The following is a 57671-nucleotide window of genomic DNA, read 5'->3' on the forward strand; positions in this document are numbered from 1 at the left end:
CCTCGATGACCAAGATGCTGGACATGTGTACTCCTGCCTCTACATTTCACTAAACAGACATCGTATACAGAATAAACAATGGATTTGTCGTGTACAACAAATGTCAGTTTATTCGTATACAGCCGGTTCCCCTATCCGTATACATATCCTCTTTTCGGAAGGCAAACGCGAAATGTCGTACAGTCGACCTACTAAAATAAACAGGGCGATCCCATTCTTTTCACTGCACGAGTCTGCAAACAGACCGAAAAAAAAAATAAAACAAGGTACAACCATGCGATCCCGAAAAGCCGCAAGCGCTACCTGGAAGCAAGCCTATCGGACATTCCCTCCCCCCGAAAGGAAGCCGGATAGTACGTGGATCACAGGCCAAAGAGGTTATTTGGTGTGTTAAATAAAAAGAATATAAACACCCGCGTTCACCCCTTAAAATAGATGTGTGATCGTTTTCCAGTAAGCGTACAAGGATATAGCACACGAAAACAGGAACAAGCTTCCTCAATTGACATATGCCAACAACATAAGCAAAAATATGTACACATACGTCATATTCAGTATAACATCCTTCGTAGTCTCTGCAAAGTATTTGAAGCCCTGATTTATGTTCTTCATCTCGATTTTTCAGGCTTTCACAGGGTAGTTCCTTTTACCTGACGATGTATCCGGAGGCTGGACTCAGCAGAAAAGTTGACGCCTGCCCCCGACTGCGATAAGATAGATGTCAAAGAGATAGATTATACGGTAGATAAAAGGGCACAATATGACCTTAGCAGCACAAGCAGAGAGAGCTATCTCATTCTACAGCAAGGGACAACCTGCCTGTCTCCTTGAAGGGGTTCTCCATGAACCCGCCAACATCAAGGCTGCTCCGGTGGCGATCCTCTGTCACCCTCAGCCCGCCAGCAGCAATATGAACGATCCACTTATCGTCGCTCTGGCCCGGCATCTGGCGGCAGCCGGTATCCTTGCCATCCGGTTTAACTTTCGGGGCGTCGGCAAAAGCCAGGGGCAACAGACAGATGGACGTCTGGAACCGCTGGATCTGGCAGGAGCAATTGATCTGGCGCTTGCCCAGAGAAATATCAACCCCTCCAAGCTATGCGTGATCGGACATGGTTTCGGAGCCTATATTTCCCTTCTCTACGGCCCTTTTGATCCACGCATTCGCACTATTGTTGCAATCAGCTTACCTTTATTTCGCGCTATGGCAGGTTTCCCACGCCCATTTGAACGCCCAAAATTATTTGTCACCGGCGAATTTGACGAGATCTGCCCGCTTCACAAGCTCGAACCCTTCGTCGAACAGATGACCGGACCAAAAGGAATCAAAGTGGTTACTGGCGCCCGCCATTTAATGCGTGGCTATGAGGAGCCAGCCGTCACCGCCGTAATCAACTATATCAAGAAATGGGCTGCAATGCCCGGAGTGTGATAGAAGGTGATACAACCGCAGAACCCGCTCATTGTGCAAAGCGATCGCTCCATTCTCCTGGAAGTCGACCATCCACAGCATGCCGCGGCACGGGATGCCCTGGTTCAGTTTGCCGAACTGGAAAAATCGCCAGAGCATATTCACACCTATCGCTTATCTCCGCTCTCGCTCTGGAATGCCGCCGCAGGTGGAATGGATGCCGATCGGGTGCTTGAGCAACTTCAGCACTATAGCAAATATCCGCTACCAGCCAACATCATCAGCGAGATCCGCGAATATATGGCGCGCTACGGTCGGCTGAAATTGATCCGCGATGAGCAGGGCCTGCTCCTCACCTCCGAAGATGCCTATCTGCTGCTTGAAATCCAGCGCCAGCAGCGCCTGCAACCCTATATTCTTGGAGCGATTGACCGTCACACCCTGCGTGTCGATGCCTCGCGCCGGGGTCATATCAAACAGGCGCTTATTCAGATCGGGTTCCCGGCAGAAGATCTCGCAGGCTACACTGATGGCTCACCGCTGCCCTTCGCGCTCCGCAGCACCACCATGCAGGACAAACCTTTCGCCCCACGCGCTTATCAACAGGCAGCCGCCGATGCCTTCTACGCTGGAGGCGCTCCCGGTGGTGGCAGCGGCGTTGTTGTGCTACCTTGTGGTGCGGGCAAGACAATTGTTGGCCTGACGGCGATGGCCCTGTTACAACGTGCCACCCTGATCCTGACTCCCAACACCGTCGCCGTACGACAATGGATACAGGAAATCCTGGATAAAACCGATATCCCTCCGGAAATGATCGGCGAATATACAGGCGAGGTCAAGGAGATCGCGCCAATCACCGTCACCACCTATCAGATGCTCACCTATCGTCGCAGCACCGAAGAGGACAGCTACCCTCACTTCGCGCTGCTAACAAACTACAACTGGGGCCTGATTATCTATGATGAGGTGCATCTGCTTCCGGCTCCCGTCTTTCGTGTCACCGCCGAGCTACAGGCCCGTCGGCGTCTCGGCCTGACCGCGACCCTGGTGCGCGAAGATGGGCGTGAGGCCGATGTCTTCAGCCTGATTGGCCCGAAAAAATATGATGTCCCCTGGCGTGAGCTGGAACGTCAGGGCTGGATCGCAACGGCAGAATGCCATGAAATTCGCGTTAATCTGGCGGAGGAGTTGCAGTTACCCTACGCTATGGCCGAAACCCGCGAGAAATATCGCCTTGCCGCTGAGAACCCCGCCAAACATGCTCTTGTCCATCATCTTGTGGAGCAACATCAACAGGATCAGATTCTGATAATCGGGCAGTATCTTGAGCAGCTCAAGGCACTGGCACAGGAACTTCAAGCCCCACTTTTGACCGGACGCACCTCGAACGCACAGCGCGAGAAGCTCTACGAGCAGTTTCGTCAGGGCACAATCAAGCGACTGGTGGTCAGCAAGGTCGCGAACTTCGCGATTGACCTTCCCGATGCCAACGTCGCAATTCAGGTTTCCGGTACCTTCGGCTCACGGCAGGAAGAGGCACAGCGCCTCGGTCGCATCCTTCGTCCAAAGGGAGATGGCGGCCCCGCCTACTTTTACACGATCGTCACCCGCGATACCCGCGATCAAGACTTTTCCGCGAATCGTCAACTTTTCCTGACTGAGCAGGGCTATCGCTATCTGATCGAAGATGCCGAAAGCATTATCGCTCCTCCCGCACGCTCATAGCTCATGAGATATGGGTAAAATAGAACAAAGGAGCGCGTTTCCTTTCACGCCGGTCACGTTCTCAAAACCATCCTTGTGCCCCCTTCTTGCTTGACAGGAGCCCCTCGGGGTGATAATTTGGGGGTCAAAGGGCTTTATTCTTTATTCCTATAAGAGGATAGTATGACAGATACATGCTTTACCGTTACAAACGAAGATTTTGCTGAGAAGGTTCTTCAGGCTTCACAGCTTGTCATAGTCTACTTCTATGCCGAAAACAGTAACTCCTGTCAGATTCAGGAGCCAGAGCTTGAGGCCGCCAGTAAAGACTTTCAAGAGCGTATCGCCGTTGCGAAAGTCAACGTAGAAAGCGAACCCACACTCACGCAGCAGTGGGAAGTCGATGGCATCCCGACGCTTGTCTTCTTTAAAGCAGGAAAAGAAGTACACCGCATTAAAGGGATTATGATGCGCGACAAACTGCGTCGCCAGATTGAGGGCGTCTTACTGCTCACACAATAGACACAACGCCCCACTCGCTTGAGACAGCATTGACGTGAGAGACATTGCCGCTTGCCAATGAAAACGTGCGCATGTTTGAAAACTGCGACGCTGGACAACAGGCAGGCGTTTTGTCTTGTAAGAAATCCATCGGCAGCGTAAAGAGGAGATATCAGTTGCGCTATTTCTATCCAATTCGTCTGGAATCGTCACTACATGAAACGCTCTGGGGGGGGCGCCGCCTCGGAGATGAGAACTGGAAACAGCTCCCCCCCGGCGATGTCGCAATCGGTGAATCCTGGGAGACAGAGGTCAGCACCGTGGTTCAGAACGGCCCCTATGCAGGCAAAACGCTAGGTGAGGTCGTCGAGCTGCTCGGAACCGATTTTCTTGGAGAACAGGCAACCGCGATCTTTGGTCAACGCTTCCCGCTCCTTGCCAAGTTTATCGACGCGAATGCACAGCTTTCGGTCCAGGTTCACCCGAAGGATGACTACGCCGCGCAGTACGAGGGCGGAAAGCTTGGCAAAACCGAGTACTGGTATATTCTGGCCGCTGAGCCCGGCGCGAGCATCGTGCACGGTTTTAAGGGGAAAACCACCCGCGCAGAGGTCCGTCAGGCCATTGAGAACGTCACGCTTGATACTCTGACGCATGAGGAGCCGGTTTACCCCGGAGACGTGGTCTTTGTGCCAGCAGGAACCGTGCATGCCATTGGAAAGGGCATCCTGCTCTATGAACTCCAGGAATACTCCGACGTGACCTACCGCATGTACGATTATGGTCGCCTCGACGCATCCGGCAAGCCGCGCGAGCTGCATATTGAGAAATCGCTGGATGTCTCACACTACACGGCCTCACCTCAGATCAAGATGCGCCCGGTCGCGCTTCCCGGCACCGTTGGCTATGAAGAGCGGTGTCTGGTTGCCTGCAAGTATTTTGTCTCTCGTGCCGTCACCCTCACCTCACACGGTACGCTTGAGGACAAGACCTCGGGAAGTTGTGTGATTGTCACCTCACTTGGCGCATCGCTTCAGATCTCCTATGGAGAGGGCTTCAACCAGAACGAGACTCTGACTCGTGGTCAGACGCTTGTGCTTCCCGCCACACTTGGAGCTTATCGCATCAGCGGGCAGGGCGAGTTTCTGCGTTCTTATGTCCCGGCAGCAGATGATAGCGCCTGGAAGCTCTGGAAGCAACAAAATAGAGAGAGCACCCTTTAACGGTGCTCTCCCCATTTCCCTGCTTGTTTACTTGTTGTGTGACTGCTTCGGATCTTCCTCAACCACCCGAATAATCATGCCATTCGCGGGCGGTCGTCTGTTGTTCGTATACTCATCTTCAACGACCTCACCTTCAACCACGCGGCCCATATCGGCGGGGTTGCGCATATTCCCGAAAAGCGAGTTAAACGGAGTTTGTTGTGAGTACAATTGCTCCTGCATCCGGTTGACATCGGAGATCACCCGCGAGATACCTGTCACCATATTCAGCACCAGCAACAGGCCGTAGAGTAACGCCCAGAACACCAGGCCCCCGAAGATCGCTATAATGCCGCTCAGAATGCCGAGGAACGGATTCTGTGTAATCCAGACGCTATATGTCTGATAGACCACGTAGACGGCCAGCGGAATCCAGAAAAAGTGCACAATCAGCGTAAAGAGCCATTGCAAGAACCAGCCTATCGCCTTCCTGGGCTCCGACGGCATCTGCCAGGGGGGTATCAGATCTTTCAATCGTTTCAAAAACTTCATCAGCACATCACCAGTTCAGCGTGTAAGGGTACATATGTCGTTATCTATCTATACGTATCTTTGTGTCTTCAGTTGGAAGCCTTTGCTGCTCGCTCACATGCACTAACTATAGCATATTCGGCACACAAAGGGGTACATATATTGAAACAAAGGAAGACGCGGAATCCTTCCCTGCCGCTTCTACCTGTACAGAAAAAGTCCATGCGTCCTGAATCTCTTATCGGCAAGCATCGCATAAAACAGAAGCTGAGAAGGGGAAACGAGTAAGAGGAAAAGGATAGACAGAGCATTCCTGCCTATCCTTTGAAGTCAAACACATTGTGCGCTTAAGCTAGAAGTCGAGTACTTTCCTGACAGCGTCAAATGTGGGCTCAATCACCATGCTCTCCGGCTCCGGCAAACCCGTCACCGTATCCTTGAGCAAGTTGCCTGTCAGGATACCAACAACTCGTTCATCATGCTTGATAATCCCCCGATCCACCAGTTTGCGTACCCCTGCGAGTGTGGCAGCGGAGGCAGGCTCACAGCCGATTCCGGCCCGATCAATCACCGCCTTTGCAGCCAGAATCTCCATATCGCTCACCATTTCAACCACGCCCTCAGTCTCTTCGATCACCTGGCGCGCACGGCTATAGCTGACCGGATCACCGATCTTGATCGCGGTCGCGACCGTCTGTGCCTGAACGGACTCTTTGCGAGCGAAGTTCTGCATAAAGCTGCGATAGAATGGATTCGCCCCCTCAGCCTGAATGCAGGCAATTCGTGGAATTTGATTGATCAGTGATAGTTGATACGCCTGCCGGAATGCCTTGCCGATAGCGGATGTATTGCCCAGATTGCCCGCAGGCAGCACCAACCAATCAGGAGCCTGCCAATCAAGCTGTTGCAGGATCTCAAAACCGATCGCCTTCTGACCCTCCACCCGGAACGGGTTCAGCGAGTTCAGAAGATAGATTCCAAGCTCATTACAGACCTGCTCAACCAGACGCATTGCATCATCGAAATCACCAGAAATTTGAATCGTCTGCGCTCCATACGCCAGCGACTGTGCTAGCTTTCCTTTTGCGACATTGCCACCGGGCAGGAAAACAATTCCGCGCATTCCTGCCTGGGCCGCATATGAGGCCAGCGAGGCGGAGGTGTTTCCCGTCGAGGCACAGGCAACCGCTTTCGCGCCAAGCATATGCGCCATAGTGACGCCAACCGTCATACCGCGATCTTTAAAGCTACCACTGGGATTTTCACCCTCGTGTTTAAGGAAAAAGGTTTCCAGACCCGCATAGGCTCCAATATGCCGATGTCCGGCCCGGCCAACAGGGCAATTTTCCATACCAACAGGATAGAGATTGGTGTTTCCTTCTGGACGACTGATGACGTATTGTTCGGGAGCCGGAAGAATGAGTTCGCGATAACGCCAGACACCGCTGCAATCCAGCAACACCTTATCGGTGCTGATTGACCAGATAGGGGGCGACGAAAAGCGCTCATCAAAAATCTGCCGCCAGTCGGCTCCAGCAGTTGGTGCATCACATCCCTGACTCTCAAAATCGAACAACGCCTGCCCATCCCCATAGGTGGGTCTGGATGGTAAAAAATCCATTTCTACGTCAAGCACCCCCCCACACTCACACCGATAGCGCGGAATCGCCGCCCCGCTCTCGGACTGTCCGGCCTCGACAGCGGGGTACAGGGCCAGACACTCAACGCAACGGAGCGAGATTCTGGATAGAACTTCAGCTACATCTGGAGACAAAGCCATTTTTGTGCGATTACTCCTCTCACCTGCTTCCTGGCCTGGCTGGTGACCAGCAGAATTGATTACCATAACGTGCTCTGACATCCTTTCGTGAACGAGCCCGCGTTCCTTGCAGCACGCGTGCCCCGGTCTGATCGGCACGTAGAATAAGGCCAGTTCCTTCGATGCCAGCCGCGCGCGCAGTCTCTTCCATTGCGCGCAAAATGGCCTGAAAACGAGAACTCGCCAGTGCAATCAGAGATGACCCCCCACCAGAAAGACAGGCTCCATAGGCTCCGGCCTCGACAGCAGCCTGAATGATATTATTCATTGCAGGGAAAAGCGCCTGACGATAGGGCTGATGCAAACGATCCTGCATCGCCTCCCCGATCAAATCATACTGTCCTGTTTGGAGTGCTGTCAGCAACAACGCCACGCGACCCGTATTAAACGTCACATCTGCTTTTGGATAACTGGACGGGAGCAGCTTGCGCCCCGCGACCGTATCCATTGAAAACGAAGGAGTAAAGATGACCGCCTTGAGATCACCAGGGAATGGCGTTTTAATGGCCCTGATGTTTCCGCCGACGCTGGTTGTTGCGACCAAGCCCCCGAGTAGCGCCGGGGCCACATTATCTGGATGATTCCCGGCCTCCACGGCAACGGCCAGTTCCAGCAACTCTTCTTGAGGTAACGCCCTGTTCTGGCGGCGCAACCATTCATTCGCAGCGACCAGACCCCCAACAGCCGCAGTCGCGCTACTTCCCAGACCGCAGCCAGGTGGGATCCGAATCTCCATGCGAATCTTGATCGCTGGTAAGGGAACTCCCTGACGCTCAAAGAGCAGTGCAAAGGCTTTGAAAAAGAGGTTATCCGGCTCCGTCGATAACTGTGCTCCTAATGAGCCCTGTATCTCTATCTGTGGTCGGAGAGGATCGCCGTCCACTTCTTCCACGGTAAAACGGTTATAAAGCTGCAAAGCAAGTCCCAGACTATCAAAGCCAGGACCCAGATTAGCCGACGTTGCGGGCGTTAAGACTGTGATTGAAGCAGGTAATACCAGTGCCATCGGCGGCTACCTGCCTTTCTGATGTACGATGCATACTCCATCCTTTCTCTGGTTTGGCATCATTCTATCATGTTTTTCAAGAATAGCATTCAAGCAAGTACAAAGGTAACAGAAACAGTCTATCCTCCGAAAATGAGTCTTTTCTTCCCTGGACACACGCTATACAGGTGTCACCCAGTGGATATAGCGCTCATTCTCGCCACGGCAAGCCGCAAGATAGGCCTGTTGCAGTTCCATTGTAAACGTCCCAGGGCGTCCAGTGCCAATCGGGCGGTGATCCACATGCGTCACCGGAGAAACCTGAACGCCGGTCCCACAGGTGAAGATCTCGTCCGCCGCATAAAGCTCGGTACGATCGATCCGCCGCTGTTCAATGGGTATCTGAAACTCGTTCTGAATCAGCTCAATCAAGGCGTTTCGCGTGATCCCCTCAAGGATATCTTCTGAAACGGCGGGCGTTGCAAGCTTGCCTCCACGCAGCACAAAGATGTTGCAGGAACTGGCCTCCGAGATATAGCCATCATGCGTCAGCATAATAGCCTCGTCAAAACCCGCCTCTTTGGCGTCGCTAACCGCGAGAGCGCTGTTTACATACACGCCGGTGACTTTGGCACGCACCGGCATAGCGTTACTGTTCGCACGGCGCCAGGAGGAGGTACAGACGCTCAGGCCATCGCTGATATCAACATAGTTCCCCATAGGGAAGGCATAAATAGCCAGACCATCCTTGATCCCGCTCAAACCCACCCTGATCGTACATTCCGACTTATAGGCGAACGGTCGAATATAGACATCCTGATGGTAGCCATGACGTCGCACCAGATCAACAGTGATACGGCACAAATCGTCAACGGTTTCCTTGATATCCATGCGAAGCAGGCGCATTGAATCGGCCATTCGCTCATAGTGCTCGCGCATGAGCAGGATATAGAGCCGTCCATGCTTCTCATTATAATAGCCCCGAATGCCCTCAAAGCAGCCGGTCCCATATTGGAGCGCATGGGTCGCAATGCTGACCTTTGCCTCACTCATCGGAACAATCTTTCCCTCGAAATAAGCAAAACCCTCGTCCTGAAGTGTCGGGACCCCTCGCTCTTTCTGCTCTTCAGGTGAGACATCTGCAAACGACATAGAACCTCCCTTCTCTGTTATATCATAAAAGCTGACGGGCGCGACATTGCGCCGCGCCAGCATCCCTACACTACTAGAAAACCATCCTGGACTGTCATCTTCCGAAATGATAGGAAGCGCTCAGATCGCCACAGGCGTTTCACGGCTACATTCAACCATGTAAATCAAATCGTCGTCCGTCACAATCTTCTTTTCGTCGGCCAGCGTCACAAAGCGCCGATAGACCCGCTTCAACTGTTCCGCTGAGAGTCTGTAGCCAAGCTGGCGCAGATGTGCATCCAGCCCATAGCGTCCCGCCTGCTTGCAGAGCACGCCATTGACCTCTGCGCGGCCCACAGATTGCGGTGTCATAAACGTCACATCGGGAGCAAACGCGTTTGCACCAACAATCGCCTTGTTTGGCTGGACAGGCAAGCCCGTCAGCCGACTTACAAGCTGACTCGCCGAGACCAGATGCTCGGTCCGAATCCGCGTATCAACGCCGAAGGCATCAGCGCGCGTGCGCAACGCCATCACCACTTCTTCTAGCGCTGTATTACCGGCTCGTTCACCAATGCCGTTGATTGTCACCTCAACCTGTCGCGCCCCGGCACGAATCGCGGCCAGCGCATTTGCTGTCGCCAGCCCCAGATCATCGTGACAGTGCGCGCTCAGCGTCACCGCCTCAATGCCCGGCACGTGCTTGCACACCTGACGGAAAAGCGCCCCATATTCTTCAGGAGAGGAATAGCCGACCGTATCAGGAAGGTTTATCGTGGTTGCACCCTGTCTGATGGCGGTTTCGAGCACGCGATACAGATACTCACGCTCGGTACGCGTCGCATCTTCAGCCGAGAACTCGACCGTTGGACAGAGCCGCCGTGCATAAGAGATCATCGCCCGGACACGCTGTAGCGCCTCCTCGCGGCAAAGCGACAGATGGCGCTGCTGAAACTGATCAGACGTTGCCATGAAAATATGAATCACTGGCTGCTCAGCATCACGCAACGCCTCCCAGGCCAGTTCAATATCATTGGCATTGGCACGCGCCAGAGCCGCAACCGCAACACCCTTTCCCTGCATCCTCCTGGCGATCTCTTTGACCGCAGCGAAATCAGCAAGGGACGCAGCAGGGAAACCAGCTTCAAGAATATCAACACGAAGGTCTGCCAGGCGCTCAGCAACCAGCAGCTTTTCAGCCAGGGTCATCGTCGCCCCGGGCGATTGTTCACCATCGCGCAACGTCGTATCGAAGATCTTCACCATAGCAGGGTTTCCCATGATCGTTTCTCTCCTTTTGGTGCCAGATGGTGAGGGGGAAGTTCCCCCTCAAACCGTGTATTATTGCTCGCCGATAGACTCTACTTTTGTACCCTCGACTTTGACCGGGTTCAGCCAGCCCATCATAGCACGCAGCTCAGTGCCAACCTGCTCGATCTGATGACTCTGCTCGCGACGGCGGCGAGCCATGAAGGCAGGGCGACCGGCCTGATTTTCCAGAATCCACTGTTTCGCAAAGGTGCCATCCTGAATGTCACGCAGGATAGCGCGCATAGACTCGCGAACTTCCGGCGTGATGACGCGGCGACCGGAAACATAGTCACCATACTCGGCGGTATCGCTGATGGAGTAGCGCATGTAGTTCAGGCCGCCCTGATAGATGAGGTCAACAATCAGCTTGAGCTCATGCATGCACTCGAAGAATGCGGCTTCTGGCTGATAGCCTGCCTCAACCAGCGTCTCAAAACCAGCTTTGACCAGCTCGGAGACACCGCCACAGAGCACCGCCTGCTCACCGAACAGATCAGTCTCGGTCTCCTCCTCAAAGGTAGTGCGCAGGACACCGGCACGGGTACAGCCGATAGCGCGTGCATAGGCCAGCGCGACCGCTTCTGCCTGCCCGGTTGCATCCTGATGAATAGCGATCAGACCAGGGATGCCGCCACCCTCGGTATAGACGCGGCGCAAAATATGACCAGGGCCCTTCGGAGCAACCATCGCTACGTCAACATCTTCTGGCGGTGTAATCTGGCCGAAGTGAATGCTGAAGCCGTGCGCGGTCAGCAGCAGCTTGCCGGGCTTCAACGCGGGGCGAATGTCATGCTCAAATACGTCCTTGTGATGCTGATCGGGGATCAGGAGCATGATCACGTCGGCCTCCTGCGCTGCCTCAGCCGGAGTTTTTACAGTCAGGCCATCAGCCTCAGCCTTCTGGCGGCTCTTGCTTGAGGCAGGCAGGCCAATGATGACCTTGCAGCCGCTATCGCGCATGTTCAGTGCATGAGCATGTCCCTGACTGCCATAACCAATCACTGCCACCGTCTTTTCAGCGAGAAAATCCAGGTTCGCATCTGAGTCATAATAGAATGTAGGCATTCTGTTTCTCTATCTCCTTTTTCACGATATTGATGCTAGTTTTGTTATGTCTCGAATTGTGCTTATTCGGCCCCGCTCTCCCGAGCCAGTGTCACCTGACCCGAGCGCGCGATCTCACGAATACCAAAGGGCTGGAGTTGCTCAATACAGGCAGACACCTTATCGCTGCTACCCGTGATTTCCAGTACAATCGAGTCGGGTGTGATATCAACCGTGTGAGCCCCGAAGAGATTGCCCACCTCAAGGATATCGCGAGTTGTTTCCGCCGTAGAGGCGACGTTTACCAGTGCAAGTTCACGACTTACCACCTGCGTGGCGCTGATCTCTTCGACGCTCTGCACATCGACAATCTTGCGCAATTGCTCGATCAAATAGGCTTTGCCTACCTCGGTATCGTTCACCGTTATCGTCACCCGAATCTGATCTGCCTGAGCGTCGCGAGCAATGGTCATAGTCTGCATATTGGCACGGCGACGACGCAGAATGTTGATGATGCGGTCCACCGTGCCGGGACGATCCCCGGCAACGGTCATCAGGGTATAGGTTTGCGCGGCATCCGGGTTAATCACGGAATGCCCGGCACGTTCCATCACAGATGTGTCCTTCATTACTCGTTCTCCTCCGCCTGCTCTTCGATCATGGTCGTAATGGGTGAACCGGGTGCAACCATCGGGTACACACACGCTTCCGCCTCAATCACAAAATCGACTATCACGGGTCCCGGGGTCTCCATCGCCCGTTTGATCGCGCTGGTCACATCCTCACCCCGTGTGACACGCATGCCGGTTGCGCCATAGGCTTCGGCCAGCTTAACATAGTCTGGTCCAGTGATCGGCGTTTCAGAGTAGTTGCGCGAATGGAAGAACTGCTGCCACTGGCGCACCATGCCGAGATAACCGTTATTCATGATCGCAATCTTAATCTCGACGCCCTCCTGCATCAGCGTCGCCATTTCCTGAATATTCATCTGAATGCCACCATCACCAGCGACAACCCAGACTGGAGCCTCAGGAGCGCCCATCTTCACTCCCATTGCAGCCGGAAGTGCAAAGCCCATTGTCCCCAGACCACCCGAGGTAATCTGGCTGTTGGCGCGCGACCAGGGATAGAAACGAGCCGTCCACATCTGGTGCTGACCGACGTCCGAAACAACAATCGCCTTCCCCTCGGTCACTTCGTTGATCGCGTGTAGAATACCCATCGGACTGGGAAGTGTCTCATCACGCTTGAGGGCAGCGGCCCGCCCCTCATCCTGCGCCTGCCAGTCGCGGATCTCCTGGAGCCAGGAAGCGTGATCGCCGGGCTTCACGGCCTCATTTAGGGCCGCCAGAGCAACCTTTGCATCAGCCACCAGCGGAACGTTTGCCACTTTGACCTTGCTGACCTCAGACGGGTCAATATCAATATGGATCAGTGCGGCTTTCGGTGCGAACTCATCTACCTTGCCGGTCACACGATCGTCGAAGCGCAGACCCACGCCGACAATCAGATCAGCCTCACCAATTGCACGGTTCACATGAGCAGGGCCATGCATGCCGGGCATGCCCAGGAAGAGCGGGTGCGAGTCAGGGAACGCGCTCAGACCGAGCAGTGTTGCGATAACCGGGATACCCGTCTTTTCTGCAAAAGCTTTGAGCTCGGCATAGGCGTTTGATAGGATGATGCCATGACCAGCCATTATCAGCGGCTTCCGCGCCTGGCTGATTAATTTCGCGGCCTGCTCGATCAGTGTGGCCTCAGGCTTTTCGTGGCGGCTCTCCTCCTTGCGGAAGTAATCATATGCGGACTCGTGCCGGGAGGGATCATACCAGCCCTTTTGCTGTTGCACATCCTTCGGGATGTCGACCACAACCGGGCCAGGGCGCCCACTCTGCGCGATCCTGAAAGCCTCATGGATGGCCGGAGCAATCTCTTCAATGCTCCGCACCAGAATCGAGTGCTTGGTAACGGGCAGTGTAATTCCGAGAATATCGGTCTCCTGGAAGGCATCGCGTCCGAGCAGGGGACGACCAACCTGACCGGTGATAGCCACAACCGGAACCGAGTCCATATAGGCAGTTGCCAGACCTGTCACCAGATTGGTGGCACCGGGACCACTGGTAGCGGTACACACACCAACCTTGCCAGTGATGCGAGCATAGCCATCAGCGGCATGCGAGGCAGCTTGCTCATGGCGCACCAGCACGTGGTGAATAGAGGGATACGAGGTTATAGAGTCGTAAAACGGCATGATCGCTCCGCCGGGATATCCCCAGACAAACTCTACGCCTTCACGGAGCAGGGCTTCGCAGATGATATGACTGCCGGGTAATTCTCGCGCCTCGTTGTACAGGTCTGGACGTTCCGTCTGCCTGATGATATTAGTAGCGATTGCCATAATTCCTCCAAAGACTCTTCAGACTCTACTCAAACGACATAATAAAAGGGCCTCCCTAGCCAGGGAGGCCCTCGTCAGGTTACCTTCTTTGGATTGGGTTGCACCGTTGCTCCCGTTAATCTCCCTTTGCACTACGTGTGGCTAGCTTCTCAATAAGCCCTACCAGACCCGCAAGCCCTGTAAGTCCGGTAAGGCAGCTAATAAGAAGGCCGCCTATAAGGAGGACTACTACAAGGCCGAGGAGTACAAGGGTAAGTACCACAAGGCTAAAAAGGGTTACGCCAGGAAGCACGGACACAACAAACAAAGAAACCGACGTTAAGACGCCGGTTCCAATCATTCCATTTGCTGCCGTGAAAGCGCGTTCATTCTTCTGCGCAGGCATAGCTGAGTGACAAGCCGCGGGCATCCGACAGGACATACTGCGAGCGCGGCCCATTGCGGCGTTCATTGCCGCCTGCCCTTGCGCTGTGTATGTCATTGCCATCGCGTGTCACTCCTTGTTATGAAATCAATTCTTGCGTTTTCTGCTGTGCGATCTGTCTGCTTTTTTCTTCACACTGTCCAACGCCCTGGCGCCATCGCCATCGCGGACAGCCATAACTTTCTTGTTCACGAGGATACACCAGTAGCCAAATGTTTGTCAACCCCGGTATTACCATCAGAACATAATCATGGAAAAAGTAACCATCAAAAGCTCATTTCCTATGTACATTATACACATATCGCAACGCTATATCATTTGCGCTTGCGCTTTTTACCTCTTTTCTTCAATTACAAGCCGGGTAATGCCGGGCATACTGGCTGCCACATCCTTCATAACCTGCACAAAATCCCGCACCGCCGGTGACAACGTACTTCCACGCAAACAGACAAGCGCACTCTCCCGATAGAGAGGAGGAAGATCCTTCACCTCCACCTGCACAATGCGCCCGCTGTCCAGATCTTCCGCGACCGTCATCCGGGTAAGAAAGGCAGCTCCCATACCGCGTAAAAGCAGATGCCGGATGGTATTGAAGGGCAGGTCAAGGCCGGGCTGCGGCAACAGGCCAAGCTGCTCCGCATAGGAGTCAACGGATGGTCCCCAACGTACGCTTAAAAGCGGGTTGCTCAGATGGCGCACATCCTCCAGCGTCACTTCAGGCCGCCTGGCAAGCGGATGAGCCTCTCCGACCATCAGGTACAAGGGCTCACTGAACCGCAGCAACTGCTTGATATGCGGTGCCAGAAAGGGGTAGCTGATTAAGCCCAGCTTCACAAGCCCATCTGTCAGCATGGCAATGATTTCGGCGCTATGAGCGACATGAAGAAAACAGTGCACACGTTGATGAGTAGCGTAAAAGCGCTCAATGGTACTGGCGAGAAAGCTCCCCGAGAGCGATTGCATGGCCGCCAACATCACGCTTCCACTCTGGCCGGCAAACTGTGCCGCCTCTATTCCCTCTCGCAGCACAGACATAGCCCTGCGCGCATATGGTAAAAAGCTCTCCCCTCTTTCCGTCAATGTGACCACGCGTCCCCCACGCGTAAAGAGTGTGCCTCCGAGCTCGTTTTCCAGTGCCTGGATGCGGGCGCTGATAGTGGGCTGACTGATATTCAGCGAGCGTGCCGCTTTACTGAAACTGCCCTCACGCACCACCCGTTCAAAGGTGAATAACTGCTCCAAATCCATACGCTTGCCCCTATAGAAATATTCGATAGAAAGTATAGGCAATACATACTTGTCTCATCCTACCATAGTGAGTATGCTCTAGAAAGAACAAATTATCCAGTGAGGAAAAGATGCAATTCTTAAAGGTTTTACGCTATCCGCAACTTGCCTTGCTCTGGAGCAGTCAGGTTCTCTCCTCAATCGGAGATTTCTTTTACGCGATTGCCGTCATGTGGTTCGCGATTCGCATTGCCGGAAGCACAGGGGTCATGGTGAGCGCCGTAGAATCGGGGGCCGCGCTGGCCTTCGGCCTGCTTGGCGGAGTCTATGCCGACCGCTGGAATCGTCGCACCATCATGTTGACCGTCGATATTCTACGTGCATGTGTGGTCGGCAGCTTACCTGTGCTGGCCTTCTTCGGTCAGTTGCAGCTCTGGCATATGCTGGTTGTGGCGCTGCTCGTTGGCAGCCTGGGTTCGCTCTTTGACCCGGCTCTTCAGGCCAGCCTCCCGACGCTCGCACAGGACACCCGCACATTGCAGGCTGCGAACGGGTTGATGGATGTCACCCGCCGTCTGGCGCGGGCGCTTGGTCCAAGTCTGGCAGGCCCCTTGCTGGTTGTCCTGCCGCTTCAACACTTCTTCACCCTGGACGCGGTCAGTTTCCTGATATCCGCAGGTGCGATTTTTCTGATTGGGCGCCACCTCTCCCCTTCTGAGCACACCAGCAAGCGGCGTCATGACGGAGTTGTCGGTATTCTGACCGACCTGAAAGATGGTTTCCAGCAGATTCGGCGGCACCCGTACCTTCCCGGCATTTTTGCTGCCGTTTTTGTGATCGCTGTAACCTGGACCATCGCTTTTACCGCAGGTATTCCGCTCTATGCCGAGCGTTATCTGAACAGTGGTCCGGGTGCCTATGGCCTGATTGTCGGCGCGTATGGAGTTGGCAACGTTATCAGCAACTTTGTGATGGGAAGCATCAAGTTACGCCGACCGCTTGCCGCTATAATGCTTGGACGCGTGATTGTGGGTCTGGGCTTTCTGCTGATGGTTTGTGCTCCCTCATTGCCAATCGCGTTGCTTGGCTCGGCCTGCGCGGCGCTTGGCGGCCCGCTGGATGATATTCCATTGATGCTGATTATTCAGACGGAGATCCCGCCGCACCATATTGGTAAAGTCTATAGCGCCTACAGCACGATTTCGATGAGTGCGATGGCGCTTGGCGGTCTCATCGCGGCCTCCCTGTATCAATATGTCAGTGTTCCTATCGGCATTGTCCTCTGTGCCCTGTTGATTATGAGCACAGGTATCGGGGGAGCGCTCCATATACAGTGGAAACGCAAGAGTGGAAAAGAGACAGCCGTCCATCCTACCAAAGATACAGTTATAATCGAACAGGAATGTCGATCATCGCAGCAATAAAAAAAAGCGGAGAGGGGTTTTCCTCTCCGCAGAAGGGTATTTTTCAAAGTTCTGTCTTTAGCACACACTCTTTCAGGCAGGTATACTTTGCCCCACTCCGAAACAGCTCACTCTTCATCACATTGATCTGAGTGACAGGATAGGATTCTGTAGAAACAAGTCCCTGCTGTTTGCCTGTTAGCACTGTTTGCAACGCCTGAAGTTCAGTTGGAGCAAGCGGGCTCTTAATTCGAGCCAGGGTCAGGTGAGGGGAAAACGGCCTTTTATCGATCTCAAAGCCACGCTGTTCCAATTCCCGGCTGAGGACGCGGTGCAGGTGAAGCAGGGTTCCCGAGGGCTCATCAACACCCATCCAGACGACACGAGGCTGTCGCTGTGACCCAAAGGAGCCAAGACGTGAGAGACGATAGGAGAACGGAGTTACCAGACTGGCCGCTTTTTCGGCGGCACTGATCGCCTCGGCAAGCTGTTCATCGCTCAACTCGCCAAGAAAGGCCAGTGTCAGATGAATACCAGCAGGGTCAACCCAACGGATGCCGGGCAAGGCTTGCGCCACCTGCCCGATCACTTTCGAGAGGTGGCGCTGCTGTGCCTCATTCATTTCAAGCGCAATAAATGTTCTGGTCATGCTGCAAACAACATCGCATCTAGCTCAGAGCCATCAATGGTCTCAACCCTGATAAGATGCTCTGAGATCTCAACTAACTTATCCTTACGTTCTCGCAGAATAGATAGCGCAGTCTCATAAGCCTGATCGACCAGTTTCGCGACTTCGGCATCAATCTTTGCAGCCATTTCCGGGCTCAAGGTCGTTGACCCATCCGGCTCAACCCGCAAAGCGACTTTCCCCAGCGGGCTCATACCAAACTCGCAGACCATGCGGCGAGCGACATTCGTCACATACTCAATATCCTGACTGGCTCCAGTCGTGACATCGCCGAAGATGATTTCCTCCGCGGCACGTCCGCCCATTGCACCGGCCATTTTCGCCAGCAACTCAGAGCGGCGGAGCAGGTAACGATCTTCCGCGGGAGCTTGAACAGTGATACCAAGCGCCATACCACGAGCGATGGCCGAGACTTTCTGCACCGGATCAGCGCCGGGCATTGAGCGCATCACAATCGCGTGTCCGACTTCGTGATAGGCAATGATAGCCTTCTCTTCCTCGGTAATCATGCGGCTCTTGCGCTCCGGCCCTGCCATCACACGCAGGATTGCCTCTTCAAGATGCGTCTTCCGAATGGTACGCTCACCGGCCCGTGCTGCTAGCAGTGCAGCTTCATTGAGCAGATTGGCAAGATCGGCGCCGGAGAAACCGGCAGTCTGCCGCGCTAACTCTTCTAATTGTACATCTTTCGCAAGCGGTTTGTCTTTAGCATGCACTTCCAGAATGGCATGGCGTCCGCGAATGTCCGGCTTATCCAGCATCACGCGGCGATCAAAGCGGCCCGGGCGCAACAGTGCGGGGTCAAGCACATCAGGACGGTTCGTAGCAGCGATCACAACCACGCTGGTATGCTTGTCAAAGCCGTCCATCTCTACCAGCAACTGGTTCAGAGTTTGCTCACGCTCATCATTTCCACCGGTACCGGAATTGGTACGCTGGCGACCAACGGCGTCGATCTCGTCAATAAAGACGATACAGGGTGCATTGGCTTTAGCCTCTTTAAATAGGTCACGCACGCGGGCAGCACCTACACCCACAAACATCTCGACGAATTCTGAGCCGCTCACGCTATAGAACGGTACGCCTGCCTCACCGGCGACAGCACGTGAGATCAACGTCTTACCGGTTCCGGGGGCACCGACCAGCAGCACACCCTTTGGCGTTCGCGCGCCCATTTCCCGGAATCGCTCCGGGTACTTGAGGAACTCTACAATCTCCTGAAGCTCAATTTTCGCTTCATCAACCCCTGCCACATCCTTAAACAAGATAGAAGGGCGCGACTCGTTAAACCGTTTCGCCTTTGAGCGAGCAAATGGAGCCGCCTGGCTACCCATACTACCTCGCCGCATAATAAAGAAAAGAGAACCTGCAACCAGCAGGAGAAGCACCACATTTACCACGCCCTGTACCCATTGAGTGTTCTGATTGTTCTCAATGTTGACAGAAACGCCATTTTTGCGGAATGTATCGGTGACAGCCTGTCCATCCTCTTTGATCGAATGATACTCCTGACCATTCTTTGCGGTCACGGTAATCTCATTACCGGCAATCGAGACCGACTTCAGTTGCCCCTTTTCCGCCATCGTCATCACGTCGCTGATCGGCTTGTCCTGAACGGAAGTCGTGCCAAAGGAGATGCCGGCCAGACGAAGCCCTGCAAAGGCCAGGAGCGCGACCCCGACCACAATACAGGTAATCGCAAGGACCAGGCGCAATACGGTACTCTTTTTTCGTGTCGTCTTTTGTGTCGAATCCTGTGGATTCGTCTTTCTTGTTTCTTGATTCTTCTTTGGAGGCGTATTCATGGAGTGCTGACAGACCCTTCTGTAATTCGTGTGGTACTGTTGTTACTGTTAAAAACCTGAAATGCTATTTCAGCGTATTTCTTTCTATTTCTCTTTGTCTCAAGCGAAGACTTGAGGCTAGTATATATGATAAGAATCGTCTTAGCAAGATGAGAATTCACTGAGTGAGCTCATGCATATCCTGCCTCAAAGGAGGAAATACAGGCCTGTATTGCCACTTTGCCCACTATCCAAAGCGGGTCAGATTGTCCCTTCTTACCATGTAAAACTATAGGAAATACCTCCTATTATCGCTCGAGCACCGCAGGAATGGCATGCGCTTGAATTCTCTGCATTTTTTCCGTACACTTATCACTATTCACAGCGCTCATCCACGATCCTTCAACCTGAAATCATGAGGCGCTACTTCTCTATTCGTCAAATTGAAAGCGAAGTTGAGATTGATAGTTGACAAAAAGCGCCTCTCTCAGGTTACAACTTTCGGGAGTTCACGACTCATCTAATCGTAGAGCAACTGCTACCTCTCTTTTCTGTACAGCGCAGAGATGCGCGAAAGGAGCAACGCATGTTTCAAACTCCCAACCGCTGGATTATTGCTATTGCTGCATTCTGTATGCAACTGGCTCTGGGGGCCGTATACTCCTGGAGTGTCTTCCTCAAACCTGTCATCAATGTCTACAGAGTCAGCCAGCCAGCCGCAAACCTGACCTTCAGCATTGTTCTGCTTGCTCTCGGCATTACCGCAGGCTTTGGCGGCTATCTGAATAACCGCTTTGGTCCTCGCATCATCGCGACTGCCTCGGGGCTGCTCTATGGACTAGGGGTCTTTCTGGCAGGCTTTGTCTCGCCAAATCTCACGCTTCTGTATTTGACGTACGGCATTATAGGCGGGATCGGGCTTGGTCTGGGCTATATCGTCGCGCTGGCAATGCTGATCAAGTGGTTCCCTGATCGGCGCGGCTTCATTACCGGGCTGGCCGTCGCGGGCTTTGGCGCGGGAGCAGCGTTGACCGGCCCAATCGCGGCAAACCTGTTGCTCCCCGGTTATGGTCTGAACGTCACCTTCCGCATACTGGGCATCGCCTATTTTCTGATCGTCGTGCTTGCCGCGCAGTTCTACCAGACTGCCCCTGAAGGATACGCACCACCGGGCTGGACCCCTTCACCACAACAGCAGGCCAGCAGCGCTACCAGAGACTATACATTGGCCGAGGCGCTACGCTCACCACGCTGGTACCTCCTCTGGCTGATCCTCGCCCTGAACGTCACCGCAGGCGCCGCGCTGATCTCGGTTGCCTCCCCTCTAGCCGAAAAGTTTACTCATGTGCTACCAGGTATCGCCTCAATCCTGGTGATCACAATCTCTATCTTTAACGGAGCCGGGCGACTCTTCTGGGGCTGGCTCTCCGACCTCATCGGGCGGCCAGGCGCGTTTCTCGCTATGTTCATCATTCAGATTTTTGCCTTTGCCCTGACACCCTTTATTGATAACTTTGTCTTGCTCTTTCTACCTGCCTCCATCATTGGCCTCTGCTACGGAGGTGGCTTCGGGACCATGCCCGCTTTTGCCGCTGACTTCTTCGGGGCCAGGAATTCGGGGACCATCTATGGCGTGATGCTCACGGCATGGAGTGCGGGAGGAATTATCGGCCCCTTGCTGATCGCCGCGATTGACTACAGGACCACGCTTTTCCTGTTGGCCGCCCTGATGCTGATCAGTTGTGCGTTGCCCCTGCTGGCTCGACTTCTGATCCAGAGAGAGGGGGAAAAAGCCACGCCTTCTGCTGGAGCTTCATCGTAGTCTCAGGCGGCAGTGCTATAATAACAACATTCAAAGCAGCGAGAAGCTATACACCTTTTTTCTTCAGCTTGCCAGTGGCGGGGTTGATATCGCTCAGGTTACGCAAGCGAGGCTTATAGTTTGCACGCGCCCCTCCCTGCACCAGGCCATAAAAAAAGGAAACAGACAATAAAGGGATATTGAGCTATGAAAGAACGCACACCATCACTACCAAAGACGGTACACAGTGTGCTCACGAACCTGCTTCAGATCGGTTCGCGCACACAGCCCTTTAGCCGCGAAAGCATTGAGAAGGCTCCACGCATTCGTGATGCCAGAGTCGTTCATAGCGTGTGCCCCTACTGCGCCGTCGGCTGTAGCCTGAATGTCTATGTCAAGGACGGCAAAGTTCTTGATATCGAGGGCAACCCTGATAGCCCGATCAATCATGGCACCCTCTGCCCAAAAGGCTCGGCCACATTTCAATATACCGTCAACCCAAGCCGCCTGACGAAAGTTCTCTATCGTGCGCCCTATAGCGATCACTGGGAAGAGGTCTCGTTAGAATGGGCAATGGAGCAGATAGCGCAGCGCGTCAAGAAGGCGCGGGATGAGACATTTGTCCAGCGCCTCGATGATGGACGCATTGTTAATCACACGCAGGGGATAGCCTCGCTTGGTGGTGCTACTCTGGATGTGGAAGAAAACTATCTGATGAAAAAGCTCTTCTCGGGCGGCCTGGGAATGGTCTCGATTGAGAACCAGGCCCGTATATGACACAGCTCAACTGTACCCGGTCTGGGTACTACATATGGTCGTGGCGGTGCTACGACATTTCCACAGGATCTGGTGAACAGTGACTGTATCATCATCATGGGGAGCAATATGGCGGAAGCGCACCCTATCGCCTTTGCCAACGTAGTCAAAGCGAAGGAGCGGGGTGCACAGGTGATTCATATCGATCCGCATTACTCGCGCACCTCGGCCCTGGCGAATCTCTATATCCCGACCCGGGCAGGAAGCGATATCGTCTTCCTGGGCGCGATTATCCGCTATCTGCTTGAACACAACGCCTACTTCCATGATTACGTGGTGCACTATACCAATGCACCGATGCTGATTCGAGAGGAGTTCCAGGATACCGAAGATCTCAATGGCGTCTTTTCCGGCTACGACCCGGAGACGGGCACTTACGCCGATATGAGTAGCTGGGACTATGAGCGCGACGAGTACGGGAAGCCGCGCCGCGACCCAACCTTGCAACATCCGCGCTGTGTCTTCCAGATTCTGCGGCGGCATTACGCTCGCTACACGCCAGAAATGGTAGAGCAGGTCTGCGGCGTCTCTCGTGAACAGTGGATGCAGGTTGTCCGAGCGCTGGTTGAGAACTCAGGACGCGAACGCACCTCGGCCTTCTGCTATGCCGTCGGCTGGACACAGCAATCAAAGGGCGTGCAGATTATCCGCTGCGCTGCGATGCTGCAATTGCTGCTTGGCAATATCGGACGACCGGGCGGCGGCGTGATGGCGCTACGTGGTCATGCCTCCATTCAGGGCTCAACCGATGTGCCGACGCTCTATGATCTGCTGGCAGGCTATATGCCACAGCCAAGCGCCTTGATAGAAGAGCGCCCATCACGCGAGGCGGATAAGTCGGTGACCCACTGGGAGGGCAAGCACGCGCTGGTTCCCTCACAGCAGTCGCTTGAGGAATATATAGAGACCTCTGGCCTGAAAACCGGCTGGTGGTCGCACTTCCCGGCCTATATCAAGAGCCTGCTCAAAGCCTGGTATGGCGAAGCGGTTCACACCGACGACGAGTTCGGCTATCACTGGATTCCCAAGATTACCGGAGACCACTCGCACCTTGTCACCAGCTATGCCATGCTGGACGGCAAAGTAAAGGGCTACTTCTTGCTCGGTCAGAATCCGGCTGCGGGCAGCACAAACGCGCAGATGCAGCGTAAAGCCCTGGAGCAGCTTGATTGGATGGTTGTGCGCGATCTCTATGAGGTCGAATCGGCCGCCTTCTGGTACAAAGGCCCCGAACCAGTCGATCCCAAAACGATCAAGACCGAGGTCTTCCTGATGCCAGCCGCGGCCTCCACTGAGAAAGAAGGCTCCTTTACCAACACGCAACGCCTGCTACAATGGCGCGATAAAGCGATTGACCCACCCGGCGACGCCCGCTCGGACCTCTGGTTTATCTATCACCTGGGGCTCCGGTTAAAACGGCTCTACGCTGAAAGCACCGATCCCAAAGATCGCCCGATTCAGGAATTGACCTGGGACTATGAGCGCACTGAGCCAGAGCCCGGTTCACGCATTCTGGATGAGCCAGACGCCGAGCTTGTGCTGAAAGAGATCAATGGCTATTACGTCTATCAATCGGAGGACCGTAAACAGGTCTACAACCTGCACAATGCGCCCCATGTGCCGGGCTTCACGGCCTTGAAAGATGACGGGAGTACGGCATGTGGCTCCTGGATCTATAGCGGCGTCTATCCTGAGCCCGGCAAGAATCTCGCGGCCTCGCGCATCCCGGACGGACGGACCAACCTGCAATGGGGCTTCGCATGGCCCGCAAACCGGCGTATTCTCTATAACCGCGCCTCCGCCGACCCGGAAGGGAAGCCCTGGTCCGAGCGGAAAAAGTACATCTGGTGGGACGAGCAACAACAAAAATGGACGGGATACGATATACCTGACTTCCCGCTCAACAAGCGCCCGGATTATATCCCGGCACCAGACGCAACCGGTATGGATGCGATCGCGGGAAGTGATCCCTTCATTATGAAACCGGACGGACGCGGCTGGCTCTTTGTGCCTCGCGGCCTGAAAGATGGTCCGCTGCCAACACATTACGAGGCGGCAGAATCACCGGTCCATAACGCGCTGTACAAGCAAGAGAGCAACCCGACGGCGAAGTACTTCCGCAATCGGAAAGATAACCCACTGGCTTTGATTGGTGATGAGCGCTTCCCGATTGTGGTCACAACCTACCGTCTGACCGAGCACCATGTCAGTGGCCCTATGACGCGCTGGCTTCCCTGGCTGAACGCGCTACAGCCGGAACTGTTTGCCGAACTCAGCCCGGAGCTGGCTGCCGAGCGCCAGATCAAGCATGGAGACTGGCTTGTCGTCAGTACAGCACGAGGCGAAATCGAGGCACGAGCACTCGTGACACAGCGAATGCGCCCACTTCAGGTACGAGGCCGAACCATTCATCAAATTGGTCTGCCGTTCCATTGGGGCTTTCAGGGAAAAAGCACCGGCTCAATCACCAATGATCTGACACATATGGTGCTGGAACCCAATGTGAGCATTGAAGAGGCAAAGGCATTCACCTGTAACATCCGTCCGGGTCGCCTCCACGAAGGAGGGAAATAATGTTGCGAGAACATGATACACGGTTCAACTTGCTCAACGTTCTGGCTCCTCTGGGCAAGGAGGAGCCACCACCGCCACAACCGAAAATGGGCTTCTTTACCGATACCAGCGTCTGTATTGGCTGTAAGGCCTGTGAGGTAGCCTGTCGCCAGTGGAACCAACTTCCAGCTCCAGAACCGGTCTGGAGCGGTTCCAGCTACGACAATACGCGCCATCTCAGCGCCCGCACCTGGCGGCATGTGCAGTTCGTTGAACGTATCGATCATGGGAGAGGGAAACCGCTTCCTGTACTGCCGCTGTTCGAGGATCGCGTTGCGGAGGCCAGAGAGAACGGCACCATCCCGGAGACGCCGCCCGGAACGGCTCTGCCCTTCTTCAATAGCGAGCGCTGGCTGATGCATAGTGATGTGTGTAAGCACTGTGCTAACGCGCCCTGTCACGAGGCCTGCCCCACCGGGGCAATTATTCGCACCGAATATGATACCGTCTATGTGCAGCAGGATATCTGTAACGGTTGCGGCTATTGTGTAGTTGCCTGCCCCTTCGGCGTTATCGCCCGAGACGAGAGCGGAGACTATACAGCCCACAAGTGCACCCTATGCTATGATCGGCTGAAAGACGGGTTAGAGCCTGCCTGCGCCAAAGCCTGCCCGACCGATTCGATCACCTTCGGTGAGGTTGAGCAGCTCAAGCAAAAAGCACGGGAACGGCTCGGCATCTTGCATGAGCGTGGTGTTCCAGAAGCACGGCTCTATGGGGTAGATGATCAGATTCTGGATGGTGGCCTGAACTCGTTTTTCCTGCTTCTGGAAGAGCCCGAGGTGTATAACCTGCCTCGAAACCCACAGCGCCCGGCCAATAACGTTATCCCGGCCTCGCTCTGGTCAATCATTGGGGCGCTGCTGCTTGGCGTACTTGGAGCGCTCTTTTTCAGGGAAAAGAAGGGGGGAGACGATTAAACCATGCACTTTCAACTGAGACCGTTCTATGAGCACCTCATCTCAAAAGGCTTACCCTGGAACACAACCATTATCGAGCGCCCGAGTGATAGACTCGCCGAGACGTTGACAACATATAGCGAAACCGAGAAGAGCCTGTTTGAGCGGCTGGCAGCCTTCACGACTGACTATACACCAGATCCTGAACGAGAGCGCCAGGAGCCAAGCTACTACGAGTACCCAGTGCTCAAGGAACCGCTCTGGCGCCGGGAAATCGTATGGTACTTCTTCTTTGGCGGGCTGGCTGCTGGCTGCTACGTGATTGCAAGTCTCGCCTCATTGTTTGGTTCAAAAGAGGATCGGGAAGTTGTCCGAACGGGCTATTATCTCTCGCTGCTGGCGCTCCTGCCCTGTCCACTGCTACTTATCGCAGATCTGGGTCGCCCGGAACGCTTCCTTCAAATGCTGCGCATGTTCAAAGTGAAGTCACCTATGTCTATGGGTGTCTGGGGGTTGATGGGCTTCTCATTCTTCAGCGGCATCACGGCCATGATTCAGGCGGCACGTGATGGCATCCTGGGGAAATGGTGGGGGGAGCGTCTGCTTGCCTCATTGCCACAAAAACTCATCGCGCTGCCCGGGACGCTTTTTGGCTTCTTCCTGGGAAGCTATACCGGTGTACTGCTCACCGCGACCAGCGTTCCGCTCTGGTCACGCAGTAAGCGTCTTGGCGCGATCTTTCTCACTTCCGCCATCTCCACCAGTAGCGCGCTCATCACGCTGATGCTGCGTCTGCTCGGAGCGCCGACAAAAGTCCTACATAAGCTCGAAAAGCTGGAATGGGCAGCACTGATGATCGAGATAGCTGACATTCTCAGCTATCTTCGCGCTTCCGGTCGTGCCGCTCGCCCGCTGGTGGGCACAGGCCCCGGCGAACATGGACGCACCTTCTGGCGTTTCCAGTTTGGCACCGGACTTGTGCTCCCCTGGGTGCTTCAAACCTGCTCCCTGTTAAAAAGAAGGAAGCAGCCCCAAAAACCGGGCACACCGGGTGGAGTCCTGATCTCGCTTCTGGTGCTGATCGGTGGCTATTTCCTGCGCCGCACCATCGTGGAAGCAGGTCACACGTCCAGTCGGGACGCCCGTACCACACTCTGGAACGCAAAGCGCTAAGCGCACGGGAGTCGGGATCTTCCGGCTCCCGCTCTTTTTCTCCTTCTATTCCCCTGGACAACGAAAATTAATAGAACACCTGTTTGCAGAGAAGCGTGAGCTATCTTGGCACAGAACAGACAGCATTCCTCTCTTGATACCGGTTAGTTCAACTTTTCTTACCCTGTTTCGTAACTAATACGAGAAAAGGAAGATTCCTCGGCAGCAATAGCTGTAGTGAGAGAAAGGAACTAATTGAAATTTCATGGAGCAGTACAGCAATAAAGAACACAATCCACATGCTCCTTATACGGGAACAACAGACAGGCTTACAACAGAACAGAACGGGAATGCGAAAGGACCGGTCAAAGGTCCAACTCGCCCTTTAATAGAAGATACGCCAGCCGAAGAGGCCCGTTATACGATTGTAGCCGGTCCACCACAGCATGAGCGCGGCGTGGCCCGCCTCGATGCCGCAGCCATCACGCGGCTCGGCTGCCAGATTGGCGATATTGTGCTGATTACAGGAAAACGAACAACTGCTGCACGTCTTCTGCCCGGGCAACAGCGAGATTCTATAGTCCTTCATCGCGGTATTATTCTCAATAGTGCATCAAAGCCCGGAGAACAGGTCACCGTACGTAAAGCGAACAATGTCGCCGACGCAGATGAAATTTCCCTTTTGCCACTGAATGCGCAGGGAACGCCCCTGAAGCCGGATTCTCCTCTTTTGCTCCGCTTCCTGACCGGCCTTCCTGTGACCATCGGCGACGTGCTCAGCGTGCCTTTCTCGGGCTCAACACCGACCGATTTTCTGGTGATCGGCACCACTCCATCTACCCCGATCTATAAGGTCTCCGCCAATGAGAGCGAACGGCAACCGGAACAGGAGACGGGAACGGATGCCGTCATCATTCAGGCAAATACGGCGATCCGCATCCAGACACGCGACACCATCACGCTGGATACGACGGCCGTCGGCTATAAGGATATCGGCGGCCTGGATAAAGAGCTTCAGCGAATTCGTGAAATGGTAGAATTGCCGCTCAAGTTTCCCGCCGTCTTTGATCGCGTCGGTATCGAGCCGCCGAAGGGGGTCTTGCTCTATGGCCCTCCAGGAACCGGTAAGACGATGATCGCCCGGGCAATGGCAAACGAGACCAACTCGGCCTTCTATGTCATTAATGGTCCGGAAGTCATCAACAAGTTCTACGGAGAAAGCGAACAGAAGCTACGCAATATCTTCCAGGAAGCGCAACAGAACGCGCCAAGTATCATCTTCATCGATGAGCTGGACGCGCTGGCGCCTAAACGCCCGGAAACCGGGGGCGAGGTCGAGCGACGTATTGTCGGCCAGCTTCTCGCACTGATGGATGGCTTGACCTCTCGCGGGCAGGTCGTATTAATTGGAGCGACAAACCAGCCAAACGCCCTTGATCCCGCCATTCGGCGTCCCGGGCGCTTTGACCGAGAGATCCCGCTGCGCGTTCCCGATATCCGGGGTCGTATCGAGGTGCTGAAAATCCATAGCCGCAATGCCGCGCTGGCCCCTGACGTCGATTTCAACCGCCTGGCCCAGATGACGCCAGGCTTTGTAGGCGCTGATCTGGCCGCGCTTTGTCGAGAGGCCGCAATGGTGGCGTTGCGCCGCAACCTGCCTCGAATCAATGAGCTACTTCAGGGCGGCTTCATTCCATATGAGACGCTGGTCAACCTTCAGATCACAATGAACGACTTCCAGACGGCCCTGCGCGAGATTGAGCCCTCCACGATCCGCGAAGTGTACGTTGAGGTCAGCGAAACCTCATGGGATGATGTGGGCGGCCTGCAAAAGGTCAAGGATATGCTGACAGAAAGCGTTGAATGGCCGCTGCTCTATCCAGATCTCTACGAGAAGGCCCGGGTGACGCCACCGCGTGGTATCCTGCTGGCAGGCCCTCCGGGATCAGGTAAAACGTTGCTGGCCCGAGCACTTGCCAACCAATGCGATGCCAGTTTCATCTCGATTAAGGGGCCCGAACTGCTCTCGAAATGGGTGGGAGAGTCAGAGCGGGGGATTCGTGAGATTTTCCGCCGCGCCAAGCACGCCGCTCCCTGTATCATCTTCTTTGATGAGATCGACGCACTGGCAATGCGCCGCAGCAGCGATACCGGGGCGGATGGCAGCGTTGGAGCCCGCATCATTGCACAATTGCTCACCGAGATGGATGGCATCGAGGGACGTGAGGGCATTATTGTGCTGGCGGCCACCAATCGCCCTGAACTGATCGATCCGGCGCTGTTGCGCCCCGGACGCTTCGATCTGGTGGTTGAGCTTGACTACCCGAACGAAGAAGAGCGGCGCGCCATCTTTGAGGTACATATGCGCGAGCGCCCAATTGCACCCGATGTAACCGCCGAAGATCTGGCTCGCCGGACCGAAGGACGCAGCGGCGCGGATATCGAGGCGATCTGCCGCCGCGCAGCTCTGCTTGCGTTACGAGAACAAACTTCGCTCAAACAGGGGAAAGCGCTACCGAAGCCCGAAGTCGTAGCGAGCGAGGTGCAACAGGCCGTTGAAACGACCGAGCAAGCGCAGGAAGAAGCGCAACCTCCTACCACAGCCGAACTGACCAGTATGTTTCTGATTCGTGCCGAACACTTCGAACTGGCGATTCAGGAGCAGACAGAGCGGTATGAGGCACAGCAAAAGAAAGAGGAGAAGCAGCAAAAGCTTGAGCGCGGACGCGAGCGCCTGCTAGAGATGGCTGCCGACCGGGATAACCCGCAGGCTCCCGATCTAAGCACAGCCGCACCGCTCTTGATGCTGGTTAAGGATGCCCGCTTCTGGATGGGCATCGCCATTGCAGTGCTGGTTATTCTGCTCATTCTTCAGATGTTCTTCCTGCGAGGCTAGGTCTTTCCAGAAAAATTACAGAAAAAGCAGAAGTAATCGAGCGACCAATCTACCAGTAATCTATAATAGTAGAATGGTCGCTTCATTTTTTATCTGCAAAAGAGTGCAGTTGCTTGCGTTTTTCTTCATAGAGAGATTTCAAGGGAATCCCACCGGATTGTAACCGCAGAAGAAGAATATCCGTTTCTATAAGTAGAGGCGGTGTTTCTTGTAGAGCTTCCAACAAATAAATGAGCTTCAGGCGGATGAATTGTTCAATTGTAGATCGAATTTCGGTAAGTGGTGTGGTGAAAAAGTGCCAGAGAAGCGCACTACTGGTTTCTGTAAGGCGTCATACGAGAGTGTCCGTTTGAAGAACGTAAGCTGAGCGCGTAAAACAGCATTCATTCATCTCTACGTATACATCTCTTAAAAAGGCTTTTTATAGATCTCGATATAGCCATATCATTGTAAGTACTATTCACTTACAATATATAGGCAACTATGCTATAATAAAAATCGGAGAGCATTTTTAAATCAGCGAAGGGAGCAGCAAGTGTCACAAATCATTGACAACTCCTCTTCCATCTCCCGTGAACAATTAACTGACGCTTTTCTTAAAGCTCTACAGTTGATTGATAAACGCGTTTCTCCTCTTCTAGGCAAAGCAACCACGCGGGTTCTTGTACAGGGTGCAGCGAGAAGAGTTGCAGGACAATACCCGTTTCTGGAGTACCTTATCACACGTCCTTATACAGCTATTCATCCATCGGCCATTCAGGCTCATCTCGCTGGAGCAACCTCGGCGGAACTGGCGGAGGGATTAAACGCTTTGCTGGAAGAATGTTTCGCGGGCTTACGGGAGTTGACGGGTGACTTAATCGCTCCACCTCTCCACGAAGAGGTCACCCATGAGTTGAAACAAATACAGTAGTTCTCAATGTAGTCAATGCAGTAAGGAAAAAGCATGGAGAGCAGCGTGCAACCCGAATCAAATATCATAGATGGCGCGTTCCGCTCTTCCGCTGGACAGCGTGCGGATCGCCTTGCGACTATCCGCGAGGAAATGCAATATATCAACACCATTGGTAAGCGGTTTGTTGCAGCATTTGACCGCTTTCAGGTCCACCGTGCTTTGCTTGCTGCACTACAGGAGATCTATAGTTTCTCAGCTTGCTGCATTTTGCTCAAAGGGAATCCCCATGAGCTCTTCATCATTCCGTCGTATCCGTTAAGTGCTCCCTTCCTCAAAGCTATGATTCAGCGGATCGCCAGCGCGGCTCGGGTGATGGATTTCCCCCATGTGGACGAGGAGTCACTTGCCCGCAGTGCCTATCTGGACGCGCCCGACGAACTGGCCCAATCGCGCCATCCGAAGGGCTCAACCGGCTCTGAGATTGGTTCCTGTCTGAATATTCCACTGACCGTTGAGAACCATATCATCGGATTACTCAGCCTCTTTGATGAGCGTCCCGGCTCGTTTGACACCAACCTGCTACAGTTGACCACAATGATCGCCGACTACGCGGCTGTCGCGCTGGAAAACGTGCGGCTTCGAGAACGTGAAAACGCGCTCTGGCGTCAGGCTGAGCTGGAACGACAGCGGCTGGAACTCGTCATTCGTAGTATGGCAGAGGGGCTACTGCTCACCGATGAAAACGGCACTATCACTTCCCTGAATCAGTCGGCCCGGCATATGCTCTCACAGGCAGAGATCACCATCACGCCTGACACCCATTTGCGCTCACTGGCAGAGAAAACAAAGGTCCCCTGGCTGGCACGCCTGGCCGATATTATCGATGAAGCACGAAAGGGAAAAACCGTCATCAATCAAGATGTAGAGATTGATGGAGCAAGCAGCGATGTCGTACCGGTCTCGCTCAGTGTAAGCGCCTCACCACTCCACAGCACCGATGGTCTGTCGCTGCATCCCGTTGGTGTCGTTGCCGTGCTGAACGATGTTACCTCAAGCAAGCAGGTTGAGCGCCTGAAAGATGAGTTTGTCTCGGTCGTCTCGCACGAACTGCGCACGCCGCTGACCGCAATTAAAGGCTACACGCAGCACCTTGTCCGCCGGATTGAGCGGCGCCTGCGCAAGCTCCACACCGCACAGCCCGAGGTACAGGACCCACCTGAGAGCTATGATCTGCGCAGCCTGTATATTGTTCAGGGGCAGACCGAGCATCTGGAGCGCCTTGTGAACGATCTGCTGGACCTTTCACAGGTGCAATGGGGCCAGATGACCCTGCACTTTCAAGAATTCTATCTGGCTGATCTCCTGAACGATTGTGTGAACCTCGCTCAGGTCAGCGCAGAACAGCATACCCTGCATCTGGATATTCAGGCGCAGGATACCAAAATTGTCGCCGACCGCCAGCGAATCGGGCAGGTCGTGGGAAACATTCTGGATAACGCGATCAAGTATTCCCCACATGGTGGCCATGTGACCGTACGGCTCCAACAGCAGAAAGATCACTATCTTGTCAGTATTATTGATGAGGGAATTGGGGTCAGCCCGGAACACTATGACCACATCTTCGAGCGTTTCTACCGGGTTCACAATACCGCCACACAGCAATATTCTGGGATCGGGCTTGGTCTCTATGTTGCAAAAGAGATTGTCAACAGACATGGCGGCTCGATCTGGTTCTCGAAAAACCAGAATATCGGGACCACATTCTACTTTACACTACCACGCGACCAACATCCACAGCAGCAAGAGCCTCTTACAGAACCTGTAGCAAATCACCGGGGCTCGAACCAAAATGGTCATGCAAATACGAGTGGCCAAACGAGGTAAAATGAAACTTCGTCCATGAGCCACGAAGCTGATAGAGATTTTGCAGGATACGAGCTTCTCCCCAGAGCGGGTAGAGGAGATCACGCAACGCGTTAATCACATCCCTGGTACTGGTCAGAAGCACCCCGAGCAGGATCATCACAAATTGAATCAGGGGATGTTCTGGCATATCTACAGGGCTTAGAGGCGTAAACAAACCAATATACAGGACACTTCCAGAAACAAAGGCTGGAAACAATACGCGAAGCCAGATGGAGAATGGAGAGGGTTCCTGGGCGATCATAAAGGTGATACCGAGAGGTCCGATGGCCCATCCAACCATAGGTTCACGACGCCAAACCATTACCAGAAGGTGAGCAAGCTTGAAAAGAACAAGCCACAGTACAATGAACACACATACACCCAGAGGGTTTACAATGTGTATAAAATTCACGCCTGGCATGCCGTACCCTCGCAAATGGGGAGAAATGGTTCCTGGCTAGCAGAGAGCCTGTGGAACCGGGAACTAATCATCTTAATATCTCTATTATATGCTACGGGTTATCCCGATGCAAAGGATAATCATCTCCAGTACTAGCGATCCTCACTCCATCCCTCACGCCCGATCAAAGGCACAAAGACACAAGCACCGAGTGAGGTTCGTTCTACCTTCGCTCCCCTCCGCTCAATAAGCAGTAAATCCTGTTCCTCAGGCAAACCAACCGGGAGCACCAGCCGCCCACCGGGACTAAGTTGTTCGACAAGGCTGATAGGCACCTCAGGAGCAGCAGCCGTTACCAGGATCCCTTCATAGGGAGCTGCCTCGGGCCACCCAAGAGACCCATCGCCTACAATGACCGAAACATTTCGAATTCCCGCTTCCATCAAACGCCATGAGGCCTGTTGTGCAAGCTGTTGATGGCGCTCGACGCTATAGACATATGAGCAGAGCTGAGCCAGAATCGCTGCCTGGTATCCGGAGCCGGTTCCAATTTCCAACACGCGCTCATTCCCGGTCAGATGCAAGGCCTGGGTCATCAATGCAACCATAAATGGCTGTGAAATTGTCTGTCCGCAACCAATTGGAAGCGCCATGTCACGATACGCATGCGGCAAAAGCTGTGCCTCAACAAAGAGTCCACGGTCAACATGGGCCATTGCATCCAGAACTCGTTGATCGGTGATTCCGGCTTGATGAAGCTGTGCAAGTAATTGTTGCCTGCGTTTTTCGGTCATAGGGTTGGGCTCACTTTCAAACGACAAAGCAATCAGTCTCACACATTGTTATACGTATCAGGCAGGGAGGAAAAAACAAAGGTGAAAGATGGAAGAATTGAGAAATGGAAGAATGAGAGGTGGGCGCTACTGGGTTCGAACCAGTGACCTCTTCGGTGTGAACGAAGCGCTCTCCCACTGAGCTAAGCGCCCTCTGCAACTGACACAAGCAATATAGCATTATCGCCGCCGATTGTCAAGCACTTTTGTCCCCATTTCTCAACATTTTTCCGGCTCTCATCTCATAGCAGGAAACAGAGAGGAAAAAAAACGCTTCAGTCCGTTCAAATGGCAAGCTCTTCCCGATCCATCTGCTTCTACACTATGATATACTAAAGAGCAAAAATGAAACGTCCTGTTTCATGGTAGACTTCATCCGCTTTCATGGCTCCCTCAATCTGGAACGAGCCGCTATGAATACGGGTGAACGTTGATTTTTCTGCTTTTCCCTCCACGACCAGGGAGGCATTTGTCCACTAGTCCTCAGAGAATGCTGAGGGCTGAAACACACACATGGAGTCTTTGTATGGAACAAGAAACGGCCTCAACCGCAAAGAAGGTATCGGCAACATCGGAGGTTGCCGGTACAGAGCGCAGAGAGGCGTTTGGAACCGCCAAAACGGAGAACCTGCGCGACTCAGGGCTCTGGCGTATTATTCTGCCGGTGGTGGCTATTTTGTGCTGTCTTATGCTGCTCGCCCTGCCGCTGATTATTCTTGGCCCACTTTTCGCCCATTCAGTTGACCCACACTCCGCATCCTATCACGTTAATTTGCTCTGGGTCTGGATCGTTATGGCTATCATTGAAATTGTGGTAGCCGTGGTGGCGATCCGTGGTCTGGTGCGCGTTTTCATGACGCAGGCCGGTAATTATCGTCCGTAAAGGTCCGCCTATCCCTCCCGCAAAGTCAAACAGGAGGGATAGTATTTTGCCCTTTTTCTAGATGTAAAAGATGCTTTTCAATAACTATGAAGCAAATCGTTCGCACCTTACACAGAAAGCAAGGGATAAGGATTGCGCTTGATATCGTGCTTTCATGGGAGGCGCACAGGGAATTTGGCTGCTACGCACTATAGAAGAGGCGTCATTCCTGCTCGTTCCAGTGCGAGCAGCCATACCTTTGTTTCCAGTCCCCCACCATAACCAACCAACGAGCCACTACTTCCAATAACGCGATGACAGGGCACAATAACCGCAACCGGGTTTGCTCCATTGGCCGCCCCAACCGCCCGACACGCCTGTGGTCTTCCAATCGCTCGGGCAATCATTGCATAGCTTCTGGTTTCGCCATAGGGAATTTTATAGAGCTCCTGCCATACAAGCTTCTGAAATGGCGTGCCATACAGATCAAGGGGACAGGAAAACTGCACCTTTTCTCCCTGGATATAACGCTGTAGCTCATCGATCGCCTGCTGAAGTGGGGCGACACCTATCCCCGCTTCAATCTGCGCCTGGGGGATGCGTTTTCGACACCATGCGAGGCCCTCTTCCAGCGGTGTGCCGGGCGTGCCCGTCCAGCAAACACCGTGCTCGGTTGCCATCACCACGCACTCACCCTTTGGAGTCGCCACGCTTGCATGATAAATCAATCGCGCTTTTTCCATGCTTTCAGGTCTCCATTCTCCTTGTTCTGACAGGAGTGTATCATGAAGGACACAGACAGACAAATGAAATAGGTCTCGACGCAAGAAGCAAGTCTTGCACTGGCTTCCCTGGTAATATCAGGCTATCTTTCTCAGCAGGACTTTTTTGTGCACAAAAATGCTTGACTTTTGTTTAGAGGGCTTGTACACTCATAAACAGTTACAGGTCTCTTTGATGAAGCTGTTCACTGAAAAGATGATCACACAAGCATTCAAAGGAGGTGGGTTCTATGCAAAGAAGTCTTGCAACCACAGCGCGATTTTTGCAGCGAAAGAACAGAACTCACCGAAAGAAAAACAATCTTTCTATCTGAACAATCATGTGACCCTGGCTACTGCTGTTCTGGCCCGGTGTAATCAGCGCCTGGGCGTTCATCTTTCGCCACAAAAATTCCTCACTGTGCGCATGCATTCCTCATTATGAAATCACGTTCACGCTACACTTATACTCAAAGTAGTAGGAATCGTTTCCTGTTCGCCACTCTCAGGACAGAGAGCTCCACTCACCTGGGTTTTAGGCAACAGTGTTTGATATATACTCATCCAATCAAAAGTAGAAAGGTTCTTACGCAGGTCCTATGAAATCCTGTTGCTGGTCAGCAAACACCCGCTATCACCTCCGTTCTAGAGAGGAGGTGATAGCATGAGAGGCAAGTTACGTGATAAACGCGCAGCCAACAAACGCGATTCCTTCAAGTTCGACGCAGAACGCCGGCGGGCGGCTGTCGGAAAACGGAACAACCGCACGCACGACTGGATTCGCGAGCTGGAAGAAGAAGAGCTGGAACTGGAAGAGGAGCTCGACGATGAGATAGACGACGAGCCAAACTTCAAACAGCCACGCAGAAAGTAGAGGCGGCCCGACCGCCTCTACCCCCTTCTCATGGAATGGTAACCTCAGGGAAGAGCCTTCTCGCAATAACCAGCCGCTGAATCTGCGCGGTCCCCTCAAAGATATCGAAGATTTTGGCATCACGAAACCATTTTTCAAGAAACAGGCGCGCCTCCGTCATCTCACCCGAGGCGACAACCCGCGCTGCAAACGTCGTTACCTTCATCACCAGTTCCCCGGCATAGGCCTTACACATAGACGCTTCTTTTGAATTGGCAAGCTCCCGATCAGCCATCCATGCAGCACGCCAGACAAGCAGCCGCGCCATCTGGATCTCATATCCCAGTTCCTCAGCCTGCTCCAGCAGTTCCCGCCGCTTCTGTAGCGAATAGCTGGCCGGAAGTTCCTCTTTGAGCCACTGCGTCACCTCTTCATGGGCAGCACGAGCTAATCCCACAGCTAGAGCTCCAACCATCGGGCGAGTTGCATCCAGCGTTCGCATAGCAGCCTTAAAGCCAGCTCGACCGGCGTGCAAGAGCGCTCCAAGCAAGTGATCTTCAGGAATGCGACATTCTTCATAGAGCAGCTCGGCAGTTTGAGAGGCACGCAGCCCCATTTTCTTCTCGATGCGCCCCACCTTCAAACCGGGAGTTCCTCCAGGAACCACAAACGGGAGCAAGCCGCCACGTCCCGCCGCCTTATTCACAGTCGCGAAGGTAATAATCAGATCGGCACGAGCCCCATTCGTAATAAACTGCTTTTGCCCATTCAGCACCCAGGCATTCCCCTCGCGCCGCGCAGTGGTCGCAATCGCTGAAACGTCGGAGCCACAGCCGGGCTCGGTCAGGGCAAGCGCCCCCCAATGCAGGCCGTCATCCTCATAGAGCGAGAGAAAGCGCTGTTGTTGCTCCACAGTGCCAAAAGCCATCAGTGGAGGGTAGGCCAGACCAGGGCCGGGTAAAGCGGTTGCCAGCGCCGCATCTCCCCACGCCAGTTCTTCATAACCAAGCATCGAGAGTAGTTGTTCCTGGCCGGGAGCAGCTTTCCCCTCGGCGATCCACTGGCGTGCCTGTCCATCCGCACCACCACGCAGGCGTTTCTGCATCTGCCAGAAAAATGCTTCTGGAATAGTTTCCGTACGGTCGCATTCCAGCGACACCGGGCGCATCTCTTCAAGCGCAATCTGATGCACATAGTCCCGAAACGCCTCTTGTTCTTTGCTTAACGTAAAATCCAGCATGGCGCACTACTCCATCGCAATCGCGTGACGCATCCACAACTCAACTGGATGGTCCTGTATATAGCCCGCGCCTCCGAGAATCTGCACACCGTCTGCCGTCGCTTTCTGAGCCAGGGTAAGCGCCTGACGTTGCACCGCCTCAATCTCGCCACCCAGCTCGGCAGTCACCGCTTCCTGATCCCAACGAGATGCCGCATGCCAGAGCAACAAGCGCACCGCATCCAGCTTCATCGCCATTTCTGCCAGCAAGAAAGCGATACCCTGATAGGAGACAATCGGACGTCCAAAGGCCACACGCTCCTGCGCATACTGCCCGGCATAGTCCAGCGTTGCCCGCACAATGCCACATGCAACACCTGCCCGTAACAGGCAATAGAGCAGCGCAGCTCGTGTAACCTGCTCCGTATTATCGAGCATACAATGAGTCGGAATCTGTACCTGTTCCAGCCTGAGCGTCGCACTCTGTGCCGCTCGCAAGCCGACACGCTCTTCCTCGGGCACACTCTGCCAACCGGTCTCAGGGAGCACAAAGGCGCACAGATCCCCGGCCTTACGCGCAAGCACAACAGTCAATGCAGCGCTACCGCCATGAAGCACATTCCGCTTTATGCCCTGCCGCACAGAGAGCCCATCAACCGTGGCATAAAGGGGCGTCGTGATCTCCTCACAGCGATACGCGCTAAACGGTTCGGCAAAGGCCAGAGCTCCCCGCGCCTCTTCATACCGGCAAAACAGACTGATATATTTCTGGCGCTGCTCCTCAGTTCCCGCCAGAGCGATCGTGAGCGGTGCGATCAGTGAGCCAAGGATATGAAGCGCAAGACCAGCATCACCATACCCAAACTCTTCGGCGATAATAGCCAGCGTCACCGCATCAAGCGCCCCGTCTCCCCCATAGCGTTCAGCAAAAGGCCTTGTCAGCCCGGTTTGTGTGATAGTTTGCCAGAGCGCGTCTGAGCAAAAGCCCTGTTCGTCCGCGCTTCGTCCCTGCGGGCGCAACTGCTCTCGGGCAAGCGTCCGCGCAAGCTGCCGAAGCTCTTCCTGCTCCGTTGTTAATGAGAAATTCAGCATAAAGAGGAGGCCCTTTTCTCCAGGAGAAATCCCAGAGCTACAAATACAATCAGATACCGTCTGTTTCTATCATAATGCATTCCATGCCATTTTTGCTACCTGAACAGATGAAAAAAGGGCCTTGAAAGGCCCCTCAATAGAGAGTGAGAGGTGAAGTAAAACAAGGGATACAGAACATTGCATTCGGTCTTTTGTTAGTTTCCCTATACCCTTTGACTATACGAAACCCCTCGGGGGATCAAGCAGCAAAACCGATGGCATCTCTTGTGGAGCAGCCAGACGCAAAAGCGCGTACCCCACACCCGCCAGCCCGAGCATCAGCCCCGGCGTCTCTACCCCTTGCGGCACGCCTGTAACAATTCCTTGCTCCTGTATACTCACGAGCAAAGCCGCCGTCAGACGATGCACCATTTGCTCATATTCTGGTTTCTGGAAACGCTGTGATGCCAGCAAGAGCGCCTCAAGATTCCCGAAATCGCCATGACAGAGGCTATGATTCAGACCAAATCCTCGGATCAGCGTTGTTTTCAGTGCCGCACCAATCTCTGCCCGCAGCATCGCATCATCCATACAAGACAGCATGCCCAGACGGGAAAGCGCGATACCAGACGCCCCATGACACCAGGCCACCATAAACGATTGCTGTTCTCTCGATCTACCGGGCAAATCACGAAGATCGGGCCAATTTTGTTCAGCCTCTGAAAACAAGCTCCGCTCATACGCAACCGCCTTTCGTGCCGCTTCAAGATAGCGCTCTTCTCCACAGGCCACAAAGAGCCGCAGCAAACTCAACGCAATGCCAGCATTTCCATGCGCAAAACCGGTTAGCGGTTGCTCGGAGAGCGGGGTACGCCAACCAATCCCTTGAGACATCTCCTGAGCCGAAGCCAGCAAATGATCACCACAGCGACGGGCAACCATCAGCACCTCATCTGTAGACGTGGCCTGATACAGACTTAACAACGCAGCAATACATCCCGCAGCACCACCAATCACATCAAAGGCACTATCCTGCTCAAGCTTTTCTGCGATAGATGGAAGCCAGCTTCTGGCCTCTTCGTACAGCGTCTTATCCTGCCAGAGCGCTCCCAGATGTGTGAACAGATAGACATAAGAGCCTAACCCACTAAACGCGCCGATACCGTCCAGAATGCCATATTTGCGCTGAATCGCGAGCTGATAACGGATGCTCTTCAATGCCTCCCGTGCCAGCTCAGTACAGTCAGCAGCGTTCGCGACTTTCCCCAGATACGCCAGGAACAGCACAATGCCCGATAAGCCATTATAGAGATCAGTTCCCGCGGGCAACAGGTGCCAGCTTCGTTCATTTACGGGAACCACACCAAGCCAGCCCGCGCCAGTCTCGTGCCGTAAGACCAACCGTTGCAGCCGCTCCCCGATGGAGCGGGCCGCCTGAAGCAGGTCCGCGCTGGACACCTCCGTCTCCTGCGCAGGCAAGCTCAGGCGCGAGACATTCTCTGTACCGAGGGTCATGCTGGTGAACGCGGCCCGGATAACCCAGAGCTGTCTCATCAGATCTTCCTCGCTGAATTGCGCCACCTGCTTGAGTGACCGTTCCAGCCCGGTTTCACAGAAGAATGCCTCTATCCGCTCACCACGCGAAGATATCAGGTCGTATGAGGCGACACGGGTCGTAAACATCGGGATATCCCCGGCCCACAGGTCGGCGTGTTCAGCAGAAATCAGGCGTTCCATATGAGGCTGATGCTCACACCCGATCCAGAGGCGATCAAAGAGGCGGTCACGGTCAAGCCCATCACGCAACACATTCGGATGGAAACTATCTTCCAGCAACAAGCCATAAATACGAGTCGGCCGCAGCACACAGCGAATCTCGTCTTCAGCGAAAGCGGTGAGTTTCTGGCCCAATACCTCTTTCTCGCGCATCAGGATATGATAGACAGCAGTAAAGCCGGCCACGATGCTTTCACAATAGCTCAACGTGTCTACATCTTTCCCATTCAGAGTTGGCCGATGCTGTCCGAGGTTCATCAGAATACGCTCACGTTTGATATGCGCCTGATCCGTTCCAATCTGCTGTAGAATCGGAACCCGTGACGGGGAAAGCTGCCCGGATTTGCCCCCTAATCCGCTGACATCGATACCCTCATATTCATCACCGGACCAGATACGCTGAGGCAAGAGGCCGATGCGCAAAACCGATTGCGCAATGACCTGAAACTCCGGGAAATCGTGCTCTATACCAGCGCTCAACGCGATACGCGGCTGTAGTAGTGCTTCCAGATCGACAAGGAATGGATGCTCGCCCGAAGCAATCACATTTTCAGCGTGGAAGTCCGCGGCCTGCAACGCATACAGCAGCGCCAAATACCCTCCCTGACGCCGGTAGAAACGCTCTATTGCCTCCTCCGAAGTGCAGTCCTGCGCCTCAATAAACTCAATCCAGCCATAGTCTCCCCGATTCAACAGGACCAGCGGACGAAACGCGGGCTCACATCCCCGCTCGTTGCACCAGCGCAGCAGTTCCTGAAAGTGCACATCAATACTCAAGGAACGAGGTTTATAGACCAGACGCTGTCCATGTTGCCAACCCAAAATAGCCACACTACGACCACCACGATGCGTGTCGCCTTTGCCAGTCTGTATCTCGACCAACAAGCCGGGGTCCTGATCTGGAAAGAACGTTGCCTGGATCTCCTCCCAATCCAGACAGAGACGCTTCATCAGTTCCAACATGCAGAAAATCCAGCGCTCAAGTGTCTCAACAAGAATGCGTGCCAGAACCGCATACTCTTCCAGCAACACAAACAGCCCATCCTGCCGCGCCAGATAATCAATAAAACGCTGGAACCGTTCTTCAGGTGTCGCACCCTGCAACCGCCCCTGCACGCGTGCAACGTTGAGTTCAAGAACCGCTGTACGTAGAAAGCGCATAAGGAGCTGCACCGGTAGACGAGCAAAGAGCTGTGCGACGATCGCCTGTGGATCAAATGGTACTGCTCCATACTCATCGACAAGCGCGGATACGCCCCGTTCCAGACGCTGCCACGCTCGCATCAGAAAAGGGCGCAACGCTGGCAGGAAAGCCCCAGGAGAACCAGAATCAGCCTTTGCAGACTCGGGAAGAGGGAAAGAGATCTCTTCATGACGGAGAGCCCAGATTTCGCGCAATTCAATGAGCCAGGGAGGCAGAGCCATTAAACGCGCCTGAAGCTGTGCAGGATCTTCGCTAAGGAGCGCCAGAAAAGCATCATAGGAGAGAGACACGGTCGCAAGCCGCCGCTCGAAATATGTATCGGTCTGGAAAGGAGGCTGTTCCTGCCAGCGTTGTGCCTTTTTCAGTGCCTGCTGGTCAGGCTCCCACTGCGGTGGCATCTCTTCTCGCAAGTGCGCACGCTCCTGCAATGACAAGGCACGATACCATGTTGCGCGGTGCCAGATATCCTGATTCTGTTGAATCTCCATATCACTCACATCCTTCATCATCCTCTCTCTTCCCACAGAAAACAGCAAGCAGAGGGTCAGGGACTGTAACCTCCCTAACCCTCCTATGAAAAACACCCTTGTCCGAGGTCGGACTAGTCAACGTTGCAGATGCCTGCGGAGACGCAAGCACCGATAAGTGCGCTCTGCAAGCAGGCAAGTGCGGCTGAATTTACACAACCGAACGAAATTGCCTGATTGGCATGATGATGGCAACCGCCGCTGACCTGCTCAAGATCGGCATCGGTCAGTTCCATTTCGCCAGCAGGGCACTCAGGAAGCATTGCCAGCTCCTCAGCGGACAGAGAATTGCGATACTCTTCGTCTTTCCATGCGCGAACGACATCGAAGCTCATGTTTCCAATTCCTTTCTCTCTGTGAAATTGACGGTTTACGACATGGCAACCGGTCAACAGCTTGAGAGCGGTATATTTGGAGGTGGAGATCATGCAAATACTGTCTGTTCTAGCAGCACAGCACTGCACAGGGCATTACAACACTTCCATCAGCTCCCCGGTTTTGCAACTGTAACCGTATCACCTATTTATATTATACTCGTACAGCAAAATATCCGAAATCATGGGGCTTCCTGTTTCTTATGGTAGCTGGGTTGTTTTATATTGTTTCATCTTATTTCTTTCTCTTTCATATTGATGGAGCACTAGCTGATAATAGTAACCTTTCAAGCTAATTAACTGCTTATGCGTGCCCTGCTCAACAATCGAGCCGTTATCCAGCACCAGAATCAGATCAGCATCCCGAATCGTGCTCAGGCGATGGGCAATAATAATCTGTGTACAGGCAAACTGCTGTAAATTCAGCGCAACCCGCTGCTCTGTCACCACATCAAGACTGCTTGTCGCCTCATCAAAGAGCAGAATAGAGGGCTGATGGGCTATCGCCCGGGCAATTGCCAGCCGTTGCCGTTGACCACCCGAGAGGGCACTTCCCCCCTCCGCAATATAGGTCTCGTAGCCCATTGGCATATTCATAATGTCATCGTGAATTGCAGCGAGCTGAGCTGCTTTTATCACCTGCTCGTTGTCCATTGAAGGATCATTCAGCGCAATATTCTGTAATACCGTGCCACTGAAAACCGAGGCATCCTGCATCACAACTCCGAATTGACGCCGCACTTCCTGATAGTTCAGCTTCCGCAACGGAATATCATCATAGAGAATGTCGCCCTCTGTCGGCACATAGAGGCCCAGTAACAGCTTGCCAAGCGTGCTCTTCCCCGAACCGGTTCGCCCTACAATCGCCACTTTCTGCCCGGCTTTAATCGACAGGTTGATATCCTTCAGTACTTTTGGGGAATCGGGCGCGTACTGAAAAGAGACCCCCCTTAGCTCAATATCGCCGCTCAGTTTTGGCGGCAAAGCGACCTCCTGCTTTTTCTGCTCGACTTCAGCAGTCATAATATCTGCCAGACGCTCAAAATTTGCCTGTACAAGCTGAAACTGTTGTGCATTATTAACCAGCGACGAGAGCGGCGTGAGAAAGGAGACGGCCAGCGAGTTCAGCGCCAGCATCATGCCAACCGAGAGCGAGCCCTGTAACACCTGAAGCGCTCCGATCCAGAGCAGTGCCAGCGGTGCAAACGTGCGCAACAGGTTCATCCCGGTGCTGGTCATTGCCGTGAAATAGCTTCGCCGAATCGAGATGTTCAGTTGCTTGAAGAACAGGTTCGTCCAGCGTTCAAGGGCTCGATCTTCTGCCCCGGCGGCCTTCAGAGTCGCGATTCCAGCCAGTGCCTCCGTAAGGTAGCCCTGTGTCTTTCCCTGTGCGACCAGTTCCTGACTGGCAAGATTGGTAATATGTTTGTATGAGCCAATCATCAATAAGACCTGAAAAAAGCCAATCCCGAAAACCAGCAGGCCAAACGGCACCGAGAGCCAGAGCAGGATAAAAAAATAGGCTACAACCAGACTACCATCTAAGAGAGTGGATACAAGCTGATTGCTCAATGTATCACGGATTACGCTATTGCTGCTCAGGCGCGAGAGCAGATCACCAGTCGAACGCTGCTGAAAAAAGCTAAAGGGCAGAGTCAGCAGGTGCTCTAGAATGCCAAGCATCAGATGAATATCAACCCGAGTACGCAGATAGACCAGCAGCCATTCTCGAAGCAGCGTCATCACGCCCTGGGAGAGCACCAGCATAAGCATACCCACCCCGAGCAACAGCATCACATCGCTTAATCCAAAAGGGAGAATACGATCAACCACAACCTTCGTCAGTAGCGGAGAAATCAGGCCAAAGACCTGTAAAATGCCAGATGCCACAAAGATCTGCGCCAGGACGCCGGGCGTTCGCTTTAAACATTGCAACAGATAGGAGGTCAGCGAGAGTTTAGGAGTCGCGTCGGGTCCATTGCTGACAAAGCTGACACCCGGCTCCAATGTGATCAGCACGCCGGTAAATCCCGCATCGAACTCCTCTGCCGTCAGGCGGCGCCGCCCACCCGCCGGGTCAACCACATCAACAGTCTTTTTTGACCAGCGCTCCACAACCAGAAAATGCTTGAATTCCCAGTGTGCAATGGCTGGCAACGTGACGCCTGAGAGATCGGTATGCTGCAACGAAACCGCCCGCACACGCATCCCAAAATGACGGGCAGCTTTGGCAATCCCTAACGCAGTCAGGCCATCGCGTCCCGCACCATACCGTGAGCGCAGGCTAGCAATCGACGTTTTTCGGCCATAGTAGCTCAAGATCATAGCCAGACAGGCAAGGCCGCACTCGGTTTCCGTCATCTGAAGGAGCACCGGCACGCGCCGCTTACGAGACAGCTTTGAGGGCTTGAGCCGTCTACCCGGCAACTTTAAGGTTTCCTGTTCTTCAATAGGGATATGCTTCTCATTCGCTCTTTTTCGTCGCTTTTCAGGTTTTACTTTACTCATTGCCACAACATCCTACTTAAACCCACCCAAACCCGGGAAGAGAGAGAGAATAGATCGGGTTCCGACCTGAATATCAGCAGTTAACAGACTCCCCGCATACTGCCGTGCGGAAAACGTGTTTAAACGCAGCAGCACCGCGACCGATGGCTGCTGGATCAGTGTCGTACACTGCGCGGCCAGCCCATAGGTACGACAGAGGTGATCAGGGCTCTGTAGCGGCTCCTCAACTTGTTCTATCTGACTTCGTACCGGTTGAGCATTCGCCTGCAATCGCACCAGAACCACCTGACCGACCCGTAGTTTATCCGCCTGCGAGGCCGGCACAAAAATGGCTGCCAGAGCACCCTGTTCGCCCTTCTGCTGCTCATGGGCAAGCACAATTCCATTGCCCACCACATACACCGGAACTTTATAGAACCAGGCCAGGCCAAGTGCCTCCAGTAGCAGTAAAAACAAAATCCACAAAAAGAGGGAGAGCGGCAACGAGATAAAGCGCGGCAGGGTATCACCTTCCCGGCTCCGCATGTAATGCTCGATGGCGCTCTTACGATAGACAGAACGTTTATGTATTAACATGTATCAAACACAAACTGTAACTGAAACCTCGCCACACTTCTACACATTTTCAAAAGAGAGATTTTCCACTTCTACTTGTATTATATGAAAAGGTCCAAACAGGCACACATTTCCACATTTCTACATGCTTTCTTGCTTTCTCAGCACCACTGAAGCGTACGGAAGCACTTTCCCAGTTTCATAAGCTCCAAAAATCAATAGCCCGATTGTCCTCCTCCTCTTCATGCAACGGCCTTTTCCTGAAGATTTTCCTTTTCCACTTGACCTTTTCAGAAATATCCTTTATGCTACTGCTATAGTTTTCTTTTCACCTATATCTACAGGCCCATCACGCGCATTGTTTCCCCTTTTCCCCTTCTCTTGCTTCTATGAGAAAGAAAGGATAGCGCACAATGGATGTACAAAAAATGAGAGCGCCGGAGCTCTTTCGGCCACCCATCGACATTCCTGAGGTATCATACGACCAGCTCGTACGAACAGCCGCTCAGAGACACCCTGAAAAAGCCGCGATCAAGTACTATGACCTTGTCCTGACCTATCGCGAAGCCATCTCAATGATCAACAGTATCGCCAACGGCCTGCATGATATAGGATTGCGTAAAGGAGATCGTCTTTGCATCTACACCGCCAACCGCCCGGAATTCATCCTGACCTTTATTGCTGCCGCCTCACTGGGAGTGGTGGTCAGTCCCGTCAATCCCTCTTACAAAGAGCGCGAGCTTGCCCATCAGCTTGAAGACTCCGAAGCGGTTGCCATCCTGATACAGCGCGAACTCGTCCCCATCTTTCAGCTTGTTCGGAGTCAGCATGAGCTCCCCCACCTCAAGCATATTCTGGTGACAGGGATCGATATTCCAGAACACCTTGAGGGCGCGGAGACCTTCGCCGCCCTTCTTCGCCGCTCCTCGCCTCGCTATCAGCAATATGATCCCGTGACCCCTGATGACCTGCTTGCCCTGCCCTACTCATCCGGCACAACAGGCCTCCCGAAAGGCACCATGCTGACACACCGCAACCTTGTCAGCAACAATATTCAATTTCTGACCGCATTACAGCCCACCGATGCCGACACAGCACTGCTCTTTCTACCGTTCTATCATATCTATGGCATTATGTTGACTGGTAGCTTCCTCGCCTGTGGTGGCACGCAGGTTATTATGGAGCGCTTCGACCTGCTGCAAGCGCTAGAACTGTGCGAAAAGCACGCCGTCACCTATGTATTTGTCGTTCCCCCGATTGTGCTGGCCCTCGCCCATGCCCCCATAGACCTCAGCAAGCTGAAAACGGTCCGCTATATTCTCTCTGGCGCAGCCCCCATGCCACCAGAACCGGCCCGCCAGCTTCAGGAGAAAACCGGCATCATCACCTTACAGGGATACGGATTAACTGAAGCATCTCCCCTGACTCATGCTCAGCCGAAAGATCCCGCGCTGATCCGCCTGGAAAGCATCGGCTTGCTGACGCATAACACCGAACAAAAAATCGTGGATCTTGAGACCGGTGAGCGTGAGCTTCCACCGGGAGAAGATGGCGAACTGATCATTCGCGGACCACAGGTCATGCAGGGCTACTGGAAAGCACCAGAAGAAACCGCGAAAGTGCTCCGTAACGGCTGGCTCTATACGGGCGACATCGGCCATGTCGACGAAGATGGATACACATATATTGTGGATCGCAAGAAAGAGATGATCAAATATAAAGGGTTCAGTATCGCGCCTGCCGAGGTAGAGGCCCTGCTGCTGGAACATCCAGCGGTCGGCGATGCCGCGGTGATCGGCATTCCCGACAAGGAAGCGGGTGAGCTGGTGAAAGGCTTCATTGTGCCGAGGCGCGGGCAGCAAGCAAACCCTGAAGCGATCATGGCATTCGTGAACAGCAGACTTGCGGGCTACAAAAAGATCCACCACCTTGAAATTATCGATGCAATTCCCAAAAATGCATCAGGCAAGATCCTGCGCCGTGTCTTGAAGGAGAGAGCTCAGAACGCATAAAAAAAGAGCGCCGGGAAGCTTTCCCGGCGTTCCTCACCAATAGAGACGCATGCTCAGTCTACAGACCACCCAGGAAGAGGCCGCGCGCCATAATCTCCCCGGCCAAAGTAAGCGTCACAACAAGATAGAGCATGCCGGTTGCCGACTGGAACGAGCGATCACGTACCAGCTTCCAGGTGAGCCCACCCAGAATCAGCGGGAAGACAAAACCAACCGCGATCTGTAGCCAGTGCATTCCATCTACGCTGATCGGCGCCACGGTCGGCTGATTGGCAGGTTTCACAATCTTGTTCGGGTCCTTCTCGCCTGGCGCTGGTGTCGATGCCGTCACAGTTGGTTGGTTATTCGTTTGCGGCTGCTTCTGTGCACTGGCAATCACCGGACCGGTAAAGAAGGAAAGAACAAGCTGAAGCAGCAGAGAGATCAGCACAATATTTGTGGCAAAGAGCAGCGGCTTCTCAGTCAGAGCAGGCGTATTCAAATACCAGTGACCAAGCCACATCGCCGTCATTACGCCACCAAGCGCAAACGTCGCCACGAAGAAGACAGCAACAGTCACCCCTCCTGAGAGGACCGAGGCGGCCAGTGGACGAAAGACCATCGCCATCACCAGAATCGCGATCAGGCCAACAACAATCGTAGCAGCCCCGGAGACATAACGCAGAAGACGCGCCACCGAGAACTTCGCCGGAGCAGTCTTCCCCTCCGCAATGGCTTCTTCTGCCGCCTTCTCCATTTTCTCTTTTCCATCTCCGCCCGCACTTTTATCGGCAATCAGGAAAATCGCATAAAACAAGAGCAGAATAGCAAAGACCAGTAACGGCAGAGATAAATACCCGGTCCATGCATGATCGAGATGTGCAAACGAGTTCAGCAGTTCCGCAGAAGCAAAGTTCTGCTGTGCCAGATAAGTGAGAACTGCCAGGAAGAGATAAATAAACGCATACGTAATCAGGAAGCTGCGGCGTACCTCATTGCGCCAGTCCAGAAAGACCATAACACAGACAGAGCCGACCGTCACTTCCGCCATCACGATAAAAAGCACCAACGGTAACTGTAGCATGATATCCTGTTATCCTTTAAAGCATCTGTTATCAGACCAGGGCTGTGGAAATAAGACCCCTTTCCAAGCTAAACTGATTATAGCGTGCTTAACACTTTGAAGCAAACTGTCCGATAGGGGAAGCTAGAAACATGAGAAACATTGAATCAGCTTGTATCTGTTCATACCGCGAGCGCCCATGCAACCCGGATCTCCTTCAGCCGTATAAATGGCAAGAGAGCCCGTTCAGGTTCGCTCCTTCTGAGGCATCCTCGCAAACTGGGAGGGAAATACAGACAAAATTATCATTCATATTGACAGCATTCTAAGCATTACCATACACTAGTCAAGTGGTTCCCAGGTACACTTTCTGGTATTTCCAATTACAGGGAGACCCCTGTCAGAAAAAAGAGATGGTAGAGAAGTCGTTATGCCACATTGCCCGAATCCGCGCTGCCAAGCAGAATATCCACCCGGAACAAAAATATGCGCGAATCCATACTGCCGCTGCCTGCTGCCCGAAGCTGTGGTAGCCGGGCGCTACCGTATTGAAACGCTCATTGGCATGGGCGGTATGGGTGCAGTCTATCGTGCCAGTGATACCTTTGAAATGAAGCAGGTCGCCCTGAAAGTACTCTCTATATCCTATCAAAATATGGATCCACAAACGGCTATAGAGCGCTTCCGGCGCGAGGCTCGCTATGCACATCAGCTCCGTCACCGGAATATTGTGCCCGTGGTCAATTTCGGTCAGGATGGGGAACTTCTCTATCTGGAAATGCCGTTAATCACTGGAGGAACCCTGAAAGCGCTGCTCAAACCTGAGAAGCCACTACCAACGCAACAGGCTTTAACCTATCTGAAAGATATGGCCGCGGCTATCGATGCAGTCCATCAGCATCCACAGCAGATCGTGCACAGGGATATCAAGCCATCCAACCTGCTCATTCATCAGGATGATGGACGCCTGATCCTGGCTGACTTTGGTATTGCCCGGGCAATGCAGCAGGAAAAGTCCCTGACGCAGCGTGGCCTCTCCATCGGCACCGAACACTATATCGCGCCAGAACAGGAACAGGGGAAGCCCGAGCCCGCCAGTGACATCTATGCAATGGGTGTCGTGACCTATCAGATGTTCACCGGCTTACTACCAATGCAGGCTGTGATCAAAACGCTGGCCGCAGAGATCCCGCCACCAAGCGCGTTGAATCATGCATTACCGCCGAACGTTGACCCTGTGATTATGCGGGCAATGGACATCGATCCGAAGAAACGCTTCACCTCGGCAGGCGAGTTCGCGCAGGCGGTTGAGGATGCCCTGCATTCCGATCCCATTCACTCGGCTCCTACCATTGTAGCCCCCACCATTATGGCTACCAGTAACGCTAACGTGATTGTGCGTACCGTGATGCCCGAGAATCCCTGCCCACACTGTGGACGCGAGAACCGCAGTTCCTCTCGCTTCTGCCGTCACTGTGGGCGCAATCTGGATGTCACGGCTCCGGCGGTGGCCGATCATTGCCAGCTCGGCTATATCAGCGAGTTGGGACGCAAGGCACAGGAAAATGAAGATATGCTGCTGGTCATTCAAGGACTCTGCACCAATCTGGAGCCCCCGCCCAGTCCCTTCAGCCTGCTTGCTATCTCAGATGGTCTGCTCGGGACACAAGGGCAGCCACTCGGTGGTCATGAAGCCAGCCGGCTCGCGATCGAGAGCGTCGCAGATATTATGGTTCCGCGCCTGACCGAGCCTCCACGCTCGCTGACGCACTACACGCCGCCAATGGGCAGTAACAGTTCAACAGGCCCCAGAGGACCCATTCCCGGCAGTAATCCCGGCGTTCGACCGTCTGAGACTGTGTTACAACAATGGATCAGCGACGCGGCCCGTCAGGCCAATCAGGTCGTCTACCACTGTAATGCTGACTATGATAGCAACATGGCCTGTACGCTGACAGTGGCCCTGCTATACCATTATCAGCTTCATGTCGCCAGCATTGGAGATAGCCGGGCCTACGTCTACAACGCCGACGCAGACAGTCTCTACTGCATTACACGCGATCATACTATTGCCGCAACACTGGTTGCGTCCAAGTTGCTTGAACCGGATGACGTGTATAAAAGCGCCAAGCGGAACCACCATTACCGCACGCTTGGGCAGAATTACTATGTTCCGATTGACTATTTTCAGCAGTCCGTCGCGCCAAACGATATTATCTTGCTCTGTACAGATGGCCTCTGGCATATGCTCCGTGACTCGGAGATCCAGCGCTTGCTGGCCCAGGGAGGCACACCGGAGGAAATGGCACGCCGCCTGACCGATGCAGCCAATGACGCCGGAGGAGAGGGCAATATCAGCGCTATCGTGGCGATCGTTTCCTAGTGCATCAGTGGCAACGTTATCATAAAGGTCGAGCCCTTCCCCGGTTCACTCTCAACGGTCACTGCCCCATGATGCGCACGCACCAGCCAATCGATAATGGAGAGCCCAAGCCCGCTCCCGCCGACTGCCTTTGAGCGGGCCGGGTCAGCCCGGTAAAAGCGCTCAAAGATATGGGGCAGGTGTTCCCGGGCAATACCGATTCCAGTATCAGTGACGCTGCAATGGACATGCGATGCGCAGGCTTCAACCGCCACCGTGACGGTTCCCCCGGCGTTGGTATACTTAACGGCGTTATCAACCAACCCCATCAGCACTTGAATCAGGCGGGCTGCATCCCCCTTCACCGTGGCAGGCTGCAAGGTACCTGTTTGTAGCGTGATACCGTGCTCAGCCGCAAAGCTTGCCATACTATCGACGACATCAGCAGCCAGAAAGTCAAGGCGCACCGGCTCGCTATCAAGTGGCATGCGCTCTTCATCGACGCGAGCCAGCGCTAACAGATCACTGACCAGGCGGCCAAGCCTATCGGACTCGTCATTGATCGCCTCAAGAGCGCAAATATAGTCTTCCTTGCTCTTTGCCTGTGTCAGCGCAACCTCGGTCATGTTTCGAATCACGGCAACAGGGGTGCGTAATTCGTGGGAAGCGTCGGCGACAAAGCGGCGTTGTTGCGCAAAAGCCCGCTCCAGACGCCCGATCATCTGATTGAAGATAATAGTCAGCTCCCGCACCTCATCCCGCGCGGGAGAAAGCGGCACCCGCTGATCCAGGTCACGCGCTCCAATTGCCCGGGCCGTACGTGTCAGCCTGCGAATGGGCCGGAACGCCCGCCCCGCCAGCCAGTAGCTGACAATGCCGCTCATCGTGAGTAATACAGGGCATAAGATCAACAACACAAAGAGAAAGAACCGCAACCGCGTGTAGAGCAGCGCGAGCTTCTGCCCCACCTGAATCACGCCGACGATTTTGCCATTAAAGATCAACATAGTGCTATAAAACCGCACAGCCTCATCGTCACCGTTATTCACTGTTCCCTCCCAGGGCTGCCCCTGCTCAGGCCGATCAAGACTCTCCAGGGGCAATTGCACATCCTTCAGGTTAGCCGTACTATAGATGATCGAGCGGGAGCGATCCAGAATGCGCACATAGATGCTCTCCTGTGAACGGGCCGTGGTGTCATTCAGCCGGTTCACGCAATCGCTGCTGGCCTCAGTATGGTTGAGGCAGTTGCCCACAATCACCGCCGACGCATCAAGCTCTGGCTCCTCACTGATAATCCGAACCACCCGCAAGCGTCCATCGGAGCCAGTTGCCATCCCTTCAGCGATTTGTTGTGCCCGCAGATGCAATGTTGTATCCAGGTTGACAAACAGATAACGTTCAAATGCCGCATAGAAGGCCAGCGCACAGAGAAAGATCAGCGTGGCGGATACAACGGAATACCAGAGCGTCAACTGTAAACGAATACCAGGCGGGGTCAGGCGCCGTTTGCTGTGCTTTGGCTCGATCGGGGTATAATAGCGGCTCCAATCGCCCGAGACATAGGGCTTAGGGCTCTTCTTGCTCATTATGCCGGTTCCCGTAATTGATAGCCAGATCCACGTACTGTCTGAATCACATTGGGCTCATTCGCCTCACAGAGCTTGCGCCGGAGATAGCGAATATAGACATCAATCACGTTCGAGAGATGCTCGGCATCGGCATCCCAGACATGTTCGGCAATCATCGTTCTGCTTAAGACCTGATTGGGGTGACGCATAAAAAACTCAAGCAGCGCATACTCTTTGTTGCCAAGCGTAATCAGCCGCTCACCGCGCCGCACCTCATGGGAACGCGTATCGAGGGTAATATCCATGAATTGCAATACAGGAGACTTGATCGGACTTCTCCGCCGCAGGAGAGCACGCACACGCGCCTCAAGTTCGCTGAAGGCAAAGGGTTTCACCAGATAGTCATCAGCGCCCAGGTCGAGCCCGGTGACACGGTGCTCTACTTCGCCAAGCGCGGTTAACAGGAGAATGGGAACTAGCTTTCCCTGCGCACGAAGCTGCTTGCAGACTTCAAAACCACTCAGGCCGGGAAGGAGAATATCAAGAATAATCAGATCATAAGCAGTGGTCAGGGCCATAATGATCGCATCTTCACCACTGGCAATCAGATCGACGGCGTAATGACTCCCTTCCAACCCCTTCTTCAAACCAGGCCCCAGACGCGGATCATCTTCAACAACCAGGATGCGCATAGCTACCTCTATGAGAAAATGCCGCATCGTGTTGATTCCTCCCACCACGACTCTTGCAGCATAGGAATCAACACGATACTGTTACTATACTCTACATTTATGAAAAGAAGATGAAATGGCGCAGGATTTTTTTGCTTACTCTTGATTCTGTTCAGCCTGCACCAATCTCCAACACCGAAGCACTTCGGCCACGCTCCAAGCCTGTGCGAAACAGCCCGCAAGCTCAAAGGGAGGCTCAGGTTCAGCTACCTCGCTAATCGACCCCAGTCCCATGAGCGTGAGCTGCTCGATGAGAGGCTGAAGCAGCTCTCTGATCGCCCTCACATCACGATAGAGCAGCCAGTGCACATCAATATACGGGCCTATCAACCATTGCCAGACCGTCCCTTGATGATAGGCGCTATCTCGCTGCCAGCGATTTCCATTAAAGTGATTATGATAATTCGGGTCATGCGGGCTCAACGTACGCAACCCGGCAGGAGTTAGCAGATACTGCGTTACCTGTTGAAACAGACTCTCAATCTGCTCACGCGCGAGCAGGTCAGGGGCAAGAGCTGCCGCGAACAACTGATTGGGCCTCAATGCCGGGTCATTCTGATTGGCAACACCATCCACATCAACAACATCATAGAGATAGCCACCATCGGCATACCAGAAACGCCGGGCAAAATGCAGCTTGACCAGCTCACTACGCTGTTGATAGGGTGTGCTCTCTCCACCAAGCTGTTGCGTCCAGCGCTCCATAGCCCGTAACGCGAAGTACCAGAGCGCGTTCACCTCAACAGGCTTCCCTCGACGCGGTGTCACAACCCACTCCTCAATTTTGGCATCCATCCATGTCAGTTGAACGCCCTGTTCACCACCGCGAAGCAGCCCATCTTCGGCATCCATCCCTATATTATAGCGCGTTCCCTTTACATGGTGCTCGATAATATCAACCAGTATCGGGTACACCTCTTGAAGGAGAGCCATATCATTGGTCTCTTTCAAATAGCGATCCAGGGCATAGAATAGCCAGAGCGTCGCATCAATAGTGTTATATTCCGGGGTGGCGTCGTAATCGGGGAAGCGGTTCGGAATCAGGCCATCCTGCACATAGGCCAGAAAGGCCCTGAGCAGCGCCCGCGCCTCCTCATAGCGTCCAGTACACAAAAACAGCCCGGGAAGCGAGATCATTGTATCCCGTCCCCAATCAGTAAACCAGGGATAACCCGCAATCACGGTACGGCTGGCTTCCGTGCCCTGTGCAGCGGGCCGCGAGACGATACACTGATCTGCTGCAAGCGTCAGGCGCGCACGAACCGGGTCCTGTTCCGCCACGCAGGCCGCTGTATCAAGTACCCGCTGGATACGCTGTTGCTGACGACGCAAGGCGGCGCTCACAGCCGCTTCATGCTGTTCTCCCCCGAACTCGGCAAGCGACTGCTCACCGGCTGCCAGCACTAACGAAACCGGCTCATCAACTCCAAGCGACAGCCGAAAAATGCCGGGCTGATAGACATCTTCCAGATCGGGCAAACCGCGTTCTCGCTCTCGTCTATGGTAGACATGCCAGTACCAGAGCCCGGTAGGAGAGAAAAAGGCAGAGGGGCCAGCAACCAGATAAAATACAGGCGCTCCGTCATAGGCACGAATCCGACAGCGATTTTGCTGACTATCTACGATAAAATGCCAGTCTTCAGACCCGCGCGTCACCCCATGATAATCGCGGCTCAGGCAAAATGGTACCAATGTCAGCGCAAGCGCGTTGTCGCCTTGCTTCGCCCCATGCAACCGATATTGCACATACGTTCTGTTTTCCCCATATTCCATCCAGATACGTTTCTCCAGCAATAGCTCGTCAGTGAGCCGATAGCGGAAACAGGGAATATCGCCCTCCAATTCAAACGCTTCTAGATAGTGGTAGCCCTGGGGATCAAGCACGCCCCCCTGATATTCATGAGTGCCCAATTTCAATACGGTTCCATCAGTCAGCGTGATCTCTTCATCTATTCCTGTCACCATCACCACCCGTTCAACTGGAGGCCGCACAGCAGCAACCAGCAACCCATGATACCCACGCGTCGTTGCACCCACAAGCGAGCTGGAAGCATAACCACCTATGCCATTCGTGACAAGCCATTCATAATTCAGTGCGGTCTGTATATCTGCACAAATGGAGCGGTCTAATCTGATATGCCAGAAAGCGGAATCGGCAGGTTGAGCAACAGGTTCATTTTGCAACTTCGCAAACATTCTCTTATAACCTCCTCATTGTCCCTTTTCCCACTGCCGCCTGAGTCATCATGGGAAAGAACACTCCCGCTATCAATGAGGGAGCGTCTCAGTGACAAAGAATAATACACTATGAAATGCAATATTTCCAGTTATGCAGTGTATCACGTGCAACGTATCACGTCCAGAGAAGAAGACAAGGGGGCTAGAATGGAGTCAAAAAAGCAGGGCCACCGCGTTCTCAGCAAGCAGCCCTGCAAACCTATGCAGCCATCAGTTCTCGAATACGACGCAATGCCTCGGCGATCCGCTCATCGGGCGTCGTCAACGAGATACGCACATAGCCCTCACCGGCAGGCCCGAAGTTCGAGCCCGGTGTGATAAAGACACCAATGCGATCAAAGAGCCAGTTTGAGAACTCGCGCGATGTATATCCCGCAGGGATACGCGCCCAGATATAGAGGCCCGCAAGGGGAGCTACCGCACGCATACCCAGTGTATTACAACCCTCAACCAGCAAATCACGACGACGCTTATAGACAGCATTGCGCTCAATCGTCCATGCTTCCGGCAAGTTTAGCGCCTCGATTGCGGCATACTGCACCGGACGAAAAATGCCGCTATCAATATTGCTCTTCAGACGTGCCACGGCATCAACCAGCGTCGCATTGCCAACCAGCATCCCTACGCGGAAACCCGGCATGTTATAGGTCTTACTCAACGAATGCAGCTCGACCGCTACATCCATTGCCCCGGGGACCTGTAACAGCGAGGGTGGCCGAAAATCGTCGTAGTAGGTCTCGGCATAGGCCATATCATGCACAATTACCAGTTGATGACGTTTCGCGAACTCCACAACAGACGCAAAATAGTCGAGATCGGCAACCGCAGCGGTCGGGTTATTAGGATAGTTCAGCCAGAGCAGACGTGCTTTCGCCAGCACATTCGCAGGAATGCTATCCAGATCCATCAGATACCGGTTCTCTTCGCGCAACGGCAGCATATAAGGCTGGGCGCCAATTGTGGTAGCCGCCGAGACATAGACCGGGTAATAGGGATCAGGGGTCAGCGCGATATCGCCAGCGTTCAGCACACAGGAGGCCGCATAGACCAGCCCTTCTTTCGAGCCGATCAGCGCCAGGGTTTCGCGCTCCGGCTCTAGCGCGACTCCAAAGCGGCGCTGAAACCAGGAAACAACAGCATCATGAAAGGCATGCATGCCCCGATATTCAGGGTAGCGATGATTGATCGGCTGATGAGCGGTCTCACACAGACGTTCAATAACACTCGCAGGCGCGGGCAGGTCTGGATCACCTACGGAGAGATCAACGACATCTACCCCCTGTGCCTGTTTCTCCTCAATACGCTTCTTGGCATCGGCAAAATGGAAGGGAGGCAGGCTGTTAATAAGATTCGATAACTGAACCACGGAAACTCCTCTACAAGCTACTCGGAATGGAACAACGCTTGTGTGTCCTTCACAAAAACACACAAGCGACTCTCATACGTTTACCCTCTTTGTTGTATTCTACTCTATCGGTTCGGCCTCATACCAATTTTTGCCAAGCTTCATTTCTACTTTGATCGGCACAGAGAGAGTCACGACATGTTCCATCTTCTGCCGAATCAGTCCCTTGGCTCGCGCGATCTCTTCAACCGGGACCTCAAAGACCAGTTCATCATGCACCTGGAGCAGCATACGCGTCTTCATACGCAGTCTCTGAAACTCGCCCGCAAGCTGAAGCATCGCCATCTTGATAATGTCGGCATTAGTCCCTTGAATGGGCATGTTTATTGCCTCACGTTCAAGTGCCTGCCGCTCGGTAAAGGAGAGCGAGCGCATATCAGGGATAAAGCGCTTGCGCCCATAGAGCGTGTTGACGTAGCCCTGCTGGCGAGCCTGATTCAGCGTTCCCTCAACATAGCCCTTGATGCTCGGGAAGGTTTCATGATAGCGCTTGATAAAGTCGGCTGCCTCAGAGTTGGTCATACCGGTAATCTGCGCCAGGCCAAAGGCCGACTGCCCGTAGAGCACAGCGTACACAACGGTCTTTGCCAGACGACGCTGATCCTTTGTGACAGCTTCAGGCGGCACACCAAACAGCGATGAGGCCGTGATGGTATGAATGTCCTCATCCTTACTGAAGGCCTCGACCAGACGCGGCTCAGCGGTAATATGCGCCAGAATCCGCAGTTCAATCTGGGAATAGTCAGCCGTTAAGAGTTGGTAGCTTGGGTCAGCAATAAAAGCCCGGCGAATCTGGCGCCCCAGCTCCGTACGCACCGGGATATTCT

The 57671-nt window shown here is 53.8% G+C and carries 45 protein-coding genes and 1 tRNA gene (2 of these 46 running past the window's edge); 17 read left to right on the forward strand and 29 right to left on the reverse strand.

The window, feature by feature from the left end; all coding sequences use genetic code 11:
• Nucleotides 1–25: the 5' end (the start) of a GGDEF domain-containing response regulator gene (locus EI42_RS01865; protein WP_111318253.1), read on the reverse strand. Its footprint begins 1019 nt before the window's first position; only the first 25 of its 1044 coding nucleotides appear in the window; the start codon lies at nt 23–25; the stop codon falls past the left edge of the window.
• Between the two features lie 735 nt (nt 26–760).
• Between EI42_RS01865 and EI42_RS01870 the strand changes: the two genes are divergently transcribed.
• From EI42_RS01870 to EI42_RS01885, 4 genes are all read left to right on the forward strand, one after another.
• On the forward strand, nt 761–1432 hold the full coding sequence (locus tag EI42_RS01870) for an alpha/beta hydrolase (protein WP_111318255.1): 672 nt from the start codon (nt 761–763) through the stop codon (nt 1430–1432).
• Nucleotides 1433–1441: 9 nt separating this feature from the next.
• The gene (locus tag EI42_RS01875; protein WP_111319531.1) at nt 1442–3136 is read left to right on the forward strand and encodes a DNA repair helicase XPB; all 1695 of its coding nucleotides are present in this window, start codon (nt 1442–1444) and stop codon (nt 3134–3136) included.
• 162 nt (nt 3137–3298) lie between these two features.
• Entirely contained in the window at nt 3299–3637 is a 339-nt protein-coding gene (locus EI42_RS01880; RefSeq protein WP_111318257.1) for a thioredoxin family protein, read from the forward strand.
• 155 nt (nt 3638–3792) lie between these two features.
• Nucleotides 3793–4839: a type I phosphomannose isomerase catalytic subunit gene (locus EI42_RS01885; protein ID WP_170142285.1), complete on the forward strand. Its 1047-nt coding sequence runs from the start codon at nt 3793–3795 to the stop codon at nt 4837–4839.
• Nucleotides 4840–4866: 27 nt separating this feature from the next.
• Here EI42_RS01885 and EI42_RS01890 read toward each other — a convergent pair whose 3' ends face one another.
• From EI42_RS01890 to EI42_RS01935, 10 genes are all read right to left on the reverse strand, one after another.
• Nucleotides 4867–5370: a hypothetical protein gene (locus tag EI42_RS01890; protein WP_111318261.1), complete on the reverse strand. Its 504-nt coding sequence runs from the start codon at nt 5368–5370 to the stop codon at nt 4867–4869.
• A gap of 331 nt (nt 5371–5701) precedes the next feature.
• Nucleotides 5702–7129 (reverse strand): threonine synthase, encoded by a 1428-nt coding sequence (thrC, locus tag EI42_RS01895; protein ID WP_211325991.1) that lies wholly within the window; start codon nt 7127–7129, stop codon nt 5702–5704.
• 19 nt (nt 7130–7148) lie between these two features.
• A complete protein-coding gene (gene thrB, locus EI42_RS01900; RefSeq protein ID WP_111318263.1) occupies nt 7149–8174 on the reverse strand; it encodes a homoserine kinase in 1026 nt (341 codons plus the stop codon).
• Nucleotides 8175–8333: 159 nt separating this feature from the next.
• Nucleotides 8334–9305, reverse strand: a complete 972-nt coding sequence (locus tag EI42_RS01905) for a branched-chain amino acid transaminase (RefSeq protein WP_111319535.1) — start codon at nt 9303–9305, stop codon at nt 8334–8336.
• A 120-nt stretch (nt 9306–9425) separates the two neighbouring features.
• Nucleotides 9426–10565 (reverse strand): 2-isopropylmalate synthase, encoded by a 1140-nt coding sequence (locus EI42_RS01910; protein WP_111318265.1) that lies wholly within the window; start codon nt 10563–10565, stop codon nt 9426–9428.
• 60 nt (nt 10566–10625) lie between these two features.
• The gene (gene ilvC, locus EI42_RS01915; protein WP_111318267.1) at nt 10626–11660 is read right to left on the reverse strand and encodes a ketol-acid reductoisomerase; all 1035 of its coding nucleotides are present in this window, start codon (nt 11658–11660) and stop codon (nt 10626–10628) included.
• Nucleotides 11661–11722: 62 nt separating this feature from the next.
• Nucleotides 11723–12268, reverse strand: coding sequence for an acetolactate synthase small subunit (gene ilvN, locus EI42_RS01920; protein ID WP_111318269.1), 546 nt, complete (start codon nt 12266–12268; stop codon nt 11723–11725).
• On the reverse strand, nt 12268–14037 hold the full coding sequence (gene ilvB / locus EI42_RS01925; RefSeq protein WP_111318271.1) for a biosynthetic-type acetolactate synthase large subunit: 1770 nt from the start codon (nt 14035–14037) through the stop codon (nt 12268–12270). The genes ilvN and ilvB overlap by 1 nt, the downstream gene beginning before the upstream one ends.
• A 115-nt stretch (nt 14038–14152) precedes the next feature.
• Nucleotides 14153–14524 (reverse strand): hypothetical protein, encoded by a 372-nt coding sequence (locus EI42_RS01930; RefSeq protein ID WP_111318273.1) that lies wholly within the window; start codon nt 14522–14524, stop codon nt 14153–14155.
• 270 nt (nt 14525–14794) lie between these two features.
• Nucleotides 14795–15709 (reverse strand): LysR family transcriptional regulator, encoded by a 915-nt coding sequence (locus EI42_RS01935; protein WP_111318275.1) that lies wholly within the window; start codon nt 15707–15709, stop codon nt 14795–14797.
• A 110-nt stretch (nt 15710–15819) separates the two neighbouring features.
• On the opposite strand from EI42_RS01935, the gene EI42_RS01940 reads away from it, so the two are divergent.
• Nucleotides 15820–17112 (forward strand): MFS transporter, encoded by a 1293-nt coding sequence (locus EI42_RS01940; protein ID WP_111318277.1) that lies wholly within the window; start codon nt 15820–15822, stop codon nt 17110–17112.
• A 43-nt stretch (nt 17113–17155) separates the two neighbouring features.
• Here EI42_RS01940 and thpR read toward each other — a convergent pair whose 3' ends face one another.
• Nucleotides 17156–17740: an RNA 2',3'-cyclic phosphodiesterase gene (gene thpR / locus EI42_RS01945; RefSeq protein WP_111318279.1), complete on the reverse strand. Its 585-nt coding sequence runs from the start codon at nt 17738–17740 to the stop codon at nt 17156–17158.
• Nucleotides 17737–19584, reverse strand: a complete 1848-nt coding sequence (gene ftsH / locus EI42_RS01950) for an ATP-dependent zinc metalloprotease FtsH (protein ID WP_111318281.1) — start codon at nt 19582–19584, stop codon at nt 17737–17739. The genes thpR and ftsH overlap by 4 nt, the downstream gene beginning before the upstream one ends.
• 565 nt (nt 19585–20149) lie before the next feature.
• On the opposite strand from ftsH, the gene EI42_RS01955 reads away from it, so the two are divergent.
• The 7 genes from EI42_RS01955 to EI42_RS01990 all read left to right on the forward strand — a co-directional run bounded on the left by EI42_RS01955 (nt 20150) and on the right by EI42_RS01990 (nt 32519).
• The gene (locus EI42_RS01955) at nt 20150–21385 is read left to right on the forward strand and encodes an L-lactate MFS transporter (RefSeq protein WP_111318283.1); all 1236 of its coding nucleotides are present in this window, start codon (nt 20150–20152) and stop codon (nt 21383–21385) included.
• A 186-nt stretch (nt 21386–21571) separates the two neighbouring features.
• Nucleotides 21572–24754 (forward strand): formate dehydrogenase-N subunit alpha, encoded by a 3183-nt coding sequence (gene fdnG / locus EI42_RS01965; RefSeq protein ID WP_170142286.1) that lies wholly within the window; start codon nt 21572–21574, stop codon nt 24752–24754.
• The gene (locus tag EI42_RS01970; protein ID WP_111318289.1) at nt 24754–25713 is read left to right on the forward strand and encodes a 4Fe-4S dicluster domain-containing protein; all 960 of its coding nucleotides are present in this window, start codon (nt 24754–24756) and stop codon (nt 25711–25713) included. The genes fdnG and EI42_RS01970 overlap by 1 nt, the downstream gene beginning before the upstream one ends.
• Before the next feature lie 3 nt (nt 25714–25716).
• Nucleotides 25717–26865 carry an NrfD/PsrC family molybdoenzyme membrane anchor subunit gene (nrfD, locus tag EI42_RS01975; protein WP_111318291.1) on the forward strand — a complete coding sequence of 383 codons (1149 nt, stop codon included), beginning with the start codon at nt 25717–25719 and terminating at the stop codon, nt 26863–26865.
• Between the two features lie 244 nt (nt 26866–27109).
• Nucleotides 27110–29740, forward strand: coding sequence for a CDC48 family AAA ATPase (locus tag EI42_RS01980; RefSeq protein WP_111318293.1), 2631 nt, complete (start codon nt 27110–27112; stop codon nt 29738–29740).
• Between the two features lie 535 nt (nt 29741–30275).
• Entirely contained in the window at nt 30276–30653 is a 378-nt protein-coding gene (locus EI42_RS01985; RefSeq protein WP_111318295.1) for a hypothetical protein, read from the forward strand.
• A gap of 33 nt (nt 30654–30686) precedes the next feature.
• Nucleotides 30687–32519, forward strand: coding sequence for an ATP-binding protein (locus EI42_RS01990; RefSeq protein WP_111318297.1), 1833 nt, complete (start codon nt 30687–30689; stop codon nt 32517–32519).
• Here EI42_RS01990 and EI42_RS01995 read toward each other — a convergent pair.
• From EI42_RS01995 to EI42_RS02005, 3 genes are all read right to left on the reverse strand, one after another.
• Nucleotides 32446–32862, reverse strand: a complete 417-nt coding sequence (locus EI42_RS01995; protein ID WP_211325992.1) for a hypothetical protein — start codon at nt 32860–32862, stop codon at nt 32446–32448. The two genes, EI42_RS01990 and EI42_RS01995, sit on opposite strands and share 74 nt — an antisense overlap.
• 230 nt (nt 32863–33092) lie before the next feature.
• Nucleotides 33093–33734: a protein-L-isoaspartate(D-aspartate) O-methyltransferase gene (locus EI42_RS02000; protein ID WP_111318301.1), complete on the reverse strand. Its 642-nt coding sequence runs from the start codon at nt 33732–33734 to the stop codon at nt 33093–33095.
• Nucleotides 33735–33854: 120 nt separating this feature from the next.
• Nucleotides 33855–33926 (reverse strand) — tRNA-Val (locus tag EI42_RS02005).
• 373 nt (nt 33927–34299) lie between these two features.
• On the opposite strand from EI42_RS02005, the gene EI42_RS02010 reads away from it, so the two are divergent.
• Nucleotides 34300–34656: a hypothetical protein gene (locus EI42_RS02010; RefSeq protein ID WP_111318303.1), complete on the forward strand. Its 357-nt coding sequence runs from the start codon at nt 34300–34302 to the stop codon at nt 34654–34656.
• 188 nt (nt 34657–34844) lie between these two features.
• On the opposite strand, the gene EI42_RS34210 is transcribed toward EI42_RS02010, so the two are convergent.
• The gene (locus tag EI42_RS34210) at nt 34845–35378 is read right to left on the reverse strand and encodes a methylated-DNA--[protein]-cysteine S-methyltransferase (protein WP_111318305.1); all 534 of its coding nucleotides are present in this window, start codon (nt 35376–35378) and stop codon (nt 34845–34847) included.
• A 214-nt stretch (nt 35379–35592) separates the two neighbouring features.
• On the opposite strand from EI42_RS34210, the gene EI42_RS02020 reads away from it, so the two are divergent.
• Together EI42_RS02020 and EI42_RS02025 are read left to right on the forward strand one after the other, a co-directional pair.
• Complete coding sequence (locus EI42_RS02020) at nt 35593–35841, forward strand: hypothetical protein (RefSeq protein WP_137686094.1); 249 nt, start codon at nt 35593–35595, stop codon at nt 35839–35841.
• A 219-nt stretch (nt 35842–36060) separates the two neighbouring features.
• A complete protein-coding gene (locus EI42_RS02025) occupies nt 36061–36270 on the forward strand; it encodes a hypothetical protein (RefSeq protein ID WP_111318309.1) in 210 nt (69 codons plus the stop codon).
• Between the two features lie 28 nt (nt 36271–36298).
• Here EI42_RS02025 and EI42_RS02030 read toward each other — a convergent pair whose 3' ends face one another.
• The 6 genes from EI42_RS02030 to EI42_RS02055 form a co-directional block, all read right to left on the reverse strand.
• Nucleotides 36299–37489, reverse strand: a complete 1191-nt coding sequence (locus EI42_RS02030) for an acyl-CoA dehydrogenase family protein (RefSeq protein WP_111318311.1) — start codon at nt 37487–37489, stop codon at nt 36299–36301.
• Nucleotides 37490–37495: 6 nt separating this feature from the next.
• Nucleotides 37496–38560: an acyl-CoA dehydrogenase family protein gene (locus EI42_RS02035; RefSeq protein WP_111318313.1), complete on the reverse strand. Its 1065-nt coding sequence runs from the start codon at nt 38558–38560 to the stop codon at nt 37496–37498.
• A gap of 216 nt (nt 38561–38776) precedes the next feature.
• Nucleotides 38777–42028: a type 2 lanthipeptide synthetase LanM family protein gene (locus EI42_RS02040; protein ID WP_111318315.1), complete on the reverse strand. Its 3252-nt coding sequence runs from the start codon at nt 42026–42028 to the stop codon at nt 38777–38779.
• Between the two features lie 92 nt (nt 42029–42120).
• The gene (locus EI42_RS02045) at nt 42121–42381 is read right to left on the reverse strand and encodes a mersacidin/lichenicidin family type 2 lantibiotic (RefSeq protein ID WP_111318317.1); all 261 of its coding nucleotides are present in this window, start codon (nt 42379–42381) and stop codon (nt 42121–42123) included.
• Nucleotides 42382–42621: 240 nt separating this feature from the next.
• Nucleotides 42622–44928 carry a peptidase domain-containing ABC transporter gene (locus tag EI42_RS02050; protein WP_111318319.1) on the reverse strand — a complete coding sequence of 769 codons (2307 nt, stop codon included), beginning with the start codon at nt 44926–44928 and terminating at the stop codon, nt 42622–42624.
• Between the two features lie 12 nt (nt 44929–44940).
• On the reverse strand, nt 44941–45504 hold the full coding sequence (locus EI42_RS02055; RefSeq protein ID WP_137686095.1) for a hypothetical protein: 564 nt from the start codon (nt 45502–45504) through the stop codon (nt 44941–44943).
• 392 nt (nt 45505–45896) lie between these two features.
• Here EI42_RS02055 and EI42_RS02060 point away from each other — a divergent pair, with 392 nt between their 5' ends.
• On the forward strand, nt 45897–47495 hold the full coding sequence (locus EI42_RS02060; protein ID WP_111318323.1) for a class I adenylate-forming enzyme family protein: 1599 nt from the start codon (nt 45897–45899) through the stop codon (nt 47493–47495).
• 58 nt (nt 47496–47553) lie between these two features.
• On the opposite strand, the gene EI42_RS02065 is transcribed toward EI42_RS02060, so the two are convergent.
• Nucleotides 47554–48558: a hypothetical protein gene (locus tag EI42_RS02065; RefSeq protein WP_111318325.1), complete on the reverse strand. Its 1005-nt coding sequence runs from the start codon at nt 48556–48558 to the stop codon at nt 47554–47556.
• Between the two features lie 409 nt (nt 48559–48967).
• Between EI42_RS02065 and EI42_RS02070 the strand changes: the two genes are divergently transcribed.
• Nucleotides 48968–50920: a protein kinase domain-containing protein gene (locus EI42_RS02070; RefSeq protein ID WP_111318327.1), complete on the forward strand. Its 1953-nt coding sequence runs from the start codon at nt 48968–48970 to the stop codon at nt 50918–50920.
• On the opposite strand, the gene EI42_RS02075 is transcribed toward EI42_RS02070, so the two are convergent.
• The 5 genes from EI42_RS02075 to polA all read right to left on the reverse strand — a co-directional run.
• The gene (locus EI42_RS02075) at nt 50917–52488 is read right to left on the reverse strand and encodes a sensor histidine kinase (RefSeq protein WP_111318329.1); all 1572 of its coding nucleotides are present in this window, start codon (nt 52486–52488) and stop codon (nt 50917–50919) included. The two genes, EI42_RS02070 and EI42_RS02075, sit on opposite strands and share 4 nt — an antisense overlap.
• Complete coding sequence (locus tag EI42_RS02080; RefSeq protein WP_111319537.1) at nt 52488–53162, reverse strand: response regulator transcription factor; 675 nt, start codon at nt 53160–53162, stop codon at nt 52488–52490. Before EI42_RS02080 ends, EI42_RS02075 begins: the two co-directional genes overlap by 1 nt.
• A 135-nt stretch (nt 53163–53297) precedes the next feature.
• Complete coding sequence (locus EI42_RS02085; protein ID WP_111318331.1) at nt 53298–55397, reverse strand: amylo-alpha-1,6-glucosidase; 2100 nt, start codon at nt 55395–55397, stop codon at nt 53298–53300.
• A gap of 241 nt (nt 55398–55638) precedes the next feature.
• Nucleotides 55639–56805 carry an LL-diaminopimelate aminotransferase gene (locus EI42_RS02090; RefSeq protein WP_111318333.1) on the reverse strand — a complete coding sequence of 389 codons (1167 nt, stop codon included), beginning with the start codon at nt 56803–56805 and terminating at the stop codon, nt 55639–55641.
• A gap of 99 nt (nt 56806–56904) precedes the next feature.
• Nucleotides 56905–57671, reverse strand: partial view of a DNA polymerase I gene (gene polA, locus EI42_RS02095; RefSeq protein WP_111318335.1) — the 3' end only. It continues 2317 nt past the right edge of the window; the window shows 767 of its 3084 coding nt (coding positions 2318–3084); its start codon lies beyond the right edge, outside the window; its stop codon occupies nt 56905–56907.

This window comes from Thermosporothrix hazakensis, from assembly GCF_003253565.1.
Lineage (GTDB): Bacteria > Chloroflexota > Ktedonobacteria > Ktedonobacterales > Ktedonobacteraceae > Thermosporothrix > Thermosporothrix hazakensis.

What these genes read in the sequence shown, in the direction of transcription:
- ilvN (WP_111318269.1), bottom strand. Translation starts at nt 12,268, where the DNA reads ATGAAGGACACATCTGTGATGGAACGTGCCGGGCATTCCGTGATTAAC.
- EI42_RS01890 (WP_111318261.1), bottom strand. Translation starts at nt 5,370, where the DNA reads ATGAAGTTTTTGAAACGATTGAAAGATCTGATACCCCCCTGGCAGATG.
- ilvB (WP_111318271.1), bottom strand. Translation starts at nt 14,037, where the DNA reads ATGGCAATCGCTACTAATATCATCAGGCAGACGGAACGTCCAGACCTG.
- EI42_RS02070 (WP_111318327.1), top strand. Translation starts at nt 48,968, where the DNA reads ATGCCACATTGCCCGAATCCGCGCTGCCAAGCAGAATATCCACCCGGA.
- EI42_RS01935 (WP_111318275.1), bottom strand. Translation starts at nt 15,709, where the DNA reads ATGGATTTGGAGCAGTTATTCACCTTTGAACGGGTGGTGCGTGAGGGC.
- EI42_RS02075 (WP_111318329.1), bottom strand. Translation starts at nt 52,488, where the DNA reads ATGAGCAAGAAGAGCCCTAAGCCCTATGTCTCGGGCGATTGGAGCCGC.
- ilvC (WP_111318267.1), bottom strand. Translation starts at nt 11,660, where the DNA reads ATGCCTACATTCTATTATGACTCAGATGCGAACCTGGATTTTCTCGCT.
- EI42_RS02045 (WP_111318317.1), bottom strand. Translation starts at nt 42,381, where the DNA reads ATGAGCTTCGATGTCGTTCGCGCATGGAAAGACGAAGAGTATCGCAAT.
- EI42_RS02035 (WP_111318313.1), bottom strand. Translation starts at nt 38,560, where the DNA reads ATGCTGAATTTCTCATTAACAACGGAGCAGGAAGAGCTTCGGCAGCTT.
- EI42_RS01870 (WP_111318255.1), top strand. Translation starts at nt 761, where the DNA reads ATGACCTTAGCAGCACAAGCAGAGAGAGCTATCTCATTCTACAGCAAG.
- EI42_RS02010 (WP_111318303.1), top strand. Translation starts at nt 34,300, where the DNA reads ATGGAACAAGAAACGGCCTCAACCGCAAAGAAGGTATCGGCAACATCG.
- EI42_RS02030 (WP_111318311.1), bottom strand. Translation starts at nt 37,489, where the DNA reads ATGCTGGATTTTACGTTAAGCAAAGAACAAGAGGCGTTTCGGGACTAT.
- EI42_RS01955 (WP_111318283.1), top strand. Translation starts at nt 20,150, where the DNA reads ATGTTTCAAACTCCCAACCGCTGGATTATTGCTATTGCTGCATTCTGT.
- EI42_RS01990 (WP_111318297.1), top strand. Translation starts at nt 30,687, where the DNA reads ATGGAGAGCAGCGTGCAACCCGAATCAAATATCATAGATGGCGCGTTC.
- nrfD (WP_111318291.1), top strand. Translation starts at nt 25,717, where the DNA reads ATGCACTTTCAACTGAGACCGTTCTATGAGCACCTCATCTCAAAAGGC.
- thrB (WP_111318263.1), bottom strand. Translation starts at nt 8,174, where the DNA reads ATGGCACTGGTATTACCTGCTTCAATCACAGTCTTAACGCCCGCAACG.
- thrC (WP_211325991.1), bottom strand. Translation starts at nt 7,129, where the DNA reads ATGGCTTTGTCTCCAGATGTAGCTGAAGTTCTATCCAGAATCTCGCTC.
- EI42_RS01910 (WP_111318265.1), bottom strand. Translation starts at nt 10,565, where the DNA reads ATGGGAAACCCTGCTATGGTGAAGATCTTCGATACGACGTTGCGCGAT.
- EI42_RS01905 (WP_111319535.1), bottom strand. Translation starts at nt 9,305, where the DNA reads ATGTCGTTTGCAGATGTCTCACCTGAAGAGCAGAAAGAGCGAGGGGTC.
- EI42_RS02085 (WP_111318331.1), bottom strand. Translation starts at nt 55,397, where the DNA reads ATGTTTGCGAAGTTGCAAAATGAACCTGTTGCTCAACCTGCCGATTCC.
- EI42_RS01930 (WP_111318273.1), bottom strand. Translation starts at nt 14,524, where the DNA reads ATGGCAATGACATACACAGCGCAAGGGCAGGCGGCAATGAACGCCGCA.
- EI42_RS34210 (WP_111318305.1), bottom strand. Translation starts at nt 35,378, where the DNA reads ATGGAAAAAGCGCGATTGATTTATCATGCAAGCGTGGCGACTCCAAAG.
- EI42_RS02040 (WP_111318315.1), bottom strand. Translation starts at nt 42,028, where the DNA reads ATGATGAAGGATGTGAGTGATATGGAGATTCAACAGAATCAGGATATC.
- EI42_RS02050 (WP_111318319.1), bottom strand. Translation starts at nt 44,928, where the DNA reads ATGAGTAAAGTAAAACCTGAAAAGCGACGAAAAAGAGCGAATGAGAAG.
- EI42_RS02025 (WP_111318309.1), top strand. Translation starts at nt 36,061, where the DNA reads ATGAGAGGCAAGTTACGTGATAAACGCGCAGCCAACAAACGCGATTCC.
- ftsH (WP_111318281.1), bottom strand. Translation starts at nt 19,584, where the DNA reads ATGAATACGCCTCCAAAGAAGAATCAAGAAACAAGAAAGACGAATCCA.
- EI42_RS02065 (WP_111318325.1), bottom strand. Translation starts at nt 48,558, where the DNA reads ATGCTACAGTTACCGTTGGTGCTTTTTATCGTGATGGCGGAAGTGACG.
- EI42_RS01880 (WP_111318257.1), top strand. Translation starts at nt 3,299, where the DNA reads ATGACAGATACATGCTTTACCGTTACAAACGAAGATTTTGCTGAGAAG.
- EI42_RS01940 (WP_111318277.1), top strand. Translation starts at nt 15,820, where the DNA reads ATGCAATTCTTAAAGGTTTTACGCTATCCGCAACTTGCCTTGCTCTGG.
- thpR (WP_111318279.1), bottom strand. Translation starts at nt 17,740, where the DNA reads ATGACCAGAACATTTATTGCGCTTGAAATGAATGAGGCACAGCAGCGC.
- EI42_RS01970 (WP_111318289.1), top strand. Translation starts at nt 24,754, where the DNA reads ATGTTGCGAGAACATGATACACGGTTCAACTTGCTCAACGTTCTGGCT.
- EI42_RS01995 (WP_211325992.1), bottom strand. Translation starts at nt 32,862, where the DNA reads ATGGTTTGGCGTCGTGAACCTATGGTTGGATGGGCCATCGGACCTCTC.
- EI42_RS02000 (WP_111318301.1), bottom strand. Translation starts at nt 33,734, where the DNA reads ATGACCGAAAAACGCAGGCAACAATTACTTGCACAGCTTCATCAAGCC.
- EI42_RS02060 (WP_111318323.1), top strand. Translation starts at nt 45,897, where the DNA reads ATGGATGTACAAAAAATGAGAGCGCCGGAGCTCTTTCGGCCACCCATC.
- EI42_RS02055 (WP_137686095.1), bottom strand. Translation starts at nt 45,504, where the DNA reads ATGTTAATACATAAACGTTCTGTCTATCGTAAGAGCGCCATCGAGCAT.
- EI42_RS02080 (WP_111319537.1), bottom strand. Translation starts at nt 53,162, where the DNA reads ATGCGCATCCTGGTTGTTGAAGATGATCCGCGTCTGGGGCCTGGTTTG.
- EI42_RS02020 (WP_137686094.1), top strand. Translation starts at nt 35,593, where the DNA reads ATGAAGCTGTTCACTGAAAAGATGATCACACAAGCATTCAAAGGAGGT.
- EI42_RS01980 (WP_111318293.1), top strand. Translation starts at nt 27,110, where the DNA reads ATGGAGCAGTACAGCAATAAAGAACACAATCCACATGCTCCTTATACG.